The 54,963-nt window shown below is 68.7% G+C and carries 34 protein-coding genes, 1 tRNA gene and 1 pseudogene; 31 read left to right on the forward strand and 5 right to left on the reverse strand.

The annotated features are described in order from the left end of the window. A partial coding sequence (locus VFG40_RS15310; protein WP_324899040.1) for a pilus assembly FimT family protein occupies window positions 1-244 on the reverse strand: 244 nt, incomplete at its 3' end. Between the two features lie 198 nt (window positions 245-442). Between VFG40_RS15310 and uvrB the strand changes: the two genes are divergently transcribed. From uvrB to VFG40_RS15465, 31 genes are all read left to right on the forward strand, one after another. Continuing rightward, window positions 443-2,464: an excinuclease ABC subunit UvrB gene (gene uvrB / locus VFG40_RS15315; protein WP_324899042.1), complete on the forward strand. Its 2,022-nt coding sequence runs from the start codon at window positions 443-445 to the stop codon at window positions 2,462-2,464. A 75-nt stretch (window positions 2,465-2,539) separates the two neighbouring features. Next, a tRNA-Val gene (locus VFG40_RS15320) sits at window positions 2,540-2,614 on the forward strand. A 762-nt stretch (window positions 2,615-3,376) separates the two neighbouring features. Continuing rightward, window positions 3,377-3,898, forward strand: a complete 522-nt coding sequence (gene tssB, locus VFG40_RS15325) for a type VI secretion system contractile sheath small subunit (RefSeq protein ID WP_324899045.1) — start codon at window positions 3,377-3,379, stop codon at window positions 3,896-3,898. Window positions 3,899-3,904: 6 nt separating this feature from the next. Then, entirely contained in the window at window positions 3,905-5,398 is a 1,494-nt protein-coding gene (gene tssC, locus VFG40_RS15330) for a type VI secretion system contractile sheath large subunit (RefSeq protein WP_324899048.1), read from the forward strand. 123 nt (window positions 5,399-5,521) lie between these two features. Next, window positions 5,522-6,016, forward strand: a complete 495-nt coding sequence (tssD, locus tag VFG40_RS15335) for an Hcp family type VI secretion system effector (protein WP_324899050.1) — start codon at window positions 5,522-5,524, stop codon at window positions 6,014-6,016. Window positions 6,017-6,222: 206 nt separating this feature from the next. Beyond that, window positions 6,223-7,011 (forward strand): type VI secretion system accessory protein TagJ, encoded by a 789-nt coding sequence (locus tag VFG40_RS15340; RefSeq protein WP_324899053.1) that lies wholly within the window; start codon window positions 6,223-6,225, stop codon window positions 7,009-7,011. A gap of 19 nt (window positions 7,012-7,030) precedes the next feature. Next, window positions 7,031-7,534: a type VI secretion system baseplate subunit TssE gene (tssE, locus tag VFG40_RS15345; RefSeq protein WP_324899055.1), complete on the forward strand. Its 504-nt coding sequence runs from the start codon at window positions 7,031-7,033 to the stop codon at window positions 7,532-7,534. Between the two features lie 6 nt (window positions 7,535-7,540). Then, window positions 7,541-9,424: a type VI secretion system baseplate subunit TssF gene (gene tssF / locus VFG40_RS15350; RefSeq protein ID WP_324899057.1), complete on the forward strand. Its 1,884-nt coding sequence runs from the start codon at window positions 7,541-7,543 to the stop codon at window positions 9,422-9,424. After that, complete coding sequence (gene tssG, locus VFG40_RS15355; protein ID WP_324899059.1) at window positions 9,388-10,410, forward strand: type VI secretion system baseplate subunit TssG; 1,023 nt, start codon at window positions 9,388-9,390, stop codon at window positions 10,408-10,410. Before tssF ends, tssG begins: the two co-directional genes overlap by 37 nt. Before the next feature lie 69 nt (window positions 10,411-10,479). Next, on the forward strand, window positions 10,480-13,218 hold the full coding sequence (gene tssH, locus VFG40_RS15360; protein WP_324899061.1) for a type VI secretion system ATPase TssH: 2,739 nt from the start codon (window positions 10,480-10,482) through the stop codon (window positions 13,216-13,218). A gap of 37 nt (window positions 13,219-13,255) precedes the next feature. Continuing rightward, complete coding sequence (locus tag VFG40_RS15365; protein WP_324899064.1) at window positions 13,256-14,272, forward strand: M35 family metallo-endopeptidase; 1,017 nt, start codon at window positions 13,256-13,258, stop codon at window positions 14,270-14,272. 168 nt (window positions 14,273-14,440) lie between these two features. Further along, window positions 14,441-15,514, forward strand: a complete 1,074-nt coding sequence (locus VFG40_RS15370; RefSeq protein ID WP_324899066.1) for a M35 family metalloendopeptidase — start codon at window positions 14,441-14,443, stop codon at window positions 15,512-15,514. Between the two features lie 85 nt (window positions 15,515-15,599). Continuing rightward, complete coding sequence (locus VFG40_RS15375; protein ID WP_324899068.1) at window positions 15,600-15,932, forward strand: hypothetical protein; 333 nt, start codon at window positions 15,600-15,602, stop codon at window positions 15,930-15,932. 403 nt (window positions 15,933-16,335) lie between these two features. Continuing rightward, window positions 16,336-16,902, forward strand: a complete 567-nt coding sequence (locus VFG40_RS15380; protein ID WP_324899070.1) for a hypothetical protein — start codon at window positions 16,336-16,338, stop codon at window positions 16,900-16,902. A 236-nt stretch (window positions 16,903-17,138) separates the two neighbouring features. Continuing rightward, complete coding sequence (locus tag VFG40_RS15385) at window positions 17,139-18,206, forward strand: PI-PLC domain-containing protein (protein WP_324899072.1); 1,068 nt, start codon at window positions 17,139-17,141, stop codon at window positions 18,204-18,206. A 229-nt stretch (window positions 18,207-18,435) separates the two neighbouring features. Next, entirely contained in the window at window positions 18,436-18,681 is a 246-nt protein-coding gene (locus VFG40_RS15390) for a hypothetical protein (RefSeq protein WP_324899074.1), read from the forward strand. Window positions 18,682-18,893: 212 nt separating this feature from the next. Next, window positions 18,894-19,184 (forward strand): PAAR domain-containing contractile injection system baseplate protein, encoded by a 291-nt coding sequence (locus tag VFG40_RS15395; protein ID WP_324899076.1) that lies wholly within the window; start codon window positions 18,894-18,896, stop codon window positions 19,182-19,184. Between the two features lie 10 nt (window positions 19,185-19,194). Then, complete coding sequence (locus VFG40_RS15400) at window positions 19,195-20,577, forward strand: tetratricopeptide repeat protein (RefSeq protein ID WP_324899078.1); 1,383 nt, start codon at window positions 19,195-19,197, stop codon at window positions 20,575-20,577. 25 nt (window positions 20,578-20,602) lie between these two features. After that, window positions 20,603-22,687: a type VI secretion system Vgr family protein gene (gene tssI / locus VFG40_RS15405; protein WP_324899080.1), complete on the forward strand. Its 2,085-nt coding sequence runs from the start codon at window positions 20,603-20,605 to the stop codon at window positions 22,685-22,687. Window positions 22,688-22,701: 14 nt separating this feature from the next. After that, a complete protein-coding gene (locus tag VFG40_RS15410; protein WP_324899082.1) occupies window positions 22,702-23,241 on the forward strand; it encodes a DUF6931 family protein in 540 nt (179 codons plus the stop codon). A gap of 46 nt (window positions 23,242-23,287) precedes the next feature. Next, the gene (gene tagH, locus VFG40_RS15415; protein ID WP_324899085.1) at window positions 23,288-24,661 is read left to right on the forward strand and encodes a type VI secretion system-associated FHA domain protein TagH; all 1,374 of its coding nucleotides are present in this window, start codon (window positions 23,288-23,290) and stop codon (window positions 24,659-24,661) included. A 289-nt stretch (window positions 24,662-24,950) separates the two neighbouring features. Beyond that, the gene (gene tssK / locus VFG40_RS15420; RefSeq protein WP_324899088.1) at window positions 24,951-26,291 is read left to right on the forward strand and encodes a type VI secretion system baseplate subunit TssK; all 1,341 of its coding nucleotides are present in this window, start codon (window positions 24,951-24,953) and stop codon (window positions 26,289-26,291) included. Window positions 26,292-26,457: 166 nt separating this feature from the next. Further along, window positions 26,458-27,798 carry a type IVB secretion system protein IcmH/DotU gene (gene icmH, locus VFG40_RS15425; RefSeq protein ID WP_324899090.1) on the forward strand — a complete coding sequence of 447 codons (1,341 nt, stop codon included), beginning with the start codon at window positions 26,458-26,460 and terminating at the stop codon, window positions 27,796-27,798. A 5-nt stretch (window positions 27,799-27,803) separates the two neighbouring features. After that, window positions 27,804-31,331 carry a type VI secretion system membrane subunit TssM gene (gene tssM / locus VFG40_RS15430; protein ID WP_324899093.1) on the forward strand — a complete coding sequence of 1,176 codons (3,528 nt, stop codon included), beginning with the start codon at window positions 27,804-27,806 and terminating at the stop codon, window positions 31,329-31,331. 24 nt (window positions 31,332-31,355) lie between these two features. Next, complete coding sequence (tagF, locus tag VFG40_RS15435) at window positions 31,356-33,041, forward strand: type VI secretion system-associated protein TagF (RefSeq protein ID WP_324899095.1); 1,686 nt, start codon at window positions 31,356-31,358, stop codon at window positions 33,039-33,041. Beyond that, window positions 33,038-33,757 carry a PP2C family protein-serine/threonine phosphatase gene (locus VFG40_RS15440; RefSeq protein ID WP_324899097.1) on the forward strand — a complete coding sequence of 240 codons (720 nt, stop codon included), beginning with the start codon at window positions 33,038-33,040 and terminating at the stop codon, window positions 33,755-33,757. The genes tagF and VFG40_RS15440 overlap by 4 nt, the downstream gene beginning before the upstream one ends. A gap of 16 nt (window positions 33,758-33,773) precedes the next feature. Further along, window positions 33,774-37,496, forward strand: a complete 3,723-nt coding sequence (locus tag VFG40_RS15445) for a bifunctional serine/threonine-protein kinase/formylglycine-generating enzyme family protein (RefSeq protein ID WP_324899100.1) — start codon at window positions 33,774-33,776, stop codon at window positions 37,494-37,496. Further along, window positions 37,493-37,840 (forward strand): hypothetical protein, encoded by a 348-nt coding sequence (locus VFG40_RS15450; protein WP_324899102.1) that lies wholly within the window; start codon window positions 37,493-37,495, stop codon window positions 37,838-37,840. Before VFG40_RS15445 ends, VFG40_RS15450 begins: the two co-directional genes overlap by 4 nt. 524 nt (window positions 37,841-38,364) lie before the next feature. After that, the gene (locus tag VFG40_RS15455; RefSeq protein ID WP_414649318.1) at window positions 38,365-40,056 is read left to right on the forward strand and encodes a ShlB/FhaC/HecB family hemolysin secretion/activation protein; all 1,692 of its coding nucleotides are present in this window, start codon (window positions 38,365-38,367) and stop codon (window positions 40,054-40,056) included. Window positions 40,057-40,233: 177 nt separating this feature from the next. Continuing rightward, on the forward strand, window positions 40,234-49,569 hold the full coding sequence (locus tag VFG40_RS15460; protein WP_324899104.1) for a filamentous hemagglutinin N-terminal domain-containing protein: 9,336 nt from the start codon (window positions 40,234-40,236) through the stop codon (window positions 49,567-49,569). After that, window positions 49,562-50,680 carry a hypothetical protein gene (locus VFG40_RS15465; RefSeq protein ID WP_324899106.1) on the forward strand — a complete coding sequence of 373 codons (1,119 nt, stop codon included), beginning with the start codon at window positions 49,562-49,564 and terminating at the stop codon, window positions 50,678-50,680. Before VFG40_RS15460 ends, VFG40_RS15465 begins: the two co-directional genes overlap by 8 nt. Window positions 50,681-50,698: 18 nt before the next feature. Here the strand turns inward: VFG40_RS15465 and tssA are convergent, their stop codons facing one another. The 4 genes and pseudogenes from tssA to VFG40_RS15485 form a co-directional block, all read right to left on the reverse strand. Next, entirely contained in the window at window positions 50,699-51,745 is a 1,047-nt protein-coding gene (gene tssA / locus VFG40_RS15470) for a type VI secretion system protein TssA (RefSeq protein ID WP_324899109.1), read from the reverse strand. A gap of 143 nt (window positions 51,746-51,888) precedes the next feature. After that, the gene (locus VFG40_RS15475) at window positions 51,889-54,003 is read right to left on the reverse strand and encodes an FUSC family protein (protein WP_324899111.1); all 2,115 of its coding nucleotides are present in this window, start codon (window positions 54,001-54,003) and stop codon (window positions 51,889-51,891) included. 111 nt (window positions 54,004-54,114) lie between these two features. Next, a complete protein-coding gene (gene efpL, locus VFG40_RS15480; RefSeq protein ID WP_324899113.1) occupies window positions 54,115-54,678 on the reverse strand; it encodes an elongation factor P-like protein EfpL in 564 nt (187 codons plus the stop codon). 96 nt (window positions 54,679-54,774) lie between these two features. After that, window positions 54,775-54,963 (reverse strand): annotated as a pseudogene (locus VFG40_RS15485) (3-hydroxyacyl-CoA dehydrogenase); the annotation flags it as partial.

Below are 54,963 nucleotides of genomic sequence, written 5' to 3' on the forward strand. Positions count from 1 at the left end.
CGAGCAGCCAGCCGCTCTCCCAGCGCGTGGCGTCGCTGCAGCTGCTGCCGTCCCGGGTAGGGCAGAACAACGTGCGCCTGCCGCTCATGACGGCAGCCTCGCGGGCATGTTGCAGGGCGGCGATGAAATCGGTCTGCGCGACCCGCAGCTCGTTGCGGCTCAATAATTGCCGCAAGGGCGGGGCGGCGATGCCCATGAGTACCGCGATGATGGCGAGCACCATGATCTGCTCGATCAGGGTCACGCCGCACTGCCGGTGCGGTGGCCTGGAATTCCTTGAAACCGACACGGCTTCGCTTCCTGCGTGGTCCGGGAGGTTCATGCTAGGGCGTTGCGATCGCCCGGCCAGCAGTCCGGCCGCCACCCGGATGTCGGTTCCTGCTGACGCGTTCTGTCAGCAGGGGCGATTTAAAATGGCCTGTCGCACCCACATCTGTAGCCGATGACTGACCGCTTCCAACTCGCCGCCCCCTATCAGCCCGCCGGCGACCAGCCGCAGGCGATCCAGCGCCTGTCCGAGGGTTTCGAGGCCGGCCTGGCCGCACAGACCCTGCTCGGCGTGACCGGCTCGGGCAAGACCTACACCATCGCGAACGTGATCGAGCGCATCCAGCGCCCGACCATCGTGATGGCGCCGAACAAGACGCTGGCAGCGCAGCTGTACGGCGAGTTCAGGGAGTTCTTCCCGCACAATGCGGTGGAGTACTTCGTCAGCTACTACGACTACTACCAGCCGGAAGCCTACGTGGTGGCGTCGGACACCTTCATCGAGAAGGATGCCTCGATCAACGAGCACATCGAGCAGATGCGGCTGTCGGCGACCAAGGCGCTGCTGTCGCGGCGCGATTCGATCATCGTGGCCACCGTCTCGGCGATCTATGGCCTGGGCAATCCGGAGGATTACCTGTCGCTGCGCCTGATCCTGGCCACCGGCGAGCGCATCGACCAGCGCAAGCTGATCCACCAGCTGACCGAGCTGCAGTACACCCGCAACGAAACGGAGCTGCGCCGCGGCACCTATCGCGTGCGCGGCGAGATCGTCGACGTGTTTCCGGCCGAGTCGGAGACCGAGGCGCTGCGCATCGAGCTGTTCGATGGCGAAGTGGAGAAGATGGCGCTGTTCGATCCGCTCACCGGCGAGACGATCCGCAAGGTGCAGCGCTATACCGTCTACCCGCGCACGCACTACGCCAGCACGCGCGAGAGCGTGCTCAACGCGATCGAGACGATCAAGGTCGAACTGAAGGACCGGCTGGAATACCTGTACAGGGAGAACAAGCTGGTCGAGGCGCAGCGACTGGAGCAGCGCACGCGCTTCGACCTGGAGATGATGGCCGAGGTCGGCTACTGCCAGGGCATCGAGAACTACTCGCGCCACCTGACCCGCCGCGCGCCGGGCGAGCCGCCGCCGACCCTGTTCGACTACCTGCCGGCCGACGGCCTGCTGGTGGTGGACGAGTCGCACGTCACCGTGCCGCAGCTGGGCGCGATGTACAAGGGCGACCGCTCGCGCAAGGAGACCCTGGTCGAGTTCGGTTTCCGCCTGCCCTCGGCGATGGACAACCGGCCGCTGCGTTTCGAGGAATGGGAGGAGCGCGTGCCGCGGGCGATCTACGTCTCCGCCACGCCGCGCGATTACGAACTGCACAAATCCGGCGATGCGGTGACCGAGCTGGTGGTGCGCCCGACCGGCCTGGTCGATCCGGAAGTGGAGGTGCGCCCGGTGCGCACCCAGGTCGACGACCTGCTCAGCGAGGTGCACAAGCGCGTGGCGATGGGCGACCGCGTACTGGTCACCACGCTGACCAAGCGCATGGCCGAGAACCTCACCGAGTACCTGTCCGAGCACGACGTGAAGGTGCGCTACCTGCACTCGGACATCGAGACGGTGGAGCGCAGCGAGATCATCCGCGACCTGCGCCTGGGCGAGTTCGATGTGCTGGTCGGCATCAACCTGCTGCGCGAGGGCCTGGACATGCCCGAGGTATCACTGGTGGCGATCCTCGACGCGGACAAGGAGGGCTTCCTGCGTTCCACCGGCTCGCTGATCCAGACCATCGGCCGCGCTGCCCGCAACGTGCGCGGCAAGGCGATCCTGTACGCCGACAACATCACCCGCTCGATGCAGGCGGCGATGGACGAGACCGCCCGCCGCCGCGAGAAGCAGATCGTCTTCAACGAGGTGCACGGCATCACCCCGAAAACCGTGGTGCGGCGCATCGCCGACATCATGGAGGGCGCGCGCAGCGAGGTCGGCAACCGGCGTGGCGGCAAGACGCGCACCCGCGACCGCGCGGTGGCCGAGCAGGGCGCCGATTACGCCGGTCTCGGCGCGGCGCAGGCGGCTGCCCTGCTGAAGAAGCTGGAGGCGCAGATGTACAAGCACGCCCAGAACCTGGAGTTCGAGGACGCCGCCCGGCTGCGCGACCAGATCCACCAGTTGCGCGAGCAGGCCCTGCGCTGAGCCGGGCGGCGGGATATTGTCGGGCGCCGCCGGCTCCCGTATACTGCGCGGCTCGCACGGCCTGGCCGTGGCGACGGGCGGTTAGCTCAGCGGTAGAGCACTACCTTGACATGGTAGGGGTCACAAGTTCGATCCTTGTACCGCCCACCAATTCCATGATCCACCGATCGAGTGGAACCGAGAGGGGAATCCGGCCAGGGTTCCCCTTTTTCGTGGGACGACGGCGCGCTCGTCGCTGGCCGCGCGGCCATCTGATTCGTTCGCCGAACACGTTCGCGTCCGCTGCGCGTGCCCTCGCCGGCCGCGCGATTCGATGCCCTCTCGCCGCTCCCTCGCGGATCGGCGGAATTCCGTCGATTCAGCTTGCAGCAATCTCTTCACGGATGTAGATTGCCCGGACGGTCGATCGTACTCCGGCTGCCAGCGATCTTCGGGTCCGGGCGCGCCGTGAGGCGACGAGGAGATCGGGCACGCAGCTACGCCAAGTCCAACGCCGAGGTGGGGTGGTCATCGGTTTCGACGTGCGACGGCGGGATGTGGTGCTTCAGTAAAGTCGGATGGTGTGCCGAGACGTTGCATGCGTCGCGGCGCATGTCATGCCGCCACTGCCGAACCGCCGGGGGGAACGAAGGGGACGTATGGACTTGCGTGCACAGTCGCCATCGGAATCGTGCCTTGCTCCCGTACGTCGACGCGGTTCGCGCGGGCGCGTTGCCGTGTCGCCCGATCTTTCTGCCGATCGCCAATGCCGCGCGCACGATGTCTCGGTCACGACCGTGCAAGGTCGCCGCCGCGTCTGCGCACCTGCCTTCAATGACTTTTCGTTCCGTTGCCGCCGGGCTGGTCCCGGCCGCGCCGGGGCGGATGAATGCTGCATCTCGAAAACCCAAGCATGCCCACCGGGAGAGTCGCATGGCCAAGCAAAGTAGTCAGAAATTCATTGCGCGCAATCGTGCGCCCCGCGTGCAGATCGAGTACGACGTCGAGGTCTACGGCGCACAGAAGAAGGTGCAGGTACCGTTCGTGATGGGCGTGATGTCGGACCTGTCCGGTGCCAATGCGGGCGAGCTGCCGCCTATCGAGGATCGCAAGGCGCTGGAGATCGACGTCGACAATTTCGACAGCCGCCTGAATTCGATGAAGCCGCGGGTGACCTTCGCGGTGCCGAACACGCTCACCGGCGAAGGCAGCCTGGCGGTGGACATCACCTTCGAGAGCATGGACGACTTCTCGCCGGCGGCGGTCGCCCGCAAGGTGGGCGCCGTGGCGAAACTGCTCGAGGCGCGCACGCAGCTTGCCAACCTGGATACCTACATGGACGGCAAGGCAGGCGCTGAAAACCTGATTGCCCAGGCACTCAAGGACCCGGCGCTGCTGCAGTCGCTGGTTTCGGCGCCCAAGCCCGCCGACGACACCAACAAAGACGGGGAGTAAGCACGCATGGCCACCGAAAAGCTAGCCGAACAGGAAGGCGCCGTACAGACTCTCGACGCCGGCGACTTCGCTGCGTTGCTGAGCAAGGAGTTCAAACCCAAGAGCGACCGCGCCAAGGAAGAGGTCGAATCGGCCGTGCGCACCCTGGCCGAGCAGGTGCTGAACAAGGCCGACATCGTTTCCGACGACGTCGCCCAGACCATCAACGCCTACATCGCCGAGATCGACCGCAAGCTCAGCGAGCAGATCAACCTGATCATGCACCACCCCGATTTCCAGAAGCTGGAAAGCGCGTGGCGCGGCCTGCATCACCTGGTCAACAACACGGAGACGGATCAGCTGCTGAAGATCCGCGTGATGAACATCTCCAAGAAGGAGCTGGGCAAGACCCTGAAACGCTACAAGGGCACGGCCTGGGACCAGAGCCCGATCTTCAAGAAGCTGTATGAGGAAGAGTACGGCCAACTGGGCGGCGAGCCCTATGGCTGCCTGGTCGGCGACTACTACTTCGACCACAGCCCGCCCGACGTCGAGCTGCTCTCGGGCATCGCGCAGGTTGCTGCGGCGGCACACGCGCCGTTCATTTCGGCCGCGGCTTCCACCCTGATGGGCATGGACAGCTGGAACGAGCTTGCCAACCCGCGCGACCTGGCCAAGGTGTTCTCCACGCCGGACTATGCCGCGTGGCGCTCGCTGCGCGAGTCGGACGATGCCAAGTACATCGGCCTGACCATGCCGCGCACGCTGGCCCGCCTGCCGTATGGCGCCAACACCGATCCGGTGGAGGAGTTCAACTTCGAGGAGGACACTGCCGGCGCGGACTCGTCCAAGTACACCTGGCAGAACGCGGCTTACGCGATGGCGGTGAATATCAACCGCTCGTTCAAGGAATATGGCTGGTGCTCGCGCATCCGCGGCATCGAGTCCGGCGGCGCGGTGGAAGGCCTGCCCGCACACACCTTCCCGACCGACGACGGCGGCGTGGACATGAAGTGCCCGACCGAGATCGCGATCACCGATCGCCGCTCGGCCGAGCTGGACAAGATGGGCATGATGCCGCTGGTGCATCGCAAGAACTCGGACATGGCCGCGTTCATCAGTGCCCAGTCGCTGAGCAAGCCGGAGGAGTACGACGATCCGGACGCCACCGCCAACGCGGCACTGGGCGCGCGCTTGCCGTACATGTTCGCCTGCTGCCGCTTCGCGCATTACCTGAAGTGCATCGTGCGCGACAAGATCGGCTCCTTCAAGGATCGTACGGCGATGGAGCGCTGGCTGGCGTCCTGGATCAACCAGTACGTCGACGGCGACCCGGCCAACTCCAGCGAAGAGACCAAGGCCCGCAAACCCTTGTCGGCCGCGGAGGTGGTGGTGGAAGAGGTGGAAGGAGCACCTGGGTATTACACGTCGAAGTTTTTCCTCAAGCCGCATTATCAGTTGGAGGGCCTGACCGTTTCCCTGAGGCTGGTGTCCCGTCTTCCTTCGGCGGCCAAGAGCTGACCCGGAAGTTTCTCGCAGGTTCGTTCCACGGTTTCAACTGGCAGTACCAGTCAATCGCCGAGCAGCTTCCTCCGAGCGAGAACTGTCCGGTTCACCTGATTTCAACAGACAAGGAGAATTCTCATGGCACTAGACATGCACCTGAAGCTGGAGGGCGGCGACGTCACCTTCACCGGCGAATCCAAGCACACCAAGCACAAGGACCAGATCCAGCTGCTGGCCTGGTCCTGGGGGATGTCGCAGAGCGGTTCCTTCGGCCATGGCACCGGCGGCGGCGCGGGCAAGGCCAACGTGCAGGACATCAGCTTCACCAAGTACCTCGACAAGAGCACCACGTCCTTCATCAAGGCGCTGGTCACCGGCGCGCACATCGGCACCGCGACCTTGTTCGTGTCCAAGGCCGGCGGCAAGCAGGAGGACTACTTCACCATCAAGCTGACCAGCGCGATGGTGACCAGCTATTCCACCGGCGGCTCGGGCGGTGAGGACATGCTGACGGAGAACATCTCGATCAGCTTCGCCAAGTTCGACGTCGAGTACTTCGCCCAGAACGACAAGGGCGTGGTGGCTTCGGCCGGCACGGTCGGGTACAGCGTCGAGGAAGTCGCGGCGAGCTGAGCTGGCGCCTGACCAGGCTTCGCCGGCACCTGCTGTCCGGCGGTCCAGGTGCAGGGGACGAATGCAACGGCTTGTCGCACCCCGGACTTCCGGGTGCGACCAGCGGCGTTTGTCCGCCTGCACCCGGGATCGTCCGGTCGGGGTGACGGCGACCTTCCCGCGCCCGCGGCCCCGCTGCCGACGGGGCGCCGGCATCGAGAGACGACATGACACCCGAAAGCAAGCTCAAAGAAGGCCGGCCGGACGAAGCGTTGCAACTGCTCACGGCGGAAGTACGCAACAACCCGGCAGATGCCAAGCGCCGGGTTTTTTTATTCCAGTTGCTGGCGCTGCTCGGACAATGGGAGCGGGCACAGAACCAGCTCAGCGTCTGCGGCGAACTCGACCCGCTCAACGCCATGATGGTCGGTGCCTATTCGGAGGCGCTGAAGGGCGAACTGGTGCGCGCCGACGTCTTCGCCGGCAAACGCATGCCGGTGATCATCGGCGAGCCGGAACCCTGGCTGGCGTGGCTGCTGCAATCGCTCAAGCTCGGCGCCGAAGGCAGGCACGAGCAGGCCGCGACGCTGCGCGAGCAGGCACTGGAACAGGCTCCCGCGGTGGCGGGCAACATCGACGGCGCCGCGTTCGAGTGGATCGCCGATGCCGACCCCCGCATCGGGCCGTGCCTGGAGATCATCGTCAACGGCGGCTACTCCTGGGTACCGTTCTCGCGCCTGCGCGAGCTGAAATTCGAGGCCCCCAGTGACCTGCGCGACAAGATCTGGGTGCCCACCCAGGTGACATGGAGCAATGGCGGCCAGGCCATCGGCTTCATTCCGGGGCGTTACGCCGGCAGCGAACGGTCCGAGGACCAGGACATCGTGCTCGGGCGCAAGACCGACTGGGTGGAGCAGGGCAGCGACCAGATCGGTCTGGGGCAGCGCATGCTGGCCACCGACGTGGCCGACTATCCGCTGCTCGACGCGCGACTGATCACCTTCGACGTCGCCTGAGCCGGAGTGCCGACTTTCCATGGCTGAGCTCACCACCCAGGAACGACTTCAGCCTTCGCTGCTCGATCGCCTGACCGACGACGAGCCGGGCAAGCTGGAGGAAAGCCGCGAGAAGCGCGTGATCTCGGTGTCCCGACTGCGCGAATGCGTCACCCGCGATATCTCCTGGCTGCTGAATTGCGTGAGCCTGGAGGCGAATGTCGAGCTCGAGGAATATCCCGAGGTTTCCCGCTCGGTGCTCAACTTCGGCATCCCCGACCTTACCGGTGCGGCGCTGTCGGGAATCAACGCCGAAGCGCTGCAGCGCCGTGTACGCGATGCCATCGTGGCCTACGAGCCGCGGCTGACCGCCAACACCCTGCGCGTCAACGTCAACGCGTTGACCAAGCGCATGGATCGCCAGGCGCTGATTTTCAACATCGAATCGGAAATGTGGGCGCAACCGATTCCGTTGAACCTGTACCTGAAGACCGAAGTCGACCTGGAGACCGGCAACTTCAAGGTGTCGGAGGGCTTCGGCTGATCGCCCATGGACCCGAGACTGCTGCGCTACTACAACCGGGAACTGCAACACGTACGCGAAATGGGCGGCGAGTTTGCCCGCGAGTATCCGAAGATCGCCGGCCGCCTCGGCCTGGAAGGCTTCGAGTGCGCCGACCCCTACGTGGAACGCCTGCTGGAAGGCTTTGCCTTCATGGCCGCGCGCGTGCAGCTCAAACTCGACGCGCAGTATCCGGTGTTCACCCAGCACCTGCTGGAGATGATCTATCCGCATTACCTGGCGCCGGTGCCCTCGATGGCCGTGGTGCAGATGCACCCGGACCTCAAGGAAAGCGGCCTGCTGGCCGGCCACAAGGTGGCCCGGCACACGGCATTGCGCAGCATGATCGGCAAGGACGACCGCACCGCCTGCGAATACCGCACCGCCCACGAGGTCACCCTGTGGCCGCTGGAGCTGGCCGAGGCGAAGTATTTCGAGACCCCCGCCGCGATCGCCGCCGCCGGGGTGGTGCTGCCGGCCGGCAAGATCGTACGCGCCGGCCTGCGCCTGAAGTTCCGCGTCACCGCCGGTGCCCAGGCCAACATGCTGGCGCTGGACCGGCTGCCGATATTCCTTGCCGGCGCCGATGAACTGCCCAAACGCCTGTACGAGCAATTGCTCGGCAATGCGGTCGGCTACCAGGTCCGCGCGCAGGGCGCGTCGGGGGCGATCAACGAGAACCACGACGCCAGCCACATCGAGCGTCGCGGCTATGACGACGACGAGGCGCTGATCCCGTACTCCGGGCGCTCGTTCAGCGGCTACCGGCTGCTGCAGGAGTATTTCGCCTGCCCCGAGCGCTTCCTGTTCGCCGAGTTCACCGGCCTGCGGTCGCTGCTGGCGCGGGCCAAGGGCAACGAGTTCGAGATCGTGGTGTTGTTCGACCGCAGCGTGGCCAGCCTGCACAACGCCGTCGACGTCAGCAACTTCCGGCTGTTCTGCACGCCGGCGATCAACCTGTTCCCGCGGCGTGCCGATCGCATCCACCTGACGCAGGGCACCAGCGAATACCACATCCTCGCCGATCGCACCCGGCCGATGGATTTCGAAATCCACAGCATCGGCAACGTCGAGGGGTTCGGCGACCGGCAGGAGCCGGAGCAGCGCTTCCTGCCGTTCTACGGCTGCGACGAGCGCACCTGGCACGCGCGGCACTCGGCCTACTACACGATCCGCCGCGAGCCGCGGCTGTTGTCCTCCCGGCAGAAGCGCCAGGGTGCGCGCTCCAGCTACATCGGCAACGAGATGTTCATCTCGCTGGTCGACTCCAGCGAGGCGCCGTACTCCACCGAGCTGCGCCAGATCGGCATGCAGCTGATGTGCACCAACCGCGACCTGCCGCTGCAGATGCCGGTCGGCAAGTCCCACACCGACTTCACCCTGGAGACGGGCGCGCCGGTGGAATCGATCCGCTGCGTCGCCGGTCCGACCAAGCCGCGTGCCTCGGTCGCCACCGGCGAGACCGCGTGGCGCCTGCTCAGCCACCTGCAGCTCAACTACGTGTCGCTGCTGGAAAACAACGCGGGCGAAGGTGCGGCGGCACTGCGCGAGATGCTGACCCTGTACTGCGACGAGTTCGACTCCAGCGCACTGCGCCAGATCGAGGGGCTCAAGGCGGTGAGTTCGCAATCCATCGTGCGACGCATCCCGTTGCCGGGGCCGATCACCTTCGGCCGCGGCCTGGAGATCACCCTGACCTGCGACGACGGCGCCTTCGAGGGCACCGGAGCGTTCCTGCTGGGCGCGGTGATGCAGCAGTTCTTTACCCGTTACGTATCGATCAACTCCTTCACTGAAACCGTTCTGCGCACGCTGGAACGCAACGAGGTCGCCCGATGGCCCGCCCGGCTGGGAACACGGCAGACGCTGTAGCGCTGGAGAACGCGCTGCGCGACCATCCCGAGTCCTTCGAGTTCTTCGAAGCGCTCCGGCGGTTGGAGTGCGCATTCCCGGAGCGTCCGCGGCTGGGCCAGTCGACCAAGGTCAGCGACGATTTCGTGCGCCTGGGCCAGACCCCTTCGCTGGCCTTTGCGCCACGCACCGTGGACAGCTACCAGCCCGGTGGCGGCGGCCGCCCGGCGCGCATGCGTGGCCTGTTCTTCGGCCTGTTCGGCCCGAACGGGCCGTTGCCGCTGCACCTGACCGAATACGCGATGGACCGCGAGATCAACGCGCGGGATTCCACCTTCCGCGCGTTCGCCGACATCTTCCACCATCGCATGATGAGCCTGTTCTACCGCAGCTGGGCCGACGCCCAGCCCACGGTGCAGCTGGATCGCCCCGAGGAGGATCGTTTCCAGCTGTACATGGGCGCGCTGGTCGGCCTGGCCACGCCGGATCTGGGCGATCGCGACGCCTTGCCGGACCAGTTCAAGCGGTTCTTCGCCGCACGCCTGCTGCAGCAGGCGCGCAATGCCGAAGGCCTGCAGGGCATGCTGGAGCGCTTCTTCCGCGTGCCGGTGGGCGTCGTCGAGTTCATCGCCGAATGGATGCGCCTGCCGTCCGCCTCGCAGCTGCGCCTGGGCGCCTCGCGCGAGGTTGCAGCACTGGGCCTGACCACGGTCACCGGCGAATACGTGCGCGGCAGCCAGCAGCGTTTCCGCCTGCGCCTGGGGCCGCTCACCCGCGCCCAGTTCAACAACTTCCTGCCCGGCGGCGAAGCGCTGCGGCAACTGGTGGCCGCGGTGAAAACCTACGTCGGCGAGGAAAAAGCCTGGGATGTGCAGTTGGTACTGAAGAAGGCCGATGTCCCGGTGACGCGCCTGGGGCGCGAAGGACGGATGGGCCTGACGACGTGGATGGGCTCGCCCCGGCACGACGACGACGTCGACGAGGTCGTGCTGCAACCGGTGGGATAGCCGCTGGCGGCCGGGTCGACGTGGCAACAGACATGATGGGATTGGCAATCAACTCAGAGGATCAATGACATGGCCGAGATCAGTCGCGGCGCGCTGTTCGGGAAACTCAACAAGCTCGCTTTCCGGTGCATCGAAAGCGCGACGGTGTTCTGCAAGCTGCGCGGCAATCCGTACGTGGAACTGGTGCACTGGATCCACCAGATCCTGCAGTTGCAGGATTCGGACCTGCACCGCATCGTCAAGCAGTTCAACCTCAACCCGTCGAACCTGGCGCGCGACATCACCGATGCGCTGGACCGGCTGCCGCGTGGCTCCTCGTCCATCTCCGATCTGTCCAGCAACGTCGAGGAAGCGGTCGAGCGCGGCTGGGTGTTCGCCACGCTGATGTTCGGCGAGGCGCAGGTGCGCACCGGTTACCTGATCGTCGGCTGCCTGCGCACGCGCAACCTGCGCAATGCGCTGGTCAACATCTCGGCCGAGTTCGACAAGATCAAGCCCGAGGCATTGGTGGAGAAGTTCGCCGAGGTGGTCGGCGGCTCGCCCGAGGACGGGCAGCATGCGAACGACGGTTTCCGCATGGGCGGTGGCAGCGCGCCGGGCGAGGCAAGCGGCGCGATGTCGCCGGCACAGATGGGCAAGCAGGAAGCGCTGGCGCAGTTCACCATCGACCTCACCGCGCAGGCGCGCGACGGCAAGATGGACCCGATCGTCGGTCGCGACGACGAGATCCGCCAGCTGGTCGACATCCTCATGCGCCGTCGCCAGAACAACCCGATGCTGGTCGGCGAAGCCGGCGTGGGCAAGACCGCGGTGATCGAGGGCTTTGCCATGCGCATCGCCATCGGCGACGTGCCGCCGCCGCTGAAGGACGTGCAACTGCGCGTGCTCGACGTGGGGCTGCTGCAGGCCGGCGCCAGCATGAAGGGCGAGTTCGAGAACCGCCTCAAGCAGGTGATCGAAGAGGTGCAGTCGTCCACCAAGCCGATCATCCTGTTCATCGACGAGGCGCACACCCTGGTCGGCGCCGGTGGCGCCGCCGGCACCGGCGACGCGGCCAACCTGCTCAAGCCCGCGCTCGCACGCGGCAACCTGCGCACCGTGGGCGCCACCACCTGGGCCGAATACAAGAAGCACATCGAGAAGGATCCCGCGCTCACCCGCCGCTTCCAGACCGTGCAGGTCGACGAGCCCAGCGAGGAGAAAGGCATCCTGATGATGCGCGGCGTTGCCAGCGTGATGGAAAAGCACCACAAGGTGCAGATCCTGGACGAGGCGCTGGAGGCGGCAGTGAAGCTGTCGCATCGCTACATTCCCGCGCGCCAGTTGCCGGACAAGGCCGTCAGCCTGCTCGACACCGCCTGTGCCCGCGTCGCGATCAGCCAGCACGCGGTGCCGCCGGAGGTGGACGACACCCGCAAGCGCATCGTCGCGCTGGAAACGGAGCTGGCAATCATCGCGCGCGAAAAGACCGTCGGCGTGGACGTAGCCGAGCGGGAGGCGTCAGCCAACGACAAGCTGGCCACGCAGAAAGCCCGGCTGGAAAAGCTCGACGCCGACTGGCAGGCGGAGAAGGCGCTGGTCGAGCAGATCCTCGCCCTGCGCGCGAGGCTGCGCGGCGATGCGGCGCCGGTCGAGGGCACCGGCAGTGCGCTGGAAGCCTCGGCCAACGCCGAAGCGGTGGCCGAGGAAGTCGCCACCCCGGTCGAGCTCGATGATGCGGCCCGCGCCGCGGCGCTGGAGGAGCTGAAGGGCCTGCAGGCAAGGCTTTCCGAACTGCAGGGCGACAGCCCGCTGATCCTGCCCACGGTGGACATGATCGCCGTCGGCGCGGTGGTGTCGGACTGGACCGGCATCCCGGTCGGCCGCATGGTCAAGAGCGAGCTGGAAACGGTGATGAACCTCGCCGGCCTGATGGGCAAGCGGGTGATCGGCCAGGACCACGCGATGGAGATGATCGCCAAGCGCATCCAGACCAGCCGCGCCGGCCTGGACAACCCGAACAAGCCGATTGGCGTGTTCATGCTTGCCGGCACCTCCGGCGTGGGCAAGACCGAAACCGCGCTGGCCCTGGCCGAGGCGCTGTACGGCGGCGAACAGAACATCATCACCATCAACATGAGCGAGTTCCAGGAGGCGCACACCGTTTCCACGCTCAAGGGCGCGCCCCCGGGCTACGTCGGCTACGGCGAGGGCGGCGTGCTGACCGAGGCGGTGCGACGCAAGCCGTATTCGGTGGTGCTGCTGGACGAGGTGGAGAAGGCGCACCCGGACGTGCACGAGATCTTCTTCCAGGTGTTCGACAAGGGCGTGATGGAAGACGGCGAAGGCCGCCAGATCGACTTCAAGAACACCCTGATCCTGCTCACCACCAACGCCGGCACCGACATGATCGCCGGCCTGTGCAAGGACCCGGAGCTGATGCCCGACCACGAGGGCATGGCCAAGGCGCTGCGCGATCCGCTGCTGAAGATATTCCCGCCGGCGCTGCTCGGCCGCCTGGTCACGATCCCGTACTACCCGCTCAGCCCGCAGATGCTGGGCGAGATCGTCAAGCTGCAGTTGAACCGCATCAAGAAGCGCATCGAAGCCCGCTACAAGATCCCGTTCGAGTACGGCGAGGATGTGGTCAAGCTGGTGGTCGAGCGCTGCACAGAAGGCGAATCGGGCGGCCGCATGATCGACGCCATCCTCACCAACTCGATGCTGCCGGACATCAGCCGCGAGTTCCTCAACCGGACCATCGAAGGCAAGCCGATCGAGAAGGCGAGCGTGAGTGTTGAGGGTGGGGAATTCTCTTACGCGTTTTGAACCCGTCCCGGCTGTTGGCTCAAATCAGGGGAAGAAGATGAACGATTACAAGAAGTTGATGAAATTCATAGAGGCACAGTCGTTGCTGGCTCCGGTTTCTCCTGGGGAGTCGAACAGAGACCTCTATGCCTACTTTCATGAAAAGCTGGACAACCCCTCCAACGACCGCGGCGACGTTCGGGAGATGGCCAACCGGTCGTTACGGGTGGCGGGACTCCGGCCACGGAATTCCAGTCAAGCGTCAACCCTCGACGCGCCGGAAAACGCAGATCTTCGGGCAAGAGCGGCGGCGCTGCTGGCGATGTCCATCATTCGGGACATGAGTGAGACTGAGTTGACCACCCAGTTCGCGCGGCTGGGCAAACTGAATCAGTCGGTGGTGCTGTCAGAGTTGCGGATAACGCTCAAGAAGGGGGATGTAGAGCAGTCACGCAAGCATCCGAAGCTGGAAATGAAAAATTTCTCGAGCGCTGGGACGCGTGCAAGCATCTGGAAGCACGAGATCGAGGACGCTTATTCCAAGACGCACGACATGCTCCTGCAGTGCGAAATGCGCCTGCTTGTCGGCGGCAGCACCCTGACCGGAAATCTGGCGACGGTTTTCAACACGTACTTCGGCAATCCGTCTGCTGTCATCGATACATCAACGCTCCCGTTCAGCGATGCAGCTAAACCTGCTTGGATGCCGTCGAACCAGACGCGGCTTGAAGTAGTGAGGGAAGTGCTGCGACGCGTGTGCAAGAACTTCGTGCGGCAATCCATCCGTATCTATTTCGGAGGACGCAGCATCGACGACGGCACGTATGCCTATGTCAGTGGAAAAACCAATCCCACCAAGATTCATGTCGGCGGCCAGTTCTTCACCAAGGTAAAGGAAGGTCTTGCCAGCGAGGCTGGCACGATCGTCCACGAGTGCACGCATACCTTCGCTGGAACGAAAGATCACAAGTACAAGGACGATCCCTGCAAGCAGCTGGCGATCAGTGATCCAGCGAAAGCACTGTCAAACGCTGACAGCTACAAGTTTTTCGTCGAGGCCGCGTTCGGCTCTTGATGCGTCTGGTGTGGAGGCTGCAGGTACGGACGCCACTTCCCCTACCGTCGCTTCAGGCATTGGCTGCGCCCTGCGGGCCGATCCGGTTTTCCGGCTGCAAAGGGATGTGAAGAGCGGGAAATACTCGAAGCTGCGATTCCCGAAGAATCGGGACAACCTGCCCGTGCGGTGACGCGGGCATATCGAGTCCTGCAAAAGAGCACCAATGGAGCGGGGGAGGTTATGGCAAGTCGTTTTTCAGAAGCGTATGCGGAAATCTCGAAAGGCCTGGCGAGCAGGGACTTTTCCGCGGACAAGGACTGGCAGAAGCTGCTGGTGCGGGCGCGCAAGCTGGTTGCCGTGGATGGCTTCGATGCGGGTGAATCGGGGCTCGTGGGTGACTTGCGCACGGCCTTGTCCAAGGGTACGGCGCGCGGCACCACCGAGGCGGTGGCGTTGCTCGCCGGTGCTGGAGAAGCGCTGAGCGGCAAGGGCGCCAATGTGAGCGTCGATGCCGCGCTGGCGCTGCGGCTCGGCGCGCTGAAGACGCTGCGCCACACCTATCTGCTTAAGCGCTTTGGTGGGCACAAGGTCTGGTGTGTGGACCTGCCGACCTCCTTCACCGACTGGCCGCATGAGGCGCTCGCCGGTGATCTGGCGCGGTCCACGCGGCGACTCGATGATCGCAACGAGCGTTTCGCCGAAGCCCGGCGCAAGGATCTGGGCAACGCCTCGCAGGAAGCGCTCAAGTGGGTGCACAAGGCGATGATGGTGGCGGGCAGCCCCAAGGGAACGAAGAACTTCGCGCGCATCGCCCGCTGGTTTGCCGATGCCGGCAGCAAGGACGAGGACATGTACAAGGCGGCGGCCACGCTGAACCTGGGGCTGAAGAAAATGGCCGCCAAGCTGAAGTCCGGGCATCTGATCTACGTCGACTCGGTGTCCGAGCGGGGAACGACGGAGAACGCCGGCGTGGAGGCATTTGTCTGGGGCGACACCATGGACGTCGTCTACATCGAAGAAGAATTCTTCGGTTCGCGCAATTCCCTCAGCGGCCTAACCAACTGGGCGAGGATCGTGGTGCACGAGCTGACCCACCGCGAGCAGAACACCAAGGACCATGCCTACGAACACCAGGGCATCAATCCGAAAAAGCTCACGGCTGCCAAGGCGATCGAGAATGCCGACAGCTGGGCCTGGTTCTGCGCCGATTGCGCCGGAGCACTCACCGATGGAGTGGTGAAAAATGCGCTGGACCGCTAAAGCCGTCGCCATGGCCTGCGCTGTCGCATCGCTGCCGGGCTGCGCTTCCCTGTCTACCACCGTCGTGCCGCAAGAGGTTCATTCCATGAGCAAGTCATCCAGTCGCATTCCCGCACCCGCCGTCGCCCCCGTTGTCGTAGGTGAGGTCCGCTACGAGCAGGTGCCCAACGGCCTGCTGGCTGGCCTCGATCAGATGGGCGGCTATCTGGCGGCTTTCGACGTGGCCTCGGGTGCGCGGCTATGGACGCTGGAGGTCTACGACAACAAGCGTGTCCCCGAAAAAGAGGGCGATGTGCAGGACGTGTTCTTCAAGTCCATGACTGCGCAGGCGGACGGCACGTTGCTGATCGAGAACGAGCGCGGCGGGCGTTTCGTGGTGGATCCAGAAGCGAGGTCGGTCCGGTTGGCAACGCCGTAGGCGAGCCGGCGCCGCGATTGTCACAGCGTCACTGCCGTTGCATGCCGTTTGGAACGTCAGGCGCACCTGCTCGCCACTCATCGACAGGAGCTTTCCAGGAACGGGGTCAGGTTCACTTATGTGTCTACGATGCGGCAAATAACTCGACCGGACCCCGTTATTGCGGGTCTCATCTACTCCAATGGACGGAGTCAGCGGGTCTATCCAGTTAAAGGAAATGTATCGCCGAACCATCAAGGCACTAGCAGCGGAGTTGCGTGCGGGGCTCTGGAAGAGGGCTCTCCCTTCCACTTGCGGGAGCGTGAGAGCCGGCCACCGCAGGTGTAATAGCGCCGAGACTTGTTGCAGGCCCGCCATCGGCCTTTTGTTCACGTGAGCAGGCGCTCATTGCCAGGAGACAGGTATGTCGTACGAAAGCATTGCCCAGAACAGGGTCATGGAAATCGGCAAAGGAAGCCGATTGAAGGAGCGGAAAATCGGCATATGGACAGTAAGCAGCCCGTTTTCCGGTGCTGCGTCCGTCAAGGTGACGCTGGTTCTCCTGGACGAGTCGACTGGCAACAATTTTTACAACAAGCACGTCCAGCGCCGCGGGGAGAGCCCGGAATTTGTCAAGGATCTGCGCAACCCCAGAACGACCGGTGGTGACCTAGGCTATTCCATCTCGCAAGTGGGAATGGGTGTATTGACCGCCAACTTCAACAAGAGCACCACGATCAGGCTGGACCGAATCGACCTTTCGCACATGCTTTACAAAATGGCCGAGGCACTGCATGCGGTAAGCAGCAAGGTCCCGCTGAATGTCTACCAGGGACATCTGACGGATGTCGATTTCGTGATTGGTGATGCCGTTGCTTATGTAAACGGTGGAAAGAAGTCGTTCCACTCCGCCATCGCGATTGGTGGAACAAAGACGGCCGACACGGGTACCAGCATGACCTTCAATATCAGTCACGGTGTTACCGCGTGAGGCAATGGCCTGAACGGGAGGATCGATGCGAAGTGAGAGGGCCGCTTTTTTCACTTTTCCGCTTGCCGCGGAAAGAAACGGGAAAGACATGTCGGCCACTGCGTTCAGCGGCGGCTCGGTCTCGCCCGACTTGTTCCGGATCGGCAAGCGCAAGAAGAAGGATTCATTCGAACAACTGAGGGGGGCTGGTTATGGCAGGTTTTGCGGCTTTTAGAAACAAGCGCCTGTGCGACGTGGTGTTTCCCGGCACCCACGACGCGGGCATCTATGGTGCGGAGCTGGGTGGCACGGCTCGCACGCAGAATCTGACCCTCGGTCAGCAGGCGGCGGCAGGTGTGCGCTACTTCGATCTTCGCATCGCAACGATCAAGACGGCCAACGGTCTCGAGCAGAGGGCGTTCCACGCGCCGGCCCTGAAGCAGAAGACCAGTTCGGCAGGCAGCTACCAGGCGCCATCGTTAAGCAAGAAAGTGCAGATCGGCACATTCACCGGCTATGGCGGCGACCGGCTCTCCGAGATGCTCGACCAGGCTCGCGCCTTCGTCATGGCCAACACCGATGAATTCCTGATCCTGCGTTTCTCCAAGTGCGGAAATATGGAAGAGGTGGTGAACCAGTGCCTGCTCAAGCTGGGCAACGAGCGGTTCGCGCAGAACGTCAACCTCAATGTCGCGCTGATCAGTTCGTTGCAGGGCAAGGTCATCGTCATCATCGATCAAGGTGATTTCGACAAGTTGCCGACCCTGTTGAAGGCCTCGTCGCCCGGCATCCTGCCGGTGAAGGCAATGTTCAACTCCGACGGTGCGCACGCGTCGTACGACCCTCACAAGTGGGGCATGCAGTATTTCGGCAAGTACTCCAATACCCGCTCCAGCGCCAAGAACGCCCGCAAGCAGGCGGAGATTCTTTCGCAGGGGCCGGTGAGCAGCCCCGAGATGCTCGGCATGATGTACTGGACGCTCACCACCAAGATCGGCGAGAAGCTCCTGAAAACCTTCGAGAGCATCGAGGCCCGCGACCGCAAGATGTGGACCTCTGGCCAGCAGGCGCTGGTCGGCGCCTGGCGGGCCGGCGTGAAGGACCACATCATTGCCCGGGCCGGGCACCAGCACCGGCAGTGGCTCGCCAAAGGCTATCCGCCGACAGCGATGGGCCGCAGCGCCAAGTCCTTCATGCCCAACATCATCATGATGGACTTCGCCGACGCCAATCGCTGCGCGACGATCTGGAACCTCAACCTCACTACCGCAGACATGATGGCGCGCATGGGCGACGACCTGACTAACGTCGGCGCCATCATCTGAGGACAGTCCGCCGGGTGCGCGATCGTGAGCGTTATCGTCGCGCCCGCGGCTTCGGAGCTGGAGTTTGCGCCGGCGAGTTTTAGGCAGATTGCAGTAGGCGTCGTGTCCACCAAGGCGCCCGGCTGCCGATGATCCATTCCGCTGGACTTCTAAGCAGCTGACAAGATGGCCCGACGTCGTCCCGCCTGCCCGGACCGCTTCGGTTGCGTGAGATCAGGGGCGGCGCCGGATGTTCCAGCATCGTGGTTTGCATGCGCCAGCTCTTTACCCTGTCGCGTGCAAGGCCTTGCAGCGGGACATGGCCTGGCACGAGCAGCTTGCAGGCAGCGAGGACGGCAGTGACGAGGACATCGCCTATCACGGCCAGTACGTGCTGGACCTGTCCCGCGCCCTGAGCGAACTCGGCGGGCTCTATCAGGAGGCCCGCCAGGGCAATGCCGGGTTGCCGGAACTGGACCAGCTGATCGGCGTCTGAGCCGGCCCGGCAGATGTCGGGCGACGGCGGTGACCGCGGGATCCCTGCCGGGGCGTGATCAAATCCGCCCCGTTTTTGCGCACCTAAGTGGTGGAGCGAGTCGCAAGCCCTTTTCCGGGGCGGCGGCGGCGCGAAGCCGAGGGGGCGGGGCAGATGAAGCATGCGAATCGACCGGAAGCGGGCGTCGTCTGGCGCGGGGCGGGGCATTAGCCATGCCGCAACCGGCCGCGCGTCTTACCGACATGCACGTCTGCCCGATGGTCACCGGCGTGGTGCCCCACGTGGGTGGCCCGATTTCCGCCCCGGGCAAGCCGACGGTGCTGATCGGTGGGCTGCCGGCGGCGCGGCTGGGCGACATGGCCGTCTGCGTGGGGCCGCCGGACTCGATCGTGATGGGCGCACCCACCGTGCTGATCGGTGGCCAGCCGGCGGCCCGCCTGGGCGACAGCTGCGCACACGGCGGCACCATCGTGCTCGGTTGTTTCACGGTTCTGATTGGCTGAAGGATTACGCATGAACGCCGCTGCCCGCACATTCCGTCGCTCGCGCAAGGCTGCCAAGCCCGCGTCAAAGCCGCACGCGGCGCTGCTGGCGCGTGCGATCCAGGCCCATCAGGCGGGCGATCTGGACGGCGCCGAGCGGTTGTACAACGAGGTGCTGGAAATGCACGTCGCCCAGCCGGATGCGCTGCATTTCCTGGGCGTGCTGTGCCACCAGCGCGGTCGCAGCGACGAGGCGGTATCGCTGATCGGCTCGGCGCTGAAGATCACCCCGCGCCACCCCGATGCGCACAACAACCTCGGCAACATCCACAAGGAGTGCGGCCGGCTCGCGGAGGCCGAGGCCTGCTATCGGCGCGCTCTGGAGTGCGGCCCGGGCCATTACAACGCCCTGAGCAACCTGGCGGTGGTGCTGGAGGCACAGGAGCGGCTCGACGACGCCTTCGACGCCTATACGCGGCTGCTGCAGCAGGCGCCCGCTTATGCCCACGGGCATTACCGGCTGGGCCTGTTCCTGCGCAACCACGCGCAGAACGAAGAACACCTGGAACAGTCCGCCGAGTGCTTCCGTGAGGCGTTCCGCTGCGACGAGCGCAACGTGCGGGCGCTGGAAGGCGTCGGCATCGCGCTGTACATGCTCGGGCGCCACGACGCCGCCGCCGAGGTCTACCGCGACTGGCTGGTGCGCGAGCCGGACAACCCGGTGCCGCGGCACATGCTGGCCTCCTGCGGCGCGACCGAGGCGCCGCCGCGTGCCGCCGACGACTACGTGCGCGACGTGTTCGACGGTTTCGCCGACAGCTTCGACGAGCAGTTGCTCAACAACCTCGGCTACCGCGCGCCGGAAGTGCTGATGGCGTTCCTCGACGAAGTGGCGCCGACCGCGCCTGCCAGCGCGGACGTGCTCGATGCCGGCTGCGGCACCGGCCTGTGCGCGCCGCTGCTGCGCGAACGCGCACGCCACCTGGTCGGCGTGGACCTGTCCGGCGGCATGGTCGACAAGGCCCGCGCCCGCGGCGGCTACGACGCGCTGGAAGTGGCCGAACTCACGGCGTGGCTGGACGCGCACCACGGGGCATTCGACCTGGTGGTCTCGGCCGACACCCTGGTCTATTTCGGCGAGCTCGGCCCGGTGCTCGGCGCCGCCGCCGGGGCGCTGCGGCCGGACGGCTGGCTCGGCTTCACGCTGGAGGCGATCGAAGGCGATGAAGACCGCAGCGAGCTCAGCTCGAGCGGGCGCTATCGCCACTCGCGCGCCTACGTCGAGCGCGTGCTGACCGCCGCCGGCTTCGACGCCGTCACGATCCGCTCCGACACCCTGCGCCGCGAGGCGGGCAAGCCGGTGCTGGGCTGGGTGGTGCGGGCCCGCCGCGCATCGACGCCGGTGGCCGGCTGAGCCGGGCACCCAGGAGAAACCATCGATGGCCCATGCAATCACCGTACACAGCGACATCGACAGCAGCCTGCTGTTCGTCCGGATGCGCGCCAGCGAGCCGCTGGGCCGCCTTTTTTCCTGCGAACTGGAGCTGATCAGCGAAAGCGCCGAGGTGAAGCTGCGCAAGCTGCTGGGCACCCCGATGGCGGTCACGCTGAAGACCGACGAGGGCGACGAGCGCCATTTCCACGGCATCGTCGCGGAGGCCGCGCAGACCGGTTTCGAGACGATCAGCAAGGTGCGCTATGCCCGCTATCGCGTGCAGCTGGTGCCCAAGCCCTGGCTGCTCACGCACCGGGTCGACTGCCGCATCTACAACGCCAAGAGCGTGCCGACCATCGTCAAGGACCTGCTGGGCGAAATCGGCTATGCCGACGTCAAGCTGAGCCTGAGCGGCAACTACGCCGCCCGCGACTACTGCGTGCAGTACCGCGAGAGCAGCTTCGACTTCATCACCCGCCTGCTCGAGCAGGAGGGCATCTACTACTACTTCACCCACACGGCGAGCACGCACACCATGGTGCTGGCCGATGCGCTGGGCGCGCACGCGGCGCTCAGCGGCCTGGCGCAGATTCCCTACTGCCCGCCGCTGGATTACGGCAGCCGCGCGGCCGCATCGATCTCCGAGTGGCGCACCGCCGAGAGCGTGCACGCGCTGAAGTGCCAGCTCACCGATTACGACCCGCTCAACCCGAAGACGGCGCTGCTGGGTACCGAGAACATCGATGACGGCAGCAGTTTCCACGGCGTGTCGGGGCTGGACGTGTTCGATTACCCGGGCCTGCACGCATCCGCGGATGACGGCCGGCGCTACGCGCAGGTACGGGTGGAGGCGCTCAACGCGCGCCACCTGGCGTTCGAGGGTCGCACCGACGCCTGCGGCATGGCGACCGGCGGACTGTTCACGCTGAAGGACTTTCCGCTGGCCGAGCTCAACCAGGAATACCTGGTGACCGGCACCACCATCGAGCTGGCCGACCCGGGCTACCACGCGGGGGCGGAGCAGGGTGTCGAGCCGTTCCAGTGCCGCTTCGAGGCGGTCACCTCCAAGACCCCGTTCCGCAACCTGCCCAGCGTGGCCAAGACCCGCGTGGTCGGCCTGCAGACGGCAGTGGTGTGCGGCAGCGACACCGACGAAGAGATCGCGGTGGACAAGTACGGCCGCGTGCAGGTCACCTTCCACTGGAACAAGCCGGACAAGGACAAGGCGCAGAGCTCCTGCCCGGTGCGCGTGGCCTCGCCGTGGGCCGGCAAGAACTGGGGCGCGGTGAGTATTCCGCGGGTGGGGCAGGAGGTGGTGGTGAGCTTCCTCGAGGGCGACCCGGATCGTCCGCTGATCATCGGCAGCGTCTACAACGCCGACAACCTGCCGCCATACGCGTTGCCGGACAACAAGACCCAGTCGGGCATCAAGAGCCGCAGCCTGCTGGGCGGCGCCGACGATGCCAACGAGCTGCGCTTCGAGGACAAGAAGGGCTCCGAGCAGCTGTTCATCCACGCGCAGAAGGACATGGTCGAAGAGGTCGAGAACGACCACACCGTCACCATCGACCACGACGAAATCAGCACGGTCAAGAACGACCAGACGCTCACCGTGAAGCACGACCAGACCACCACGGTGGAGAACAACCAGACGCTCACGGTCAACAACGACCAGACCGAGACGATCAAGCACGACCGCAAGGTCACCGTGCAGAACGGCGACACGCTCGACGTCACGATGAACGGCACCACCAGCATCGGGCAGAAGTTCAAGCTCGACGCCGGCACCGAGATCGAGCTGGTCACCGGCGCCTCGAGCATCGTGATGAAGAGCTCGGGCGACATCGAGATCAAGGGCCTCAACATCAAGATCACCGCCAGCATGGGCGTGAAGATCGAGGGCCAGGTCGAGGTCGGCATCAAGGCCGGCGCCACGATGGATATCGGCGCAGGCGCCAGCCTCAAGGCGCACTCGGACGCGATGCTCGAAGTAGCCGGCGCCGCCATGACCACGGTCAAGGGCGCCATGACGACCATCAAGGGTGACGCGATGACCCAGGTCTCCGGCGCCATCATCATGATCGGCTGACGGGAGAAGCACGCATGTCGGCAGTCATCCACGCTTCGGTGCAGATGGAGCTCACCCCGGACGCCAGCGCCCGCCTGCGCGCGGACATGTCGCCGCAGACCGCGGTGCAGGACCTGCTCGCCGCGGGCCAGGCGCAGGACGCGCTGAAACTGCTCGCGCGACTGATGCCCAAGCGCTACGCGGTGGCGTGGCTGTGCCAGTGCGCCCGCGAGCAGCCGCTCACCCAGGAAGATCGCGCCGGCGCCTCGCTGGCCGAGCAATGGGTGCGCGACACCTCCGAGAGCAATCGTCGCGCCGCGTTCGAGTTCGCCCACGCGGGCGGCTACAAGTCGCTCGGCGCGTGGATTGCCGCCGCGGCGGGCTGGTCCGGCGGCAGCCTGGCGCCGGCCACGCAGCAGACGCCGGTGCCTCCGCCGGAGCATCTCACCGCCCGCGCCACGGTGGCCTCAATCAACCTGATGGCGGCCTTGGATGCACCGAACTTCGCGTCGCGTCGCGCCACCTTCATCGAGCGCGCGATGAGCCTGCTGCAGGCCAGCGGGAGCGAGCCGTGACATGCCGCCGCCACCATCGTCGCCATCCCGCGGGGGGGAACTGAGCGTGTCCACATCACCAACCCTGGTCCTGGCCGTGATGGGCCATCACGCCGCGCAGTTCGGCGCACGCAGCCAGAAGGCGTTCGAGGGCCGCGACGGCAGCATCGGGCGCTCGGAGGACTGCGACTGGGTGCTCAGCTCGTCCGGCGTCTCGCGCGTGCACGCGATGATCCGCTGCCTCAACGGCATCTATTTCATCGAGGACCGCTCCACCAACGGCATGCTGCTCAACGGCATGCCGCTGGTGAAGGGCGAGCCGTCGGCGCTGAAGCAGGGCGACCGGCTGCAGATCGATACCTTCGAGGTGTCGGTGAACCTGCAGGCCGCCAACGCGCCGGCGCCGGCACCCGCTGCGGCCGCGCCGGCGCCGGTGGACATCTTCGCCACCTCGCCGCCGCCGCCGTTTGCGCCGCTGACGCCGTCGCCGGCACCGGCACGGGCGATCGATCCGCTGGATGATTTCCTCGATCTCGGGCTTGGCCCGTCGGTCGCCGGTGCCGGTGGGCGCGATGGCGGGCTGATTCCCGACGCCCTGCATGGCGGTGGCGATCCGCTCGATCCGCTGAGCTTTCTCGATGCGCCGCTGGCACCCCTGGCCGGCGTGCCCGTGGCGACCGGCGCCGGCTGGAACCACACGCCCGGCATGGAAGACCATTTCCGCCCGCCGGCCACCGAGGGCCAGCGTGCCGTGCAGCCGCTGCCGGAAAACTGGGACCTGACGATGGGCGATTTCGCCCCCCGCGGGGCCCCGGCACCCGCCCCGGCGTTTGCCCCCACACCGGCACCGCCGCCGGTCGCGCCGGTTGCCGCGCCGATGCCGCCGGCATCCGCCATACCGACGCCGGCCGGCGCGATGCCGGCCGACGTGCAGCAGATGCTCGGCATCGTGGTCGACGGCGTGATGGACGTGCTGCGCGCGCGGGCCGAGATCAAGAACACCTTCCGCCTGCCGGTGACGATCATCCAGCGCTCGGAGAACAACCCGCTGAAGTTCGCGCCGAATGCGGACGAGGCGCTGCAGAAGATCCTCTCGCCGCCGAACGCCGCGTTTTTGTCCGGCCCGGCCGCGTTCGACGACGCCTTCGACGACATCCGCTGCCACCAGATGGCGATGCTCGCCGGCGTGCGCGCGGCGTTCGAATCGCTGCTGGCGCACTTCGGCCCCGACCGGCTCGAGCAGGAGGTCGATGGCGGCAAGCGCTCGGCCTTCGGCGGCAAGGCGAAGTACTGGGAGAAGTACCGCGAGAACTTCGAGGGGCTGATCAAGAACCCCGACGACTGCTTCCGGCGCCTGTTCGGCGACGAGTTCGCGCGCGCCTACGAGGAACAGCTGGCCCGGCTCAAATCGGCCCGGCGCAGCGGCGCCCGGCACTCGTGACGGCCGCGCGTGACGTAATTCGGGGCCCGAGCACGCACTAACAAGAGACGCAGGGGATGAAGGGGAGGCTGGGCTGGCGAAGGCAGGCCATCGGGCGGCGTGATCCTGGCGGGTACGGGTGCGTGCCGGCGGCCGGCAACTTCGCGCGCGCCCGCGCCGACCTGCTGCACCCGCTCCAGGCGCGCCCTGAAGCGGCTCGCACGGGTCGCAGGCGGCGCGCCCCGACGGGCGTGCCAGCGACTTCGCATCTTCTCGCCCAGCAGCCGCAAAACCAGCACATAGGCCGGACATGACGCAGAACAACAAAGTGGTATGGAGCGAGGGGCTGTTCCTCAGGCCCCAGCACCTGCAGCAGCACGAGCGCTACCTGGAGCGCTTCGTCGAGCTGCGCGCCGGTGCGCTGCGTCCCTACACCTGGGGCTTCACCGAGCTGGAACTGGAGACCGACCTGCTGGCGGTGGGCAAGCTCGGCATCCGCCGCGCCCGCGGCGTGTTCCCCGACGGCACCCCGTTCGCGATGCCCGCGGACGATCCGCTGCCGCCGGCGCTGGACGTGGACGCCAACTGGCGCGACCAGACCGTCTATCTCACGCTGCCGCTGCGCTCACCCACGCAGCCCGACAGCGGCCGCCCGGAAGCGCCGGCGGAGAAGCTGTTCCGCTACCGCGTGCGCGAGGCCGAGGTGCGCGATGCCTCCGGCAGCACCGACGGCACCGCGCTGCTGGAAGTGGGCGGCATGACCAGCCGCCTGCTGCCCGAGTCGCAGCCGCTGGAGGGGCTCACCCGGATGCCGCTGGCGCGCATCGTGGAGTGCCGCTCCGACCGGCGGGTGATGCTGGATGAAGGTTTCATGCCGACCGGCTTCAGCGTCGGCGCGGTGCCGCGACTGGTGACCTTCCTGACCGAACTGCTCGGGCTGCTGCACCAGCGCGGCGAAGCGCTGGCCAGCCGGGTGGCGGTGACCGACCGCGGCGGCGCGGCGGAGATCGCCGATTTCCTGCTGCTGCAGGTGGTCAACCGCTGCCAGCCGCTGGTGGCGCACCTGGCCGAGGCGCCGCTGGTGCATCCGGAGGAGCTGTATCGCGCGATGGTGATGATGGCCGGCGAGCTGGCGACCTTCACCATGCCCGGCAAGCGACCCAGCGCATTCCCCGCCTACCGCCACGAGTCGCTGCGCGAGAGCTTCGAGCCGGTGATCCTGGCCCTGCGCAACAGCCTCAGCGCGGTGATGGAGCAGACCGCCACGCCGATCCCGCTGCAGGAGCGCAAGTACGGCGTATGGGTGGCGGTGGTGCCGGACCTCACCCTGCTCGATACCGCCGCCTTCGTGCTGGCGGCCAAGGCGGATCTCAAGTCCGAAGACCTGCGCCGGCAGCTGCCGGCGGTCTCCAAGATCGGCCCGGTGGAGAAGATCCGCGACCTGGTCAACCTGCAGCTGCCGGGCATCGGCGTGAGCCCGATGCCGGTGGCGCCGCGACAGATTCCGTACAACGCGGGCTACCTGTATTTCGAGTTCGACAAGCACGCGCCGATGTGGCGCGAGCTGAAGACCTCCGGCGGCATCGCGTTCCACTTCGGCAGCGAGTTCGCCGGGCTCGACCTGCAGCTGTGGGCGATCCGGGGAGGGTGAGGACGCGCATGGTCCCGATTCGCTCCGCCCCGCGACATCCGGCGCGATCGCGCACCGTGCGCGCGCCCGCCCGCGCGGAGGTCGCCACGGCTCCGCGTCCCGTTTCCGGCCTGCCCGACACGCGCTCCCGGCGCGGCACGCGGGATGGCCATCAGCAGGTCCAGCCATGAACACACCCTACGGTCCCGGCAACCCGCCCGGCGCTCTGCCTGTTCCCGATGACGCCACCGTGGTGCGCCCGCGCGCACCGGCCGGCGCCGCTCCGGCCGCGCTGGCACCGGCACCGGCTGTCGCCACCCCCGCGCGCACGGTGGAGGCCGCGCGCGCGGACATCAGCGAGTTCCTCGGCGGCGGCATGAATCCGCTGGTGCAGACGGCCAGCGCACTGCTGCTGCTGGGCGTGCAGTTGCGCCACAGCGTGTCGCCGCCGGACGCTACCCACCTGCGCGAGCAGGTGATCGCCCAGGTGCGCAAGTTCGAGAGCCATGCGCAGGCCGCGGGCCTGCCGGCGCAGACGATCACCGCCGCACGCTACGTGCTGTGCGCGATGCTCGACGAGTCGGTGCTCAACGCGCCGTGGGGCGAGCAGAGCGGCTGGGCGCAGCGCACCCTGCTGGTCACCTTCCACAGCGAGTCCTACGGCGGCGCCAAGTTCTTCCAGATCCTGGAGCGGCTGTGCGCGGATTTCTCCAAGCACATCGACCTGATCGAACTGATGTACCTGTGCCTGGCGCTGGGCTTTGGCGGGCGCTACCAGATCGAGGCGGGCGGGCGCGCCAAGCTGGCCGAAATCCAGGAAGACCTGTACCGCCGCATCAAGGCGCAGCGTGCGCCGGCAGCCGACGAGCTGGCGCCGCACTGGCGCGGCATCGAGGATCGCCGCAATCCACTGATCCGCTACGTGCCGCTGTGGGTAATCGCCGCGGCCGCCGCCTGCGTGCTGCTGGTGGCCTTCGTCATCTTCTACAGCCGACTCAATGCAGCGTCCGAGCCGGCCAGTGCGCAGATCGCGCAGATCGGGCTGGAAAGCGCCACGCCGCCGGACAACCGCGCGCTGCCGCCGGCGCCGCACAAGAGCCTCAAGCAGCTGCTGGCACCGCAGGAACAGGCCGGCCAGCTGAGCGTGGACGAGCAGCCCGACGGCAGCGCGCTGGTGCGCCTGGGTGCGGCGGACATGTTCGTCTCCGGCGGGGTGGACGTGAGCGACAGCCAGGTGCCGATGCTGCACGCGATCACGGCCGCGCTGAACCAGGTCAACGGCCGCGTGATCGTGGTCGGCCACACCGACGACCAGCCGATCCACTCGCTGCGCTTCAAGGACAACTTCGAGCTGTCCGCGGCGCGTGCGCAGTCGGTGGTGAAGATCCTCGTCCAGGGGCTGGACAACCCCGGGCGGGTCGAATCCAGCGGCGCTGGCGCATCGCAGCCGATCGCGCTGCCGCCGAGCCTTCCGGCCAACCGCACGCGCAACCGGCGTGTGGAAATCAAGTACATCCCGGAGGGCTGAGGCTCGTGAAAAAGTTGCTTTCCCTGCTCAGCTCCGGCTGGTTCATCGCCCTGGTCGGCCTGCTGCTGCTGTCGCTGCTGGTCTGGCTGGGCGGCCCCTACCTCGGCATAGGCGACAGCCAGCCGCTGGCCAGCCCGGTCACCCGGCTGGTGGTGATCATCGTGCTGCTGCTGGCGTGGGTGGTGGCGCTGCAGATCCAGCAGCTGCGCCTGCGCAGCAAGACCGCGAAGATGTCCGGCGACCTCGCCGGGCAGGAGGCGGGCGCGGCGCCGGCCGCCGGCGGCGACGACCGCAGCGCCAGCGAGCGCAGCCAGCTCGCCGTGCGCTTCCAGGAGGCGGTGGAGACGTTGCGCAAGAGCCGTCGTGGCGGCGGCAACCTGTACACGCTGCCGTGGTACGTGGTGATCGGGCCGCCGGGCTCGGGCAAGAGCACGCTGCTGCAGAACTCCGGGCTCAACTTCCCGCTGTCGGACCGCTTCGGCAAGGAAGCGCTGCGCGGCATCGGCGGCACCCGCAACTGCGACTGGTGGTTCACCGAGGAGGCGGTGTTCCTCGACACCGCCGGGCGTTACACCACGCAGGATTCGGACCGCAGCGCCGACGCCTCGGCGTGGGCGGAGTTCCTCAAGCTGCTGCGCCGCTACCGCAAGCGTCGGCCGATCAACGGCGTGCTCATCGCCATGAGCATGTCCGACCTGCTGGTGCTGGACGACAACGGCCGCTACGAGCACGTGCAGGCAGTGCGCCGCCGGCTCGACGAGCTGGCCGAGCACCTGCGCATCGGCGTGCCGGTGTACCTGGTGCTGACCAAGTGCGACCTGATCGCCGGCTTCAGCGAGTTCTTCGACGACTTGAATCCCGAGTTGCGCAGCCAGGTCTGGGGCATGTCGTTCCCGGTCAACAAGACCATGGACGGCAGCGCTGCCAAGGCCTTCGCCGACGAGTTCCAGATCCTGCTGGACCGGCTCAACACGCGCGTGCTCGATCGCCTGCACGCGGAAAACGACCGCAGCCGCCGCGCGGCGATCCTGTCGTTCCCGCAGCAGCTGGGCGCCATGCGCGACGTGGCGCGGCAGTTCGTCGAAGGCGTGTTCGCGCCCAACCCGTATGCCAGCCAGCCGCTGCTGCGCGGCGTGTACCTCACCTCCGGTACCCAGGAAGGCGCACCGATCGACCGCATGATGAGCGCGGTCGCGCGCACCTTCGGCGTGGACGCGGCCAGGGTGCAGGCCAAGGGCGCGCAGCAGCGCACGTTCTTCGTCGAGCGGCTGCTCAAGGACGTGCTGTTCAAGGAGTCCGGCTTCGCCGGCACCAACCCCAAGCTGGAGCGGCAGAAGATCCTGCTGCAGGCGGCGTCGTATGCGGCCGTGTTGCTGGCCACCGCGCTGCTGTTCGTTGGCATGGCCACCAGCTACGGCCGCAACCGCGCCTACCTGGGCAAGGTGCAGGCGGCGCTGGCCGGCTATCCGGTCAAGAGCGACCTGTCCGCCGCCACCACCCAGAAGGCCTACTTCGCGATGGCGCTGGAGCGGCTCGAGGCGCTTTCGGCCGTGCAGGACGTGGCGCGCCAGTACGCCGGTCACGTGCCGCTGCTGATGCGCTTGGGCCTGTACCAGGGCAAGGCGGTGGGCAACGAGGTGCACGACGCCTACCTGCGCGAGCTCAACGGCATCCTGCTGCCCGGCGTGGCGTCGCAGTTCCGCACCGGGCTCACCGGCAACGCGAGCGATCCGCAGGCGCTGTACTACTACCTCAAGGGCTACCTGATGCTGGGCCAGCCCAGCCACCAGGATCCGCAGCAGCTGGTGGCGCTGACCAACCTCGAATGGCGCAAGGTGTTCCCGGACGACGTCGTGCTGCAGGAGGCCGTGGCAAAGCACTTCGCCGCGCTGGTGGCCGACCCGGGCCGGCTGCGCGCGATCAGCCTGGACAACGACCTGGTGGAGCAGGCACGCGCCACGCTGCGCACCGCCGACCTGTCTTCGCTGGTCTACGGCAGCCTCAAGCTCACCGCCGATGCGGGCGACCAGCCGCCGCTGCAGCTGGACAAGGCGCTGGGCCTGCTCGGCAACGCGTTCCGCCGCAAGAGCGGCACGCCGCTGTCGGCGCCGTTGCCGGCGCTGTTCACCCAGCCGGTGTTCGCCCAGCAGGTGAACAAGGGCATCGAACAGGCGGTCACCCGGTTCACCCAGGACGACTGGGTATTCGGCACCGGCGCGATCGACGCGATCGCCAAGGCGCGCCTGCAGCAACAGGTGCTGGCGCTGTACCAGGCCGACTACATCGCCAGTTGGGACGCGCTGCTGGCCGATCTGGAACTGCAGCCGATCAACAACATCCAGGACGCCAGCGCGATCGCCGCGAAGCTCTCCGGCCCCGCCTCGCCGCTGAAGGCGCTGCTCGCGGTGGTACGCGACAACACCCACGACATGCTGCGCGCGCCGCCGGCCAGCGATGCCGACAAGGCGCTCGCTGCGGCGCAGGCCGCGGCCGAGAAGAAGGCGACCCAGAGCGCGCTCAGCCGCGCCCTGGCCAACGCTGCGGGTGCGGCGCCGGCGGAACCGACGCAGGCGCCGGGCCAGGCGATCAGCGACCACTTCGACCTGCTCAACAAGCTCAGCGAGGGCGCGCCGGGCGCCGCGCCGATCGACCAGACGCTGGGCGTGCTCGACCAGCTCAGCAAGACGCTGCTGACCATGAGCGACTTCAGCGGCGCGGCGGGCCAGCCCAATCCGCAACTGCTGCTGGCGCAGCAGGCCGCGGCGCAGCTGCCGCCGCCGGTGTCCGGCTGGGTCGCCGCGCTCACCGGCAAGAGCCAGGCGCTGGTGGCCAGCGGCACCAAGGGGGCGCTGGACGACCAGTTCCAGCAGGCGGTGGCCAAGGACTGCGCCGACTTCACCCGCGGCCGTTATCCGTTCGCGCCCAACGGCAAGTCGGAGATCCCGCTGCAGAACTTTGCCGAGCTGTTCGGCTACGGCGGCCAGTTCGACGGCTTCTACAAGCAGACGCTGGAGAAGCTGGTCGATGCCAGCGGCCGCAACTGGCAGTGGAAATCCGGCCCCGGCGCGGTCAGCGGATCGCCCGGCATGCTGGCGCAGATGCAGCTGGCCGACTCGATCAAGCAGATGTATTTCCGCAATGGCAGCGCCACCCCGGAAGTGGATTTCACCTGGCAGGCGCCGCAGCTGGATCCGGCGATCGGCAAGCTGGTGATCAGCGTCGACGGGCAGAAATACGAGTACAGCCCTGGCGGCGCGACGACCGCGGCGATGAAGTGGCCGGGGCCGCAGCCGGGGCAGGCGAGCGTGGCGGCGTACGACGCGGCCGGCAACCTGATCAGCAGCGTCGACTACCAGGGCGACTGGGCGTTCTTCCGCGCGCTGCAGGCGGCAGGCCTGGCCCGGCAATCGGACCTGCGCTACACCGCCACCTTCAACTTCGGCGGCCACGCGGCGAAGGTCACCCTGCAGGCGAACAACCTGAAGAACCCGTTCCTCTCCACCGACGTGCAGCGTTTCCGGTGCGGAGGCTGACCAATGCCGAATCCAACAGGGGGGATGTCGGCATTGGTGGGGTTCTTCGGCAAGCTGCCCGGCGCGGGTGACTTCGTGCAGCGCCGCCTGCCGGCGGAGTTCGTGGACCGGTGGGACCGGCACTTCGAGCACGCGGTGGCGGCCAGTCGCGAGCAACTGGGCGAGCGCTGGCACGACGCCTGGCATGCCAGCCCGGCGTGGCGTTTCGTGCTGTCGCCCGGGGTCTGCGGCGAGCCGGCCTGGGCCGGCGTGATGGCGCCCGCAGCCGACCGCGTCGGACGGTGCTTTCCGATGGTGATGGCGGCCCCGCTGGGCAGCGAGCCGGCCGCCTGCACGCACACGCTGCGCGAGGCGCAGCGATGGTTCGACGCACTGGAGCAGTCGCACGCCCAGGCGCGGTACCACGGCGCCGGCGCCGATGCGTTCGACGCCCGGCTGGCGAGTCTGCCCGGGCCGCTGGCAGTGACCCGCAGCGATCCGGCCACCGCGTTGCAGGGCGTGGACTGGCGCGCGGCCGGTCAATGGCGTCTGCCGCTGCGCGTGCACGGCCACGACGAGGCCTTCCTCGAGGCGCTGTGGCTGCAGGTAAGCGCCACCGGCACCGGCTGGTGCCTGTGGTGGACGCACGGCGCCGGTGCGGTGCCGGCCAGCGCGATGCTCACGCAGGGCCTGCCGGCACCGTCCGGCTTCGCGGCATTCCTCGATGCCGGCCAGGCCGAAACGCAGTGGCAGTCGCTGCGCGGTTTTGCCTCGTCGCCGGCCGCGCCGCCCACGCCAGCGCCCGCTCCGGCGCCGGTCGCTGCGCCTGCCGCGCCGGTGCAGGCCGCCGAGGCGGCGGCCGTCGCGCCAACGGCGCGCGTGGCCAGCCTGCCCGACGACCTCTCCGCGCTGCTGGACGGCATCGGCGAACCCCCGGCCAGCGCGCCGGTGCCAGATGACATCACCGTGCCCGGCTTCGCCAGGACGGCGGCCAGCCCGGCGCCGCCCCCGGCCGCGGTCACGCCCGCGACGCCCCCCGCGGCAGCCGCGGCGGTCGATCAGCCCACCTCGGCGCCTGCCGCAGCGACCGCCGGCAAGTCGACGGTCTTCGTCAGCGCCGACGGCGCACTCACCGTGCTTGCCGCCGACGACGGCGCCCACGACCCGCGCTGTCGTGCGGCGGCGACCGCGCAGGCAGTGGCCGCGGCGATGCAGCCGGGCGAATTCTCCGGCGGCATGCAGAAACTGCGCGAGCGCCTGCTGGCGCGCCATGGCGCACTGCAGGCCGCAGGCGAGGACCTGATCGACCCGGTAATGGAAGACGCCGCCGTGCTTGCCCTGCACACCACCGGCCGCTGGGCCGCGGTGCTGCGCATCGGCACCGGCGAGGTGTGGCAGTGGCGACGTGGCCAGATGCGCCCGGTGTTCGCCGAGGAGGCCGGGCCGGGTGCGGGCGTGGACACGCTGCTCTCCAGCCGCCGCGCCAGCGTCGCGGTGGGCCTGGGCGGCACCGGTGAGGCCGAATGCGCCGAGATGGTCTGCGCGGTGGAGCCGGGCGATCGCTTCCTGCTGCTGGCCACGCGCCGGCTGATGTCGCTGGACCTGGCGCTGCTGGCAGCGGCGCTGTCCGCGCCGGACTGCCACGGCGTACGGGCCCACATTGCCCAAGCGGCCGCGCTGGGTGCCGATCCTGCGCCGTGGCCGCTGGCCGTCATCGAGATTGCGCCATGACGCATCCCTACCTTTCCGCCGGGCTCACCGTGACCGGCAAAGTGCGCCGCCACAACGAGGACGCGATCCTGGTGCGCGACGACCTCGGCCTGTGGGTGGTCGCCGACGGCATGGGCGGCCATTCGGCCGGCGACTACGCCAGCGCGCTGATCGTCGACCGCCTCGGCGCGCTGGACCGCTCCGGCAGCGTGTTCGATTTCATCGAGGCGATCGAGGACGCCCTGGTGCAGGTCAACACCGACCTGATCCACACCGCCAACGTGCGCGGCGTGGACATCATCGGCTCCACCGTGGTGCTGCTGGTGCACCACAAAGACTTCATGCTGTGCGGCTGGGTCGGCGACAGCCGCGCCTACTGCATGGAGCGCGGCACGCTCGAACAGATCAGCGCCGATCACGTGCACGGCATGAAAGACGACGTGACCCAGTTCGGCGGCCAGCCCGCGCCGCCGCAGCCGGGAGCCGGGGTGCTGACGCGGGCGATCGGCGCCGAAGAACAGTTGTTCGTCGACTGGGTGATCGCCGGCTGCCGGCCCGGCATGCAGTTCGTGCTGTGCTCGGACGGGGTCAACAAGGAGATGAGCGACGCCGAGCTGGAGGCGCAGTGCCGCCGCGCCGAGCCGCCGCAGGCCGTGCTCGACAGCGTGCTGGGGGTGGCGCTGGGCCGTGCCGCACGCGACAACATTTCCGCCGTGGTCGTGCGGCTGCTCGATTGAACAACACCGGTTCTCCATGAATTTTCTCAACGAACTCATCGCCGCGTTCCAGGCCGACAAGCTGCAGCTGTCCACGCTGCTGGACATCATCGGCTCGCGCGGTCCGCAGGCCGATGACACGCACCGCGCGGAAGTCGCGCGGGTGGAGCAGCTGGGCGCCGACGGCGCGCTGGCGCCGGAGGTGGTGGAGGCCCTGCTGGCGCGGTTGCGCGCGCAGCAACAGCCGCTCGCTGCGCCACCCGGCGCGATCGGCGACGCCGACGCCACCGTGGTGCAGCCGGCCGGGCGTGCCCCGGCGGGGGCGGACGACGCCACCGTGATCCAGCCCGGCGCGCGCGCCGCCGCGCCGCCCGCGGACGCCGATGCCACCGTGGTGCAGGCCGCTCCCCTGCGCGGCCCGGCCGATGACGAGGCGACCGTGGTCAAGCCCGCGTCCCTGCCGGGCGCCGATGCCCAGGCCACCAGCGTCACCGGCAGCGCGACGGGCACCGGCACCAGCAGCAGCTTCAACATGGACAGCTGGCAGCGCGTGGCCGATGCCGAGGGTGGCGATTACGCCGCCGTGGGCAGCGTGCTGAAGGGGCGCTTCCACCTGGAGAAGGAAATCGGCCGCGGCGGCATGGGCGTGGTGTTCCTGGCCCGCGACGAGCGCAAGGTGGAAGCACGCGACCGCGACCCCTACGTCGCGGTGAAGGTGCTCAACGACGACTTCCGCCGGCATCCCGATTCGCTGATCGCGCTGCAGCGCGAGTCGCGCCGCTCGCAGTCGCTGGCGCACGACAACATCGTGCGCGTGTACGACTTCGACAAGGACCGCACCATCGTCTTCATGACGATGGAGTACGTCGACGGCTCCGACCTCAAGCAGCTGATCCGCGAGAAGGCCTACAACGGCATGCCGCTGGCCAAGGCGCGGCCGCTGATCGAAGGCATGGCCTGGGCGCTCAAGCGCGCGCACGCCGCCGGCGTGGTGCACTCGGACTTCAAGCCCGGCAACGTGATGGTGACGCGTGATGGCGTGCCGAAGGTGTTCGACTTCGGCATCGCGCGCGCCGGCAAGCACATGGGCGACCAGGTCGGCGAGCAGACCGTGTTCGACGCCGGCACGCTGGGCGCGCTCACGCCCGCCTATGCCAGCCTGGAGATGATCCAGGGCAAGGAGCCCACGCCCAGCGACGACATCTACGCGCTGGGCTGCGTGACCTTCGAGCTGCTCACAGGCAAGCACCCGTTCGACAAGGTCAGCGCCGAAGTGGCGATGAAGGAAGGGCGCAAGCCGCCGCCGGTGCCGGGACTGACCAAGCGCCAGTACCAGACGCTGTGCGACGCGGTCGCCTTCACCGGCGACAAGCGGCTCAAGAGCGCCACCGAGCTGGTCGAGGGCCTGCGCGACGTCAGCCTGCGCGAGCGGGCAGGCCCGTACGTGGTGTTCGGTTCGATCGGGCTGGTGATCGTGGCGGCCAGCGGCTGGGGCCTGCAGCACTACCTGCACCAGCGCAGCGTCGATCAGGTGGTGGCGCGATTTGCATTGGCCGACCCGCAGCACTACACCAACGAGGACCAGGCGCTCGGCGCGCTGGCCGCGCTCGGCGACGACGAGCGCACGCGGCTGGTGATCGACCAGGGCGAGCTGATCCAGTCGTTCCTGCTCGACCGGCTGGACCGCTACTGGAACCCGTCGCAGCAGCGCTACGACTACGCCAAGGCGCAGCACGTGTTCGCGCTGCGCGACCAGCTCAAGCTGTACTCGCCCAAGCTCGACCTGCGCCGCAGCGCGATCGAGCAGGAGCGCAACGAACTGCTCAACCAGCTCGACACGCGACTGGCGCAGCGCATCGAGGCCGGCGCGATCTTCGCCGACCAGCCCGACAGCGCGGTGGCGATCCTCGCCACCATCCGCGCGATCGACCCCACCAGCAGCCTGCTCAGGAACGCCGAGCTGGAGCTCAAGTACGATGTGGCCATCGGCCAGGCACTGGCCGCGCGCGACACCGCCCGCGCCCGCGAGGAGCTGAAGCAGGCGCGGGCGGTGTTCCCCGACTCGGCGCGGCTCAAGCAGCGCGCGGCGCAGCTGGCCGCCGTCACGCCCAGCGCCACGGCCGGCGCGGCCGCGGTGGCATCGGCACAGGGGCAGAGCGTGCCGCAGGCGCACCAGGCGCTGGCGGCAGCGATCGCGCGGCCCACGCTGGACGCCAACTGGCGGGCCAGCGTGACCGCGGCCATGGGCACCTTGGCCGCCGACCGCAGCACGCAGACCCAGCAACAGGTGGCGGCGCTGGCCGCCGCCATCGCGGCGCAGGTGGCCACGCAGAGCGATCCGCTGCAACTGCCGCAGGCGGAGCAGGCGGTGGCACTGGGCCTCACCTATGCGCCGGCCTCGGCGCCGCTGCTGGCCCAGCGCGACCGCCTCGACGCCCTGCAGAAGGCGGTGCAGGCAAGGCTCGACCAGGAGAGCGCGGCAGCGGAAGTCACCGCCCGCATCGAGTCGATGAAACGCGCTGCCGCCGCCAACGACGTGGCCAAGGCGCAGGAGGCGCTCGCCCGTATCCGCACGCTGCAACCGGAGAATGATTTTCTCGCCAAGGAGGGTCCGAAGCTGCTGGCCGACGCCTACCTCGGCCAGGCGACCGCCGCGGTGCAGCGGGGACGCTACGCATCCGCTTCGGATGCCCTGGCGCGGGCGACCAAGGTACTGGGCAACCGCGACGACCTGCGGCAGGCAAAGGCGCGTTACGACCTGCTCGCGGACATCATGAAGGCCCGCACGCAGAGCACGTCGGCGGCGGAGCTGGCGCGCATGCGCCAGCAGCTGGCCGGCACGCGCAAGGCCGACCCGGATGCGCTGGCACAGCTGGAGTCCATGCTCAAGCTGCGCGGGCAGCTGCCGCAGGGCAACCTGGGCGACCTGCTCGACAGCCTGCGCCCGGGCGAGCCGTCGCCGGCCGCGGGTGCTGCGGCGCCCGGCGCGGCGCCGGCGGCAGCGCCCGGCAGCACGCCGGCCTCCGGTGCGCCGAGCCCGTCCACCGGCACGCGGGTGCCGCCGATTGCCGGCAAGACGACCACGCCGGCCACCACGGCGGCCGGCAGCACGGCGAGTGCCGGTGCGGCGGCGGCCGATCCGTGTGGTGATCCGGCACTGGTCGGCAAGGGGCGCATCTGCGCCGACGAGATTGCCGGCAAGCGTGGCCCGCCGCTGGTGGTGGTGCCGGGCGTGGGCGGTGGCCGCGCGTACGCGCTGTCACGGGCCGAGGTCAGCGTGAACGACTTCAACCGCTACTGCGCCGCTACCCGCCAGTGCGCCCCGCGCCCGGTCGAAGACCGCCTTTCCGGCAGCCTGCCGGCGAGCAACATCGCCCTGTCGCAGGCCAAGGCGTATGCGGCGTGGCTGAGCCAGTCCAGTGGCTTCACCTACCGCCTGCCCAGCGACGCGGAGTGGCTGGCCGCCGCACGCGCCGGCGGCAGCTGGAAGCAGGCCGCCGACAGCAACTGCGTGCCGCCGAGTGCGGTTGCCGACGGCACCGGCGCGCCGATCTCCTCGCTCGGGCGCAGCCCCAACCCGTGGGGGCTGGTGAACCTCACCGGCAACGTTTGGGAGTGGGTGGTCAGCGGCGGTGCGGCCGCGGTGCGCGGCGCCAGCTTCACCAGCTACTGGTCCGACTGCACCGTGGAGGCCCACCGGGCCGACGACGGCTCGGCCCAGAACGACGTCGGCATTCGCCTGCTGAGGGAACTCAAATGAACGAACAGGAGCGCCGCGCCAACCAGGCACTGAGGGCGCTGGACGAAGCCCACCGCAGCGGCAGGATCACCCGCGAGGATTACCGCGCCCGCCGCCGCGCGCTGCTGGGCAGCCTGTGCGACAGCGACGGCATCACCGCCCGCAACGCGCTCACGCCGGCCGCCGCTGCCGCGCCCCCGCGTCGCGCCGACACCCGGCAGATGCTGCCGGCCGGCCCGGACATCGCCAGCGCGCTGTTCCCCGATCGCCGCCGGCTGGCCTGGCGCCTGTGGCTGGTGGCCTTCGGCGGGCTCGGGCTGTGCGCGCTGCTGCTGTACGCGTTCCTGCAGGCGGTGCGCCCGTGAGGACGTGCTTCCGGCACGGATGATCATTTCTGTGACGCAGATACGCATTACGTAGGGAGTGCTGCGATCGCAGCGCGTCGGTCCGGCAGCGGACACGCACGCGCGGTCCGGTGATGCCACGGGGGTGGCACGGACCCGGCGCCGCCGGTCGTCCGGCAGCTGGGTGAACATCAAAGGGGATACGCGTCGTGCGGATGGCTACTCTGGCAGCAGCCCTGACGTTGGCATTGGCCAGCGGCGGGGCGTGGGCGCAGGACGTTCCGGCGGCTGCGCCCGCCGACGGTGCGGCAGACGCGGCAACCGCCGCGCCGTCGCAGCAGATCCTGGTGAGCGGAATACCCACGGGGGCCGACGCGGCCGCGGTGCAGGGCATCGTGCAGGCCGGCTACGCCAGCGCGATGGCCGCGGCGGGCCATCCGGCCGCGCTCGATCCGGCACAACTGCAGGCCGCCGCGGACGCCATCACGGTGGCGCTGAAGGCGGCCGGCTACGGCGACGCGCGCGCTTATTTGCCTGGCCAGTTGATGGCCTTCACCGTGCGCGACAGCGCCGCACCTGCGGTGGCGCAGCAGGGCGCCGAGGCGGCTCCGGCCGCGGCGGCGCCGGCGCACGCGCCGCTGCCGGACAACGTGGTGCCGCCGGTACGCAACCGCGACGCCGCGGCGGCCAGGACCGTGCTGGTGCAGGGCTTCCGCGTGCAGGGCGTGGGCGAGCATCCGGATGCCGGCATCACCCCGGCCAGCATCGGCGCGTTGGCCGACGCGCAGCTGAAGAAGCTCGGCGGCGGCAGCGTGCCGGCCGCGCTCGATTTTGCGCAGCTGCAGCAGGTCGCCGACGCGCTGACCGACACCTACCGCAAGGCCGGCTTCATCTTCGGCACGGCCTTCCTGCCCGCGCAGACGGTGGGCGAGGATCACATGGTGGAGCTGCGCGTGCTCGAGGGCACGCTCGGCCGCGTGATCGTCAAGGGCAACAAGCGCTACCGCGCCCGCGCGATCGCCGCGCCGGTGCTGCCGCTGACCGGCAAGGTGCTGCGCAAGGGCGACGTGGACGAGGCGCTGCTGTACGCACGCGAGCTGCCGGGCGTGTCGGTGAGCTCGACCTTCCAGCCCGGCGAGAAAACCGGCCAGACCGACCTGCTGATGGTCGCCAACGAAGCGAAGCGGCCGTACACCATCACCACCGGCGCCAACAATTACGGCACCGAACTGACCGGCCGCTATCGCGCGCAGCTCGGCGTGGCCTGGAACAGCCCGCTGGGCATCGGCGACAGCTTCACCGCCAACGTCGACTACGCGATGGACCCGCGCAACAACGTCTACGGCGCGCTCGCCTACCGCGTGCCGGTGCTGTCGGTGACCGGCCTGAGCGGCGTGATCGCTGCCACCCGCAGCGAGCTGCAACTGTCCAACGGCACCTTCGCCGCGCTGGACGTGAAGGGCCCCGGCTCGTCGCAGTACGCCGGCGCGGACTGGAAGTTCATCAACACCGACGTGCTGCAGATGCAGGCCTCGCTGCACTACATCCGCGAGCGCTCCAAGCTCACCAGCCTGGGCATTCCGCTGTCGGACCAGCGCTTCGACGTGGCCGAGCTCGCCTGGGCGATGAACCGCACCGACCAGAAGCTGCACGGCATCGACCTGCTGCAGGTCAGCCTGCGCAAGTCGATCGCCGACCGCTCGCAGGAGCCGGACCTGGTCAGCCCCGACCACTCCCACAGCTTCCTCAGCACGCGCCTGTCCTACACGCGGCTGCAGTTCCTGACCAAGTCGCAGCGCGCCTACTTCAAGCTGGGCGGCCAGTGGAGCAACGACGCACTGGTGCCGCTGGAGCAGTTCGTGATCGGTGGCCCGGACAGCGTGCGTGCCTACCCGATTGCCGATGGCCTGGCCGACCGCGGCTACTACGCGTCGCTCGAGTACCACGTCGACGCCCCCGGCTTCGGCGACAAGGTGTCGCCGTTCTACGCGCGGCCGTGGCGCGAGCTGCTGGAGCTGGAGGCGTTCGTCGACTACGCGCGGGGGTTCCCCGCCGGGGCCGATCGCGCCGATCTCTCCGCGATCACCTACAAGGGCGTGGGCGCCGGGCTGATCTTCCGGCTGCCGCGTTTCCACCGGTTCGAATTCCACCTCGACGGCTCGGTGCCGATCGGCGGTCCCGATGCGTCCGACGAGAAGGGGTACCACATCTACACGCGCTTCGGATTCACGTTCTAGAGCCCGGCTGATGACCTCCACGCCACGCCCGCACGCCCCGTTCCGCCGACCCATCCGGCGGCGCCACGGCGTGATCGGCGCGGGGCGTGCACCGCTTTCTCCTTTCCTGGCCTGCGCGCACGCCGCTTCCCGCGCGGGGACCTGAAAACCACGAACAAGCTCCGACAGGCGACGACCATGCACACCCCACTCGACGCGACGCACCGCACGCAGGGCAGGACCTTCCGCCAGCCGGCACTGCCGCCGCGGCACAAGATGCTGCCGCTTTGCCTGTCGCTGGCGCTCGCCGCGGGCGGCATGCTGGTGGCCCCGGTGCACGCGGCAAGCATCGCGCCGGGGGTCAATACCGGCACCGTGTCGGTAAGCGCGCTGACGTCCCCCACCGGCGGCACGGTGGTTGGCGGCGTCGGCTCGATCAGCCAGAACGGCAGCACCACGGTCATCAACCAAGTGTCGAACAAGCTCGCGCTGGACTGGCTCACGTTCAACGTGGGCAAGGACGCCACGGTGCAGTTCAACCAGCCCTCGTTCACCGCGGTGGCGCTGAACCGGATCCTGGACCAGAGCCCCAGCCAGATCTTCGGCCGCATCAACTCCAACGGCCAGGTGTTCCTGATCAACACCCACGGCATCATCTTCGGCTCCACCGCGCAGGTGAACGTGGGCGGCCTGGTGGCGAGCACGCTGGACCTCACGCCGACCGACTTCCTGGCCAACCACTTCAACCTGGACGCGCACGGCGGCATGGCCGGGGTGGTCAACCACGGCACCATCGCCGCGGCCAGCGGCGGCTCGGTCAGCCTGGTCGGCGGCAGCGTCGCCAACGACGGCCTGATCCTGGCCAGCTACGGCAACATCAACCTGGACGGCGCCGATCGCGCGGTACTGGATTTCGACGGCAACGGCCTGATCAACATCCAGGTCACCGGCGAACTCAAGCAGCGCCTGGACGCCAACGCCGCGGTGAGCAACTCGGGCACGCTGCAGGCCGATGGCGGCACCGTGGTGCTGCAGGCTGCGGCGGCCAAGGACCTGTTCACCGAGGTGGTCAACAACTCCGGCGTGATCAGCGCCGGCGGCATCAGCACCGACGGCGGCACGGTGCGGCTGGTGGCGGCCGGCGGCAACGCCGCCAGCAGTGGCAGCATCAACGTGACCGGCGTGCACGGCGGCACCGCGCAAGTGCTTTCGGACGCCAACGTTGCCGTGACCGGCAGCATCGATGCGTCCGGCACGCAGGGCGGCGGCAGCATCCGCGTGGGTGGCGGCTGGCAGGGTGGGGAAGGGCTGGAGCGCGCGGCGGTGAGCTACGTGGGTCCGCAGGCGGTCCTGAAGGCCGATGCCACGCAGTCCGGCAACGGTGGCTCGGTGGTGGTGTGGTCCGACCGGGCGACCGGCTTCATGGGCAACATCTCCGCCCGCGGTGGCGCGAGCGGCGGCCGCGGCGGCGCGGCAGAGGTCTCCAGCCACGGCTTGCTGCAGTTCGACGGACAGGCGGACCTGCGCGCGCCGCATGGCGACTGGGGCCAGCTGCTGCTCGATCCCGGCAACGTCACCATCAGCAGCTCGGCCGACAGCGGCCAGGCCTTCGACGGCAGCGGCAACCTCGTCGAGGGTGCGGGCGACGCCGATTCCAACATCAAGGTTTCCACCCTGGTCACCCAGCTGGGCACCAGCAACGTCAGCGTCACCGCTTCCGGCAACATCGACGTGCAGAAGGCCATCGCCTACGCCGGAAGCAATAACCGCAGCCTCACCCTCACTGCCGGCGGCACGCTCTCGTTCGCCACCGGCGCGGTGGTGTCGGCCACCGGCACCGGCAAGTTGTCCGGCGTGCTCAGTGGCGCCGGCGGCGTGACGTTCGCCTCCGGATCCGGCTTCACCACCAACGGCGGCTCACTCTCGATCAGCTCCAGCGCCGGTGCCGTGCAGCTGGGCACGCTCGCGCTCGGCACCGGCGCGCTCAGCGTCAGCGGCACGGCCATCACGCAGGCGGCAAGCACCACCATCACCCAGACCGGCAGCGGCGGAGCGAGCACCTTCGATGCCGGCACCGGTGTGCTGACGCTGGTCAACACCGGCAACAATTTCACCGGCGCGGTGAGTCTCAGCGGCGGCGTCACCCAGATCCGGGACCTCAACGGCCTCACGCTGTCCAGCCTCAACACTGGCAACCTCACCGCGACCAGCGGCGGCGCGCTGGTGCTGGGCAGCGGCGCCGTGGGGGGCGTGCTGGACCTCACCGCCATCACGTCCGTCGCCGTCAATGGCGCCATCACCGGCGTCAGCAACGCGGTTTTCGCCACGCCGAGCCTGTCCGGCAGCGGGAGCATTGTCGGCACCGGCGACATCACCGGGCTGGGCAGCAGTACGTTCAACCTGACCGGCACTACCGCCGGCACGTATGGCGGCATCGCGTTCAGCGGTTTCACCACCGCCGACGCCACGCACGTCGGCGGCGCCACGGGCTTCGATGACGGCACCCGGATCAGCCGCGGCATGACCTTCGCCTCGGCGACCCAGGTGGCCGGCAGCGGCACCATCGCCAACGTCGCCGGCACCTTCGCCGACGATACGCGTACCTCTGTGGCGAGCGGGATCTCCTACACCGGTTTCACGGCAATTACCGGCACCGGAGGCGCCGTCACCCAGGTGAGTGGTGCATTCGATCTGGACACGCTGGTGTCCGCCACCTCCGGCCTTGATTACAGCGGGTTCAACCTCGCGACCTTGGCCGGCACCGGCACCGCCGCAACGATCACCGGCAGCGGCCGCTCCTACGCGCTGGACAATGCGGTCGCCGACAAGGGCAGCAGCGGCGGCATCAGCTGGAGCGGTTTCGGCAACCTCGACGACAGCAGCGGTACGGTGGCCTTCGGTACCGGCGGCAGCGTCACCGGCGACGTCACCGCGGGGACGCTCGACTATTCCAGCTACGCCACGGCGGCGACGTTCGACCTGGCCAACGCGGCCGGGGCGAGCACCGGCATCGGTGGCAGCTGGAGCGGCGTGACCAGCGTGCTCGGCAGCGGCAATGCCGACACCATTACCGGCAACAACCAGACCTACACGCTGACCGGCGCCAACGCGGGCAGCAGTGGTGGCGTGAGCTGGAGCGCGTTCGAGCAGATCGCCGACAGCGGTGTCGGCACGCTGCAGGGCACCGGTGCCACCTACGTGCTCACGGGTGCCGACGCAGGCACCGTCACCACGCTCCTGCCCGGCGGATTCAGCGGCATCGGCAATCTCGGCGATGGCACCGGCACCGTGAGCTTTGCCAGCGGCGGCAGCCTCAGTGGCGATGTAACGGCGCAGACGCTGGACTATGCCAGCTACGGCACCGGCGTCAGCCTCGACCTCTCCGCCGCGACCGCCAGCGGCATCGGCGGCAACTGGAGCGGCGTGACCACGGTGGTCGGCAGCGCCGCCAGCGACACCGTCAGCGGTAGCGGACGCACCTACACCCTGAGCGGCGCCGACGCCGGCCAGAGTGGCGTCGTCAGCTGGAGCGCGTTCGAGAACATCAGTGATGCGACCGGCACGCTCGCCTTCGGCGCCGGCAGCAGCCTCACCGGCAATGCCGCCGTGCAGGCGCTCAACTACGCCAGCTACGGCAGCGCGGTCACTTTCGACCTGTCCAACGGCGCCGGCGCCAGCAGCGGCATCGGCGGCAGCTGGAGCGGCGTCACCCAGCTCACCGGCAGCGCGGGCAGCGACAGCCTCATCGGCAGCAACCGCACCTACGTGCTGACCGGCGCCAACGCCGGCCACAGCGGCGGGGTGAGCTGGACGTCGTTCGAGCAGATCGCCGACAGCGGCACAGGCACGCTGCAGGGCACGGGTGCCACGTATGTGCTGAGCGGAGCCGATACGGGCACCGTCACCACGCTGCTGCCCGGTGGCTTCAGCGGCATCGGCAACGTCAGCGACGGCACCGGCACGGTGAACTTCGGCGTCGCAGGCGGCATCAGTGGCGACGTCATCGCCAGGACGCTGGACTACAGCGGGTATTTCGCGCCGGTCGACGTGGATCTCTCCGGCGCCACGGCCACCGGCATCGGCGGCACCTGGAGCGGGGTCAGCGCGATCCTCGGCAACGGCCTGGGCGGCACCATCCGTGGCAGTGGCCGCAGCTACACCCTGGCGAACGCCGTGCTGGACCAGGGCACCAGCAGCGGCATCGGCTGGAGCGGGTTCGGCAACATCGACGATGCCACCGGCACCGTGCATTTCGGCGCCGGCAGCGGCGGTGTCAGCGGCAACATCACCGCGCAGACGCTGGACTACGGCAGCTATGGCAGCGCCGTCACCTTCGACCTCTCCAACGGGGCCGGCGCGACCACCGGCATCGGCGGCCTCTGGAGCGGCGTCGACACCGTCACCGGCAGCGGCAACGGCGACACCGTGCGCGGCAGCAACCAGACCTACACTCTGAGCGGCAGCAATGCCGGCACCAACGGCGCGATCGCCTGGAGCGGGTTCGAGAACCTGCAGGACCTCGGTACCGGCACGCTGGTGGCGGCCAACCAGACCTGGCGCCTGAGCGGGCACGATCAGGGCAGCGTCGACGATCTGACCGGCGGGTTCACCGGCATCGGCAACCTGGTCGACACCGGCACCGGCCACTTCGTCATGCACCAGGGGGCGGACGGCGACATTTCCGGCAGCCTCGACGCCGGCAGCGCCGGCAGCATCGACTTCACCGGCTACGGCACGGCGGTGAACGTGAGCCTCTCCGGCGCCGGCACCACCGGTGTCGGTGGCAGCGTCTCGGGCATCGGCTCGATCACCGCGAGCACCGACCTCGGCGTCAGCGGCACCACCACCGGTGCACTGGCGATCACCACCGTTGGCGGTGGCAATATCAACCTCGGCGCGCTGACGGCGGGATCGACGCTGGGCATCGTCTCCAGCGGCAACGTGGGGCAGACCGGCGCGGTGTCGGTGACCGGCACCACCACGATCAATGCCGGCAGCCACACGATCACGCTCGGCGACGCCGGCAACGACTTCATGGACACGGTGGACCTCACCGGCACCACCACCCAGATCAACGACGCCAACGCGCTGGCGCTCGGCACGCTTTCCACCGGTGCACTGAGCGCGACCAGCCACGGCGCGCTCGGTCTCGGCCACGGCAGCGTGGGCGGCAACCTGATCGCGACCAGCAACAACGGCGCGATCACCGAAGCCAGCGGCGGCCTGCAGGTCAGCGGCACCAGCAACCTGCAGGCAGGCAGCGGCGCGATCACCCTCGACGACGGCGCCAACCATTTCGCCGGCAACGTCACCGCAGCCGGCCAGGGCGTGTCGCTGACCGATGCCGGCAACCTCTCCATTGCCTCGCTGAGCAGCGGCACCAACGGCACCGTGAAGCTGACCGCCGGTGGCACGCTCACGCTGCCGCTGTCGGGCATCGACACCGGCACCGCCGACCTGGTGCTGGCGGCCAACGGCGGCGCGCTGGTGATGCCCGGTGCGTTGAGCGGAGCCAACATCACGCTGAGCGGCCGCGACGGCATCACGCTGGGCAGCAACCTCACCAGCACCGGGACCACCACGCTCACCGCCAACGCCGGGGACATCCTGCAGACCGGCGGCGTGATCACGACCACCACGCTCACTGGCAGTTCCAGCGGCAGCACCACGCTGGGCCAGGCCAACCTCATCGGCACCTTGAGCAACTTCACGGCCGCGGGACTTGCCGTCACCAATGCGCAGGCGCTCACCCTCGCCGGCACCGTCAATGGGCAATCCAGCGCGTCGTTCACCACGCTCGCTGGCGGCCTGACCCTCAACGGCACGCTGACCGGTGGCACCACCACGCTGCAGTCCGCCGCCGGCATCAGCGAAGGGGCCAGCGGCGTGATCAACGCCACTACGCTGACCGGCAGTTCAGCGGGCAGCACGGTACTGGGCGGCGCCAACGCCGTCGCGGCGCTGGGCAACTTCCAGGCCGACGGTTTCACCTTCGTCGACGGCCAGGCGCTCACCGTCAGCGGCAACGTCGACGGCCATGCCAGCACCTCGCTGACCACCACTGCCGGCAACCTGCGCATCGATGGCTCGGTCAGCGGCACGGCGGTCATGCTGGCGTCGGCCGGATCGCTTGCCGAAGGCGCCGGTGGCGTGGTGACCGCTGGTACGCTCACGGGCAGTTCGGTCGGCAACACCACGCTTGGCGGGGCCAACCACCTGACCACGCTGGGCAGCTTCAGCGCCGCCAACCTCGCGCTGGTCAACGCGCAGGCGTTGACCGTGGCCGGCCCCGTCACCACCACCGGCAACACGGGCAATATCGCGCTGACCACCAGTACCGGCGCACTTGCGCTCAATGCGGTGCTGGCGGGCGGCAACGTGGCGCTGAGCTCCGCCGGTGCGCTGGCGCTTTCGCGCAACATCACCGCGAGCACCCTGTCGCTGACCTCCGGCGGCGCCATCACGCAGAGCGGCGGCGCCCTTGCGGTGGCCGGCGTCACCACCGTGCGAGCGGGCAACCAGGCGGTCACGCTGACCAACAGCGGCAACGACTTCGTCGGTGCGGTGAACCTCGCCGCCGGCAGCACGCAGATCGTCGATGCCAACGCACTGACCCTGGGGACCCTCGCCACCGGCAGCCTGACTGCCACCAGCGCCGGGCCGCTCACGCTCGGGCAGGGAACGGTCAGCGGCAACCTGCAGGCCACCAGCAGCGGCGGCGGCATCTCGCAGACCGGCGCGCTGACCGTAACCGGCACCAGCAAGCTGCAGGCGGCCGGCGCGGTCGCACTGGCATCGACCGGCAACGATTTCCAGGGCGCGGTAACCGCGTCCGGTGCGGGCATCACGCTGCGCGACACCAACAACCTTGCGCTCGCCGGACTCACCAGCAGCGGCAACGCGGCGGTGGACGTGCAGGCGGGCGGTACGCTGACGCTTCCCGCCGCGGCCATCACGGCGGGCAGCGGCGCCATCACCCTGGCCTCCAACGGCGGCAGCCTCAGCACCGTCGGCGCCGTGAGCGGCGGCCACGTCACGCTGCAGGCGTCGGGCGACCTGACTCTCGCCAGCAACGTTACCGGCAGCAGCGCCGTGACCCTGATCAGCGGCGGCGACATCAGCCAGAGCAGCGGCGTGATCGACACCGGCACGCTCACGGGAAGTTCCGTCGGCGACACCAGCCTGACCGGCGCCAACCTGGTCGACACGCTGGGCAGCTTCAGCGCGGCGAACTTCGCGCTGGTGAACGCGCAGGCGCTGGCGGTGACGGGGGCGATCACGACGGCGGGGGGTACCGGTGCGATCGCGCTCAGCACGACCAGCGGTGCGCTGGATGTCCAGCGTGCGCTGTCCGGCGGCACCATCGCGCTCACGTCCGCGGGCGACCTGGCCTTGTCCAACAGCATCGTCGGCGCGGATGTCTCGCTGACCTCCGGCGGCAACATCAGCCAGAGCGGCGGCATCATCCAGGCCACCGTGCTGGGGGGCAGTGCCGCGGGCAGCGTCACCCTGGGCGGCGCCAACAAGATCGGTTCGCTGGGCAACTTCTCCGCCAACAGCGGCCTGCAGATCGTCAACGCCCAGGCGCTGGACGTGACGGGTGCCGTGAGCGGCGGAAGCCTTGCGCAACTGGACACCAGTGCGGGCAAGCTGACCGTGTCGGGCAGCGTGCTGGCGGACAGCATCGCGCTCGCGGGCCAGGGCGGCCTGGCCATCGCGGGTGCGGTGGATGCCGGCGCCGGCGACATCAGCCTGAGCTCGGCTGGCGGTGCGATCAGCCAGGGCAGCACGGGCAGCCTCACCGCGGGCAGCCTGTCCGGCAGCTCGTTCGGCGACACCATCCTGACCGGCGTGAACCAGGTCGCCACGCTCGGCAACTTCACCACCGGGGGCAACTTCAGCCTGCGCGACCTGCGCACGTTGACGGTCAACAGCCCGCTCGATATCGGCGGCGGCAGCGCAGATCTCACGCTAACCACCACCGGCGCCAGCGCGGACCTGATCCTCGCCACGGATCTGCAGGCGCGCAAGGTCACGCTGGTGTCCGGCCGCGACATCAAGCAGGCCGGCTCCAGCATCAACGCAGCCACCCTCACCGGCAGCGCCGGCCGCGACGTGCTGCTGGCCGGCAGCAACCGCATCACCACGGTGGGCGATTTCTCCGTGGCCAGCTTCAGGCTGACCAACGCCGGCAACCTGGCGATCGGCGGCGCGGTGAACACGGGCAACGGCGCGCTGGAGTTGACCACCAGCAGCGGCAGGCTCGCCGTCGACGGTTCCCTCGCCGGTGGCGCCGTGGCGCTGGTCTCGGCCGGCGACATGGCACTGGGCGGACAGCTCTCCGCCGGCACGCTGGCACTAAAGGCCGGCGGCGCCATCACCCAGGGCGCCAACGGCGTGATCACCGCGAGCAGCCTCGGCAGCCAGTCCGCCGGCAGCACGACGCTCGAAGGCAATAACCACGTCGCGGCGCTGGGCAACGTGAGCGCCAGCGGTTGGCGCTTTGCCAATGCCGAGGGCTTCACCGTCACCGGTACCGTCGATGGCGGCAGCGCGACCAGCCTGACCACCCGCGCGGGCGATCTGCTGATCCAGGGCGAGGTCCGTGGCGCCACCACCACGCTCGACTCGGCCGGGGCGATCACCGAGAGCGGCGCCGGCCTGGTGGTCGCCGACCAGCTCAGCGGTCGTTCCGCCGGCGCCACCACGCTGGGCGGCGCCAACCGCATCGGCTCGCTCGGTGCATTCACTGCGGGCAGCCTGAACCTGCGCAACGCGGGGGCGCTGAGCGTGGTCGGGCCGGTCAATGGCGGCGGCAGCACCACGCTCGCCACGAGCACGGGCGACCTGCACATCGATGGTGCCATCACCAGCACCGCACTGCGGCTGGAGTCGGCCGGCGCCATCAGCGAGGGGGCTGGCGGGGTGATCACGGCCGGCACGCTCAGCGGTCGCTCGACGGGCGCCACCACCCTGGGCACGCGCGCGTCGCCGATCGCCAACCGCATCGACACGCTGGGCAATTTCTCGTCCCCGGCCGGGTTCAGCCTCACCAACGGGCAGACGCTCACGCTGGCCTCGGTGGACGGCAGCGCCTTCACCATCGATGCGGGGCACGCGGAGCTGTATCTCGGCGTGACGTCGGGCGACCTGCTGCAATCGGGCAAGACGCCGTTGTACGACGGCACCGGCACCTTCTTCGCCGCGGGCCGGATGGGCACCGCCTCGGCGCCGATCTACGTGATCGGCGACTCCGGTCAGGTGATCGCGGACGTCGGCGCGCCGCCGGCGTACTTCTACGCCGTGGACCGCCAGGGCAACATCCTGCCGCTGACCGGCGACCTGAGCTTCAACGTGCCCACCTCGCTGTTCTTCGGCAAGGCGCAAAACGGCAACGGTCGCGGCGACGCCTACATCGACCCCAGCGTGATCTCGGCCAACTACCGGTCGTTCGGCATCGTGCCCTCGGGCATCCTGCTGCCGGAAGACCAGCAGCAGTGCCAGCCGGAGCTGGAGGATTGCTCGGATGAGTGAGGCCTTGCCCGGGCGCGGGCGCGCACTCGCACGATGGGTCGCCGCAAGCGTGTGGACGGCGGCGGCGGCGCTTGCGCCCGCCACGGCGCAGATCGCCCCGCGTCTGACCGGCGCGGTGGCGCTGGAAGAACTGGCTACCGCGCGCACGGCGCTCGATGCCGCGTCGCCGCCGCTGAACGCGGTGCGCGCCGACCTCGACACGCTCGACGGCCAACTGCGGCAGGCGCTCGGTGGCGACACCGCCAAACCGGTGGAAATCATCGGCGACGGGGCACGAGCGGCGGTGCTGCGCGCGCACGCGGCCGCCCGCCGTGTGCAGGGTTTTCTCGCCGCCTCCGCCGGCTGCCAGGGCTCCGATACCGCCGCGATGCAGGCATCGCTGGCCGCCGGTGTGGCCGCTCTGGCGGCCGACCGCAGCGTGGCCAAGGTGATGCCGGTGGTCGATGGCATCGAGACCATGGCGCAGCAACCGCTGTTCGCGCTGCATCAGGGCGCTGCCGCGTCGGTGTTTGCGCTGACCGGGGTCAACCTCGCCGATCTGCAGTGCGCTAACCCGTTGGTGACCGCCACCGGCAGCGACGGTGCGCTGCTGCCGGCGCAGCCGGTCATCACCGGTGCCACGCCCACGCGCATCGAGCTGCGCTGGCCGGGCTTGGCCAGCGTGCCGGTAGGCACGGTGATGCTGCACGTGTCCAGCCAGCACAAGGTGTTCCTGCTCGGCTGCTCCGCGTTGCCGCAGGCGAGTGCGGCGCTGCAGGTGGCTGCGCCGCAGCGCTTGCAGGTGGAATACACGCTGTCGGCTCGCTGCGAGGCGGGCGGCGCGGCGGCGGAGCAGACGCTCGCCCACGGCACGCTGCCGGAGCTGGTGGGGCAGGGCGCGACGGTATCGCAGGCAGTGGACACGTCCCGTTGCGCCGAGCCACAGAGCTATAGCGTCAGCGCGGTGGTGCAGGGCAGTGACGGCAGCCGTACCAGCGCCGGCCCGTTCACCCAGAGCGCGCAGGCCGCGATTACCGCCGGTCTGCCCGGCGGACTGACGCTGAGCTGGAATCCGGCCGCGCAGATGCTGGTGGCCCGCAGCGGCAACCAGGCGTGCAAGGGCATCGAGTGATGCCCTTGCAGGGGCGGGTCACTCGTTCTCGTCGGGGCCGGCGATCACGCGCAGTTCGCTGATCCCGCCGGGCGCAAGGTCCTGCATCAGGTCGACGAAGGTCTTGCCGACCAGACGCTGCGCGCGGCGCAGCAGCAGCGGAATCGGGCTGGAGGGCTCGGTACGCGCGTAGTAGTCGCACAGGTCGTCCAGCCGGCGGCGCACGTCGTCGGCGTTCTGGATGCGCCCGCTCGCTGCCGCCACGCCCGCGCCGGGCGATGCCGGCACGGGGTCGTCGCCCTCGGCGGCGGCCTCGGTTGTATCGTCCTGGGGCGCGCGGCGCGCAACCTGCGCATCGAGAAATTTCTTCAGCTCGTAGCTGTCCGACAGCAGTGCCTTGAGGTCCGGCCCGGCGGTGCCGACCTGCTCGCTGTAGATGGCGTCGATGGCCTTGGCCTGCTCGAGCACCTGGCTGGCGGCGGCGGCGGAGGCGAGGAGCTGATCTTCGGCGCAGTCCAGGCAGCACGCTTCGATGTCGGTCAGCGAGGGCAGGCCCTCGCCGTTCTCGTTGCCGGCGATCTTCAGCGTGCCGTTGGCGATGCGCAGATCGCGCAGCGAGAACCGGCCGATCCGCGGCGACTGCACGAACGCCGTGGTGCGGAAGTAGCCCAGCACGCTCATCGCGTCGCCCAGCGGCACCACCGCATTGACGCGCGCGGTCGGGTCGTTGTCGTCCTCCGCGTCGAGCTGCGGATGCACGCCTTCCCAGTAGTTCTCGAGCAGGCCGCGAATCAATCCCAGGCCGCTGGCGTAGCCGGGCAGCCCCGCGGTACGCATCCAGGCCGTGGCCAGGTGGACCGACACGCGCAGATCCTTCGAGCGCGCGAGCAGGCTTTCGGCGAGGCTCCTGACCCGGTCCCAGTCGGGCTCCTCGGCGGCCTTCACCTCATCGCCGATGGCCCGCTCGGCCTTGGCGGTGGCGGCGCGCTCCAGCGCCATGAAATCGGCGTCGTATTCGAGATCCGGGCCGGTGGGCGACGCTTCACCGACAGGCAGGAGCAGGGACTCAATCGCGGCATCGTTCATGGCGTGGCTCGACAGGCGTGGCAAGGGCGCCCGGGCAGCGGACGCGCGACATCGGCGACGGGCGAGGCCCGGGCGCTCACTAGGTAGTGCGTTTTTTCCGCCGCAAGCCGGTCATCCGCGCTCGCGGCCGGGACGGGCGCCGCTCAGGCCTGCGGCAGGCGCTGCGCGTCGGCGGTGACGGCGGGCCCCGCCTGGCGGCTGCGCTCGACCACGTGGGCGAGCGTGTCGACGTTGTCGACCAGCCGATCGCTGAGCCGCGCCAGCAGGTCGACGGCGCCGGGGTGATCGGACAGCTGCAGCAGGGCCACCAGGCTGCGCTGCAGGTCGCGCAGCGGCGGCAGCGCGGGTGCGGGGCGCTGCTCGCGCAGGGCCTCGGCCAGTGCCTGCAGGGCCTGCGCCACCTGCGCCACGAAGGCACTGGTCTCGGCCTGTTCGGGCAGCTCCGGGTGATCGTCGATGAGCGCCTCCAGCGCCATCGCGGTGCGCGCCAGCCGGTTGCCGTTGGCGAACAGCCCGGTGGCCAGATCCAGCAGCGGGACCGGCGTGCCGGGTTCCCCGCGCATGCGATCGATCGAGGCCTGTGCATTGGTGCGCGCGGTACGCGCCGCCGTACGGGCCTCGCGGTGCGCATCGCGCTGCTCCGGCTGGGCCAGTGCGGTCAGGTAGCCGGCATACGCGGCGAGCATGTCGGCCAGCGCGGTGCGCGCACGGGCGCGCTCCCAGGTCGGCCACAGCACGTAGGCAACCAGTGCCATCGCGCTGCCCAGCGCCGTGTTGATCACGCGGTCGGTCACCGCCGCGCCCGACTCGACGCCCTCGAACGAGAGCAGGATCACCACGGTGCCCGTGAGCGCCGCTACGGCCGCCCCGTAATGTGCCGTGGCCAGGTAGCGGAAGCCCATGCACAGCACGGCCATCAGCGCCAGGTGGGCCCACGGCTCGTTCGGCGAGACGTGCAGCAACGCGGTGGTGAGCAGCAGGCCCAGCACCGTGCCGACCACGCGCAACAGCCCGAAATTGAAGGTGGCGGCAAAGTCCGGACGCAGCACGATGGCAGCCGTCATCGGCACCCAGTAGCCGTGTGGCAGCTGCAGCGCACGCGCGCTCGCCAGCGCCGCGGTGAGGCAGACGGCGCTGCGTATCGCGTGCCGGAACGCCACCGACTCCGGCGTGAGGTTGGCGCGCAGCGTGGCGCCCACCGAGTGGCTGCGCAGCGCCGCCGGCAGCGGCGTCTCCGCCGCCGCCGCGCGCAGTTCACCGCGGCTGCCGGCCCAGTTCGCGTTGCGCACGGCCGCGGCAAGCTGGCCGGTGAGCGCATGCACATGCACGGTCAGTCCGGGGTCGCTCCGGGCACCGTGCAAGGTGTTGCGCTCGCTCGCCTCCAGGGTGTGCAGCAGCCGGTTCGCACGCTCGGGCGCGTCGCCCGCCTCGAGCGCCTCGGCGATCGCCGTGAGCACCTGGGCCGCGTCCTGCCGGAACGCGGCGTGCGCCGTCGCGGGGGCACGCAGTTCGGTCAGCGCGGTCAGTTCCAGTCGGATGCGCTCGGCCAGTTCCAGCAGCACGCCGAACGCCTCCATGGCCCGGCCGCGGGCGTGGTGGCGGCCGAGCAGGGTGTTCTGCAGCGTGGTCATGGCCTCGCTCAGCGCCGGCGCGTCGGCCTCGTCCTGGCTTGCCTGCGCGGCCAGTTGCGACAGGCCGTGGAACACCGCCGCCAGCGCGTGGCGCTCGGGGCGGTAGCGCTGCAGCGGCCAGGCGGCGACGGAAAACAACGCCAGCAGCAGGCCGCCGGAAAAGATCAGCGCCGCACTGCCCAGCGCGGCCGCGGCGCTGGGCATCGGCGTGGCCGCCGTGACCACCAGCAGGATCATGCTGGTCATGCCGACGCGCGCGATGTCGACACCGAACACCACCAGCAGGCCGCCGACGAAGCCGGCTACCGCGGTGGCCGCCAGCATCGGCCACAGCTGGTCGCCGATCAGCATGCCCAGCAGCGAGGCGAGCGCGGCGGCGCCGGTGGCCAGCAGCAGGCGCCAGATCCGCTGCCGGTACGGCCCGGGCTGGTCGGAGAACATGGTGTTCAGCGCGCCGGCAGCAACCCCCAGGCCGATCGCGGTGTGCCCGGTCGCCAAGCCCACTGCCAGCGGTGCGATCACCGCGGCGGTGTTGCGCAGGACCACGCGCAGCGGAACGTCCGGCCGGCGGGTGCGGGTGAGGCTTTGCAGCAGGTTGGCGCTGAGCGAGTAGCTGCGGGCGGTCATGCCGCGGGCTTCCGTGGTGGATGGGCGGGAGCCATTCTGCGCCTGCGCCCGTCAAACCGGCGCAGGCGTGTCACCCCGCGCGATGCCATGGGCGTGGCGCGGCGAGCATGCTCAGGCGCGACCGGCGAACTCGCCCGTCACGGTGTTCACCCAGACCTTCTCGTCGTTGCTGATGTACTCGGGCACCTGGATCTCCACGCCGGTGTTGAGCTTGGCCGGCTTGGCCCGCTTGGTGGCGCTGGAGCCTTTCATTTCCGGCGCGGTATCCACCACCGTCAGCACCACGCTGGTGGGCACCTGCAGGCCGACCGGCGCGTCGTCGATCAGCTGCACGTAGTAGCCCTCGACCTCTTCGACGATGTAGCCGGCGTTGTCGCCGACCAGCTCGGGGCTGAGCACGTACTGGGTGTAGTCCTCGGCGTCCATGAACACGAATGCATCGCCGTCCATGTAGGAGAAGTTGGCCGCACGGCGCACCAGGTCCATCTCGCGCAGGTCGTCGTCCGCGCGCAGGCTGAGGTCGAACTTGCGCCCGCCGGGGATGGAATACAGGGTGAAGCGGAAGGTCACGTTGCCGCCGCGCGCGCTGGGCGAGCTGCGCTCGATGTCGCGCACCTGGTAGACGGTGCCGTCGTGTTCGACCACGTTGCCTTTCTTGACGTCGGAAGCTTTCATGAGTTCTGGCCGGGGTGTGAATTAGGGGGTCGGAAATTGCGGTTCATTCGACGTCATTCCCGCATGGGCGGGAATGACGTCCGTGGTGAGACGGGTTTACTTCGGTTGCAGCCGCACGCCGCCATCGAGGCGGATCGTCTCGCCGTTGATGTAGCGGTTGGTAAGGATGAACGCGGCCGTGGCGGCGAACTCCTCCGGCTTGCCCAGGCGCGAGGGGAACGGGATCGACGCGCCCAGCGATTCCTGCACCGCCGGCGGCATGGAATCCACCATCGGCGTCCAGAA

This window comes from Dyella sp., assembly GCF_035685805.1.
GTDB lineage: Bacteria > Pseudomonadota > Gammaproteobacteria > Xanthomonadales > Rhodanobacteraceae > Dyella_A.

Excerpts from the sequence above, each read along its gene's own strand:
- VFG40_RS15380 (WP_324899070.1), top strand. The coding sequence starts at position 16,336 with ATGTCGTACGAAAGCATTGCCCAGAACAGGGTCATGGAAATCGGCAAA.
- tssH (WP_324899061.1), top strand. The coding sequence starts at position 10,480 with ATGGCCGAGATCAGTCGCGGCGCGCTGTTCGGGAAACTCAACAAGCTC.
- VFG40_RS15395 (WP_324899076.1), top strand. The coding sequence starts at position 18,894 with ATGCCGCAACCGGCCGCGCGTCTTACCGACATGCACGTCTGCCCGATG.
- tssG (WP_324899059.1), top strand. The coding sequence starts at position 9,388 with ATGGCCCGCCCGGCTGGGAACACGGCAGACGCTGTAGCGCTGGAGAAC.
- VFG40_RS15365 (WP_324899064.1), top strand. The coding sequence starts at position 13,256 with ATGAACGATTACAAGAAGTTGATGAAATTCATAGAGGCACAGTCGTTG.
- efpL (WP_324899113.1), bottom strand. The coding sequence starts at position 54,678 with ATGAAAGCTTCCGACGTCAAGAAAGGCAACGTGGTCGAACACGACGGC.
- VFG40_RS15410 (WP_324899082.1), top strand. The coding sequence starts at position 22,702 with ATGTCGGCAGTCATCCACGCTTCGGTGCAGATGGAGCTCACCCCGGAC.
- VFG40_RS15465 (WP_324899106.1), top strand. The coding sequence starts at position 49,562 with ATGAGTGAGGCCTTGCCCGGGCGCGGGCGCGCACTCGCACGATGGGTC.
- tssB (WP_324899045.1), top strand. The coding sequence starts at position 3,377 with ATGGCCAAGCAAAGTAGTCAGAAATTCATTGCGCGCAATCGTGCGCCC.
- VFG40_RS15340 (WP_324899053.1), top strand. The coding sequence starts at position 6,223 with ATGACACCCGAAAGCAAGCTCAAAGAAGGCCGGCCGGACGAAGCGTTG.
- VFG40_RS15455 (WP_414649318.1), top strand. The coding sequence starts at position 38,365 with ATGGCCTTCACCGTGCGCGACAGCGCCGCACCTGCGGTGGCGCAGCAG.
- tssD (WP_324899050.1), top strand. The coding sequence starts at position 5,522 with ATGGCACTAGACATGCACCTGAAGCTGGAGGGCGGCGACGTCACCTTC.
- uvrB (WP_324899042.1), top strand. The coding sequence starts at position 443 with ATGACTGACCGCTTCCAACTCGCCGCCCCCTATCAGCCCGCCGGCGAC.
- tssC (WP_324899048.1), top strand. The coding sequence starts at position 3,905 with ATGGCCACCGAAAAGCTAGCCGAACAGGAAGGCGCCGTACAGACTCTC.
- tssI (WP_324899080.1), top strand. The coding sequence starts at position 20,603 with ATGGCCCATGCAATCACCGTACACAGCGACATCGACAGCAGCCTGCTG.
- VFG40_RS15390 (WP_324899074.1), top strand. The coding sequence starts at position 18,436 with ATGTTCCAGCATCGTGGTTTGCATGCGCCAGCTCTTTACCCTGTCGCG.
- icmH (WP_324899090.1), top strand. The coding sequence starts at position 26,458 with ATGAACACACCCTACGGTCCCGGCAACCCGCCCGGCGCTCTGCCTGTT.
- VFG40_RS15460 (WP_324899104.1), top strand. The coding sequence starts at position 40,234 with ATGCACACCCCACTCGACGCGACGCACCGCACGCAGGGCAGGACCTTC.
- tssK (WP_324899088.1), top strand. The coding sequence starts at position 24,951 with ATGACGCAGAACAACAAAGTGGTATGGAGCGAGGGGCTGTTCCTCAGG.
- VFG40_RS15450 (WP_324899102.1), top strand. The coding sequence starts at position 37,493 with ATGAACGAACAGGAGCGCCGCGCCAACCAGGCACTGAGGGCGCTGGAC.
- VFG40_RS15475 (WP_324899111.1), bottom strand. The coding sequence starts at position 54,003 with ATGACCGCCCGCAGCTACTCGCTCAGCGCCAACCTGCTGCAAAGCCTC.
- tssF (WP_324899057.1), top strand. The coding sequence starts at position 7,541 with ATGGACCCGAGACTGCTGCGCTACTACAACCGGGAACTGCAACACGTA.
- tssE (WP_324899055.1), top strand. The coding sequence starts at position 7,031 with ATGGCTGAGCTCACCACCCAGGAACGACTTCAGCCTTCGCTGCTCGAT.
- VFG40_RS15440 (WP_324899097.1), top strand. The coding sequence starts at position 33,038 with ATGACGCATCCCTACCTTTCCGCCGGGCTCACCGTGACCGGCAAAGTG.
- tssA (WP_324899109.1), bottom strand. The coding sequence starts at position 51,745 with ATGAACGATGCCGCGATTGAGTCCCTGCTCCTGCCTGTCGGTGAAGCG.
- VFG40_RS15445 (WP_324899100.1), top strand. The coding sequence starts at position 33,774 with ATGAATTTTCTCAACGAACTCATCGCCGCGTTCCAGGCCGACAAGCTG.
- VFG40_RS15400 (WP_324899078.1), top strand. The coding sequence starts at position 19,195 with ATGAACGCCGCTGCCCGCACATTCCGTCGCTCGCGCAAGGCTGCCAAG.
- tagF (WP_324899095.1), top strand. The coding sequence starts at position 31,356 with ATGTCGGCATTGGTGGGGTTCTTCGGCAAGCTGCCCGGCGCGGGTGAC.
- VFG40_RS15375 (WP_324899068.1), top strand. The coding sequence starts at position 15,600 with ATGAGCAAGTCATCCAGTCGCATTCCCGCACCCGCCGTCGCCCCCGTT.